The sequence below is a fragment of the Rhizobium sp. SL42 genome, assembly GCF_021729845.1.
Taxonomy (GTDB): domain Bacteria; phylum Pseudomonadota; class Alphaproteobacteria; order Rhizobiales; family Rhizobiaceae; genus Allorhizobium.
In genome coordinates this window covers 4,013,090-4,063,937 of record NZ_CP063397.1, presented here as the reverse complement: position 1 = coordinate 4,063,937, position 50,848 = coordinate 4,013,090, and the positions used below count along the sequence as shown (strand labels likewise).

At 59.5% G+C, this 50,848-nt stretch carries 45 protein-coding genes and 1 riboswitch (1 of these 46 only partly in view); of the genes, 16 read left to right on the top strand and 29 right to left on the bottom strand.

All coding sequences use genetic code 11. The features are described from left to right. The first annotated feature begins 347 nt into the window (after positions 1-347). The gene (locus IM739_RS19170; RefSeq protein ID WP_237369247.1) at positions 348-971 is read left to right on the top strand and encodes a pyridoxamine 5'-phosphate oxidase family protein; all 624 of its coding nucleotides are present in this window, start codon (positions 348-350) and stop codon (positions 969-971) included. A gap of 119 nt (positions 972-1,090) precedes the next feature. On the opposite strand, the gene IM739_RS19165 is transcribed toward IM739_RS19170, so the two are convergent. From IM739_RS19165 to thiC, 5 genes are read right to left on the bottom strand one after another with little or no spacing between them, the layout of a single operon-like run. Further along, positions 1,091-1,720 carry a thiamine phosphate synthase gene (locus IM739_RS19165; protein ID WP_237369246.1) on the bottom strand — a complete coding sequence of 210 codons (630 nt, stop codon included), beginning with the start codon at positions 1,718-1,720 and terminating at the stop codon, positions 1,091-1,093. Continuing rightward, positions 1,717-2,493: a thiazole synthase gene (locus IM739_RS19160; protein WP_237369245.1), complete on the bottom strand. Its 777-nt coding sequence runs from the start codon at positions 2,491-2,493 to the stop codon at positions 1,717-1,719. The genes IM739_RS19165 and IM739_RS19160 overlap by 4 nt, the downstream gene beginning before the upstream one ends. A gap of 1 nt (position 2,494) precedes the next feature. Further along, complete coding sequence (gene thiS / locus IM739_RS19155; RefSeq protein WP_237369244.1) at positions 2,495-2,692, bottom strand: sulfur carrier protein ThiS; 198 nt, start codon at positions 2,690-2,692, stop codon at positions 2,495-2,497. Continuing rightward, positions 2,689-3,711: a glycine oxidase ThiO gene (gene thiO, locus IM739_RS19150; protein WP_237369243.1), complete on the bottom strand. Its 1,023-nt coding sequence runs from the start codon at positions 3,709-3,711 to the stop codon at positions 2,689-2,691. The genes thiS and thiO overlap by 4 nt, the downstream gene beginning before the upstream one ends. A 1-nt stretch (position 3,712) precedes the next feature. Then, the gene (thiC, locus tag IM739_RS19145) at positions 3,713-5,545 is read right to left on the bottom strand and encodes a phosphomethylpyrimidine synthase ThiC (RefSeq protein WP_237369242.1); all 1,833 of its coding nucleotides are present in this window, start codon (positions 5,543-5,545) and stop codon (positions 3,713-3,715) included. Positions 5,546-5,639: 94 nt separating this feature from the next. Further along, positions 5,640-5,763, bottom strand: a riboswitch (TPP riboswitch). A 141-nt stretch (positions 5,764-5,904) separates the two neighbouring features. Here thiC and IM739_RS19140 point away from each other — a divergent pair. The 10 genes from IM739_RS19140 to IM739_RS19095 all read left to right on the top strand — a co-directional run bounded on the left by IM739_RS19140 (position 5,905) and on the right by IM739_RS19095 (position 15,785). Continuing rightward, positions 5,905-7,053, top strand: coding sequence for an HPP family protein (locus IM739_RS19140; protein WP_237369241.1), 1,149 nt, complete (start codon positions 5,905-5,907; stop codon positions 7,051-7,053). An 82-nt stretch (positions 7,054-7,135) separates the two neighbouring features. Continuing rightward, complete coding sequence (locus IM739_RS19135) at positions 7,136-7,921, top strand: FadR/GntR family transcriptional regulator (RefSeq protein ID WP_442981071.1); 786 nt, start codon at positions 7,136-7,138, stop codon at positions 7,919-7,921. Between the two features lie 36 nt (positions 7,922-7,957). Next, complete coding sequence (locus IM739_RS19130) at positions 7,958-8,932, top strand: sialic acid TRAP transporter substrate-binding protein SiaP (protein WP_237369239.1); 975 nt, start codon at positions 7,958-7,960, stop codon at positions 8,930-8,932. 61 nt (positions 8,933-8,993) lie between these two features. Beyond that, the gene (locus IM739_RS19125; protein WP_237369238.1) at positions 8,994-9,566 is read left to right on the top strand and encodes a TRAP transporter small permease; all 573 of its coding nucleotides are present in this window, start codon (positions 8,994-8,996) and stop codon (positions 9,564-9,566) included. Positions 9,567-9,569: 3 nt separating this feature from the next. Further along, positions 9,570-10,976 (top strand): TRAP transporter large permease, encoded by a 1,407-nt coding sequence (locus IM739_RS19120; protein WP_237369237.1) that lies wholly within the window; start codon positions 9,570-9,572, stop codon positions 10,974-10,976. Between the two features lie 13 nt (positions 10,977-10,989). Next, entirely contained in the window at positions 10,990-12,033 is a 1,044-nt protein-coding gene (locus IM739_RS19115; protein ID WP_237371121.1) for an L-idonate 5-dehydrogenase, read from the top strand. 11 nt (positions 12,034-12,044) lie between these two features. Then, positions 12,045-13,241, top strand: a complete 1,197-nt coding sequence (uxuA, locus tag IM739_RS19110) for a mannonate dehydratase (RefSeq protein WP_237369236.1) — start codon at positions 12,045-12,047, stop codon at positions 13,239-13,241. Then, on the top strand, positions 13,238-14,653 hold the full coding sequence (locus tag IM739_RS19105) for a mannitol dehydrogenase family protein (protein WP_442981154.1): 1,416 nt from the start codon (positions 13,238-13,240) through the stop codon (positions 14,651-14,653). Before uxuA ends, IM739_RS19105 begins: the two co-directional genes overlap by 4 nt. Before the next feature lie 222 nt (positions 14,654-14,875). After that, positions 14,876-15,352, top strand: coding sequence for a chemotaxis protein CheW (locus IM739_RS19100; RefSeq protein ID WP_007602970.1), 477 nt, complete (start codon positions 14,876-14,878; stop codon positions 15,350-15,352). A 223-nt stretch (positions 15,353-15,575) separates the two neighbouring features. Continuing rightward, positions 15,576-15,785 carry a hypothetical protein gene (locus IM739_RS19095; protein ID WP_237369234.1) on the top strand — a complete coding sequence of 70 codons (210 nt, stop codon included), beginning with the start codon at positions 15,576-15,578 and terminating at the stop codon, positions 15,783-15,785. A 10-nt stretch (positions 15,786-15,795) separates the two neighbouring features. Here the strand turns inward: IM739_RS19095 and IM739_RS19090 are convergent, their stop codons facing one another. The 13 genes from IM739_RS19090 to IM739_RS19030 all read right to left on the bottom strand — a co-directional run bounded on the left by IM739_RS19090 (position 15,796) and on the right by IM739_RS19030 (position 32,892). Beyond that, the gene (locus tag IM739_RS19090; protein ID WP_237369233.1) at positions 15,796-16,884 is read right to left on the bottom strand and encodes an alginate lyase family protein; all 1,089 of its coding nucleotides are present in this window, start codon (positions 16,882-16,884) and stop codon (positions 15,796-15,798) included. A gap of 4 nt (positions 16,885-16,888) precedes the next feature. Further along, on the bottom strand, positions 16,889-19,636 hold the full coding sequence (locus IM739_RS19085; RefSeq protein ID WP_237369232.1) for a tetratricopeptide repeat protein: 2,748 nt from the start codon (positions 19,634-19,636) through the stop codon (positions 16,889-16,891). Positions 19,637-19,663: 27 nt separating this feature from the next. After that, on the bottom strand, positions 19,664-20,299 hold the full coding sequence (locus IM739_RS19080) for an alginate O-acetyltransferase AlgF (protein WP_237369231.1): 636 nt from the start codon (positions 20,297-20,299) through the stop codon (positions 19,664-19,666). Next, a complete protein-coding gene (locus tag IM739_RS19075; RefSeq protein WP_237369230.1) occupies positions 20,296-21,660 on the bottom strand; it encodes an alginate O-acetyltransferase AlgX-related protein in 1,365 nt (454 codons plus the stop codon). Before IM739_RS19075 ends, IM739_RS19080 begins: the two co-directional genes overlap by 4 nt. Continuing rightward, entirely contained in the window at positions 21,657-22,430 is a 774-nt protein-coding gene (locus tag IM739_RS19070; protein ID WP_237369229.1) for a hypothetical protein, read from the bottom strand. The genes IM739_RS19075 and IM739_RS19070 overlap by 4 nt, the downstream gene beginning before the upstream one ends. Then, the gene (locus IM739_RS19065; protein WP_237369228.1) at positions 22,423-23,571 is read right to left on the bottom strand and encodes an alginate O-acetyltransferase; all 1,149 of its coding nucleotides are present in this window, start codon (positions 23,569-23,571) and stop codon (positions 22,423-22,425) included. Before IM739_RS19065 ends, IM739_RS19070 begins: the two co-directional genes overlap by 8 nt. 13 nt (positions 23,572-23,584) lie before the next feature. Then, entirely contained in the window at positions 23,585-25,033 is a 1,449-nt protein-coding gene (locus IM739_RS19060; RefSeq protein ID WP_237369227.1) for an MBOAT family O-acyltransferase, read from the bottom strand. Positions 25,034-25,038: 5 nt separating this feature from the next. Further along, positions 25,039-26,544, bottom strand: coding sequence for a right-handed parallel beta-helix repeat-containing protein (locus IM739_RS19055; RefSeq protein WP_237369226.1), 1,506 nt, complete (start codon positions 26,542-26,544; stop codon positions 25,039-25,041). A 10-nt stretch (positions 26,545-26,554) separates the two neighbouring features. After that, positions 26,555-27,970: a mannose-1-phosphate guanylyltransferase gene (locus IM739_RS19050; protein ID WP_237369225.1), complete on the bottom strand. Its 1,416-nt coding sequence runs from the start codon at positions 27,968-27,970 to the stop codon at positions 26,555-26,557. Between the two features lie 59 nt (positions 27,971-28,029). Beyond that, positions 28,030-29,151 (bottom strand): pilus assembly protein PilZ, encoded by a 1,122-nt coding sequence (locus IM739_RS19045; protein WP_237369224.1) that lies wholly within the window; start codon positions 29,149-29,151, stop codon positions 28,030-28,032. A gap of 33 nt (positions 29,152-29,184) precedes the next feature. Further along, positions 29,185-30,663, bottom strand: coding sequence for a glycosyltransferase (locus tag IM739_RS19040; RefSeq protein ID WP_237369223.1), 1,479 nt, complete (start codon positions 30,661-30,663; stop codon positions 29,185-29,187). 13 nt (positions 30,664-30,676) lie between these two features. After that, positions 30,677-31,996, bottom strand: coding sequence for a nucleotide sugar dehydrogenase (locus IM739_RS19035; protein ID WP_237369222.1), 1,320 nt, complete (start codon positions 31,994-31,996; stop codon positions 30,677-30,679). A 242-nt stretch (positions 31,997-32,238) separates the two neighbouring features. Then, a complete protein-coding gene (locus IM739_RS19030; RefSeq protein WP_237369221.1) occupies positions 32,239-32,892 on the bottom strand; it encodes a helix-turn-helix transcriptional regulator in 654 nt (217 codons plus the stop codon). A 928-nt stretch (positions 32,893-33,820) separates the two neighbouring features. On the opposite strand from IM739_RS19030, the gene IM739_RS19025 reads away from it, so the two are divergent. Next, positions 33,821-35,437, top strand: a complete 1,617-nt coding sequence (locus IM739_RS19025; RefSeq protein WP_237369220.1) for a chemotaxis protein — start codon at positions 33,821-33,823, stop codon at positions 35,435-35,437. 9 nt (positions 35,438-35,446) lie between these two features. Here IM739_RS19025 and IM739_RS19020 read toward each other — a convergent pair whose 3' ends face one another. The 11 genes from IM739_RS19020 to IM739_RS18970 all read right to left on the bottom strand — a co-directional run bounded on the left by IM739_RS19020 (position 35,447) and on the right by IM739_RS18970 (position 46,822). Then, the gene (locus tag IM739_RS19020) at positions 35,447-36,172 is read right to left on the bottom strand and encodes a ParA family protein (RefSeq protein WP_237369219.1); all 726 of its coding nucleotides are present in this window, start codon (positions 36,170-36,172) and stop codon (positions 35,447-35,449) included. A 152-nt stretch (positions 36,173-36,324) separates the two neighbouring features. Next, positions 36,325-37,410 (bottom strand): protein-glutamate methylesterase/protein-glutamine glutaminase, encoded by a 1,086-nt coding sequence (locus IM739_RS19015; RefSeq protein WP_237369218.1) that lies wholly within the window; start codon positions 37,408-37,410, stop codon positions 36,325-36,327. 7 nt (positions 37,411-37,417) lie between these two features. Next, positions 37,418-38,269 (bottom strand): CheR family methyltransferase, encoded by an 852-nt coding sequence (locus IM739_RS19010; protein WP_237369217.1) that lies wholly within the window; start codon positions 38,267-38,269, stop codon positions 37,418-37,420. Positions 38,270-38,280: 11 nt separating this feature from the next. After that, on the bottom strand, positions 38,281-38,781 hold the full coding sequence (locus IM739_RS19005) for a chemotaxis protein CheW (protein ID WP_237369216.1): 501 nt from the start codon (positions 38,779-38,781) through the stop codon (positions 38,281-38,283). Continuing rightward, positions 38,778-40,595: a methyl-accepting chemotaxis protein gene (locus IM739_RS19000; RefSeq protein ID WP_237369215.1), complete on the bottom strand. Its 1,818-nt coding sequence runs from the start codon at positions 40,593-40,595 to the stop codon at positions 38,778-38,780. Before IM739_RS19000 ends, IM739_RS19005 begins: the two co-directional genes overlap by 4 nt. 171 nt (positions 40,596-40,766) lie before the next feature. Further along, positions 40,767-42,467 carry a methyl-accepting chemotaxis protein gene (locus IM739_RS18995; protein WP_237369214.1) on the bottom strand — a complete coding sequence of 567 codons (1,701 nt, stop codon included), beginning with the start codon at positions 42,465-42,467 and terminating at the stop codon, positions 40,767-40,769. 21 nt (positions 42,468-42,488) lie between these two features. Beyond that, positions 42,489-43,004 (bottom strand): chemotaxis protein CheW, encoded by a 516-nt coding sequence (locus tag IM739_RS18990; RefSeq protein ID WP_009110004.1) that lies wholly within the window; start codon positions 43,002-43,004, stop codon positions 42,489-42,491. Then, a complete protein-coding gene (locus tag IM739_RS18985; protein ID WP_237369213.1) occupies positions 43,001-45,016 on the bottom strand; it encodes a chemotaxis protein CheA in 2,016 nt (671 codons plus the stop codon). The genes IM739_RS18990 and IM739_RS18985 overlap by 4 nt, the downstream gene beginning before the upstream one ends. Next, positions 45,013-45,381 (bottom strand): response regulator, encoded by a 369-nt coding sequence (locus IM739_RS18980; protein WP_113142410.1) that lies wholly within the window; start codon positions 45,379-45,381, stop codon positions 45,013-45,015. The genes IM739_RS18985 and IM739_RS18980 overlap by 4 nt, the downstream gene beginning before the upstream one ends. Then, positions 45,378-45,692 (bottom strand): STAS domain-containing protein, encoded by a 315-nt coding sequence (locus IM739_RS18975; RefSeq protein ID WP_237369212.1) that lies wholly within the window; start codon positions 45,690-45,692, stop codon positions 45,378-45,380. The genes IM739_RS18980 and IM739_RS18975 overlap by 4 nt, the downstream gene beginning before the upstream one ends. Before the next feature lie 8 nt (positions 45,693-45,700). Further along, on the bottom strand, positions 45,701-46,822 hold the full coding sequence (locus IM739_RS18970; protein WP_237369211.1) for an HD-GYP domain-containing protein: 1,122 nt from the start codon (positions 46,820-46,822) through the stop codon (positions 45,701-45,703). A gap of 732 nt (positions 46,823-47,554) precedes the next feature. Here IM739_RS18970 and IM739_RS18965 point away from each other — a divergent pair. The 4 genes from IM739_RS18965 to IM739_RS18950 all read left to right on the top strand — a co-directional run. Further along, entirely contained in the window at positions 47,555-48,628 is a 1,074-nt protein-coding gene (locus tag IM739_RS18965) for a LacI family DNA-binding transcriptional regulator (RefSeq protein WP_237371120.1), read from the top strand. A gap of 4 nt (positions 48,629-48,632) precedes the next feature. After that, entirely contained in the window at positions 48,633-49,643 is a 1,011-nt protein-coding gene (locus IM739_RS18960; RefSeq protein ID WP_442981153.1) for an ABC transporter substrate-binding protein, read from the top strand. 104 nt (positions 49,644-49,747) lie between these two features. After that, positions 49,748-50,575 carry an ABC transporter permease gene (locus tag IM739_RS18955; protein ID WP_237369210.1) on the top strand — a complete coding sequence of 276 codons (828 nt, stop codon included), beginning with the start codon at positions 49,748-49,750 and terminating at the stop codon, positions 50,573-50,575. Then, a protein-coding gene (locus tag IM739_RS18950) for an ABC transporter permease (protein ID WP_009109987.1) crosses the window boundary here: on the top strand, positions 50,572-50,848 show its start. Its footprint extends 503 nt past the window's final position; the window shows 277 of its 780 coding nt (coding positions 1-277); the start codon lies at positions 50,572-50,574; its stop codon lies beyond the right edge, outside the window. Before IM739_RS18955 ends, IM739_RS18950 begins: the two co-directional genes overlap by 4 nt.

The window sequence follows — 50,848 nt, the reverse complement described above, 5'->3', positions numbered from 1 at the left end:
AAAAATCAAACAAATCAATAACCGCCTCCGTAAAACCGGGGCGGTTTTTTGCGTTCCCGAGCCGGGGAAAACCTAACCTCCAAGCCGCTCAAGATAGCCATGGCGCTTCTTCGCACATGGTTGCGCTGCAGCGCCAATCGCCCAGAAATGTCTAGAGGCGCACCCTTGCTTCCAAGCATTGATTGGCGCGCCTATGCGGTTGTGGGTGAAAATTAACTGCTGGCGTAGAGGGCTAGCTTGACCCGTTTCCCGCCGGATGTAACTACGGCATGGCCGCGGGAGTTTGCAGCATGATATGAACCTGCAGTCGGCAGAACAGTTGCCTCACCGGTGTAAGGAGATAATCCATGCCATACCATTTTCTGGACTTGGCCGTAACATCGAGCGTTCGGGCAGCACAGGCCGAAATGGGCGCTGACCACATCTGGCTGGGAAATCACGATCGGCCTTCCGATCGCTTCACGGAAAACGAGGTCGCTTTTATCGAGCAGCGTGACAGCTTCTACATCGCTTCCGTTTCCGAAACGGGCTGGCCCTATGTGCAACACCGTGGCGGGGCGCGGGGCTTCCTCAAGGTGATTGATGATCAGACCCTGGCCTTTGCGGATTATCGCGGCAACCGCCAATATATCAGCACCGGCAACTTTCAGGACAATGATCGCGCCTGCCTGTTCCTGATGGACTATCCGCATCGGGCGCGTCTCAAGATGTATGGGCATGTCGAAAGACTTGCGGTCGATGCAGACCAGGCGCTGACTGATCGCGTCCTGGACACCGGCTACAAGGCGAAAGTCGAGCGGATCTTCAAAATTCGTCTCGAGGCCTATGACTGGAACTGCCCGCAGCATATCACGCCCCGCTATACGCAGGAGGAGGTCGAGCAGGCCGTAGAGCCACTCCGGGAAAGGTTGACCCAATTGGAGGCGGAGAATGCGCGCTTGCGTTCACGGCTGGCGGCCTCCGGAAATTGACGGCGGCCCGCTGACCGCGCTTGGCGCCAGCGTATGCCACAGCGTCGGCTTAGGCAATGTTTAGCGTCCGGGTACCATTGACACTTCAGTCTGTCTCGATCGGATGTGACTGATCAGCTTCAGTCAGGAACCTGTCCCGGTCGGTGGCGAATGGCGGAGGTTTGCTCGATCCATCGTCTCGTTTGACCTTCCGGATCCCGATGGCGCGTGATGTCGGAAACGACGGCCGCGCTGTCTGCCCCGCTCGCAAACACGCCTTCAAGCCGATCGACACGCAAGCCACCAATGGCGACAAGCGGTAGATTGCCGATCCTCGCTTTCCACCGGCCGAGTTTTTCTGGGCCTTGCGGTTGCCAGTTCATCTGTTTCAGTGTTGTCGGGTAAATCGGCCCGAGAGCGACATAGTCCGGGGAAACGGCAAGCGCTGTTTCTAGTTCCGCTTCGTTGTGGGTAGAGATGCCGATTCTCAGATTGGCCGTGCGGATCGCGTGGATGTCGGCCGCGGCCAGATCCTCCTGGCCGAGATGGATGAAGTCGCCCCCTTCCTCTATGGCGGTCTGCCAGAAATCATTGATGATCAGTTGGCAGTCGTGCCGGGCGCAGATTTGCCTGGCGCGGCGGACATGGGCGCGCACTGTCGACGGCTCGACATTTTTCATGCGCAACTGCACGAGTTTCACGCCGCAGGGCACAAGCCTTTCGATCCAGTCGGCGGTGTCGACAATCAGGTAGAACGGGTCAAGTGTCATGCGAAAACGCCTTTCCCGATTGTGGGCGTGGAGGGAACGGCCATGGTGCGCGGTTCCAGCATGCCTGCCTGATATGCCCGTTGTCCGGCAAGAATGGCGTCAGTAAAAGCCTGTGCCATCATCGGCGGATCAAGGGCGCCGGCGACCGCTGTGTTCAGAAGAACGGCGTCATAACCCAGTTCCATCACGGCTGTCGCATGCGAGGGCCTGCCGATTCCGGCGTCGACAATCAGCGGGATCTCGGGAAACGCTTCCCGCATCGCCCGCAGTCCGCCCAGGTTCTGCGGCCCCATGGCGCTGCCGATCGGGGCGCACCATGGCATCAGGACCCTGCAGCCTGCCGCTAGCAGCTTTTCCCCGACAACCAGATCGTCGGTCGTGTAGGGAAAGACATGGAAGCCTTCCTCGTTCAGGATGCGTGCGGCCTCAACCAAGCCAAAGACATCGGGTTGCAGCGTGTCCTGACGACCGATGACCTCGAGCTTTATCCAATTGGTGGCAAAGACTTCCCGCGCCATCCTGGCCGTGAGCACGGCTTCGGATACACTGTGGCAGCCTGCGGTGTTCGGCAGGACATGCACTCCGAGATCCTTGACGAGTTGGAAAAATGCGCCGCCCGCCTTGCCGCCGGCGGTTTCGCGACGAAGTGATACCGTGACGATCTCTGTGCTGGAGCGGCGGATTGCCTCGGCAAGAATGGCTGGTGACGGATAGCGCGCCGTGCCGAGCAGCAGACGCGAGGAAACCTCGATCTCGTAGAGCAACAAGCCCATGTCATCCTCCCTGCATCGGCGAGAGGATCTCGATCCGGTCGCCCTGGTTCAACTGGTATCGTGGCCGATCCTCGCGATGGACCAGGTCACCATTGACTGCGGTTGCCAGCCAGTCACCCTCGTATTCAAGTGCGGTCAATAGTTCGGCAAGTGTCGCCGCCGCGCAGTCCTGCGGCTCGCCATTGATGGTCAGCTTCATGCGATTTTCCTTTCCACGCTGGTGTGGCGGCGTTCAAGCCGATCCGCGACCTCTTGTGCCATGGCGGGTGCCAGCAGAAAGCCGTGACGATACATGCCGGCAACGGCCAGTCCCTCCGGTGTTTCGACAACACGGGGGATGTTGTCGGCAAAGGCGGGACGGATGCCGGTGCCTGTTTCGGTGACGCGCGCCTCACCGAATGCGGGGTGCACGGCGTAAGCCATGTTGAGCAGTTCCATCAGCGATCGGACGGCTATCGGGCCGTTGTCTTCGGCCTCGATCATCGTTGCGCCAAGCATGAACAGGCCGTCGCCGCGTGGCACGACGTAGAGAGGATGGCGCGGATGAAGCAGGCGCACCGGCCTCGCCAAGGTGATATCACCCGTTTGCAGATAGAGCATCTCGCCGCGCACACCGCGAAGGCCGTGGACGGTTCCGATTGCCGCTGCGCCGGTGCAGTCGACAATGCAGTTGACGGCTTGGCCGGTGGTGCCATCGCGGCTGTGATCGCGGGCGGGCGGGGGCATCGCTTCATTACAGGCGAGGCGGAACACGGTGCCACGTTTTTCCAGGCTCTCATACAGGCGCTGCATCACCTGGCGCGGGTCCAGATGAGCCTCTTCGGCAAAGAACAATCCCTTGTGAAATCGTCCGGCCAGGTCGGGCTCCAGAGCGGCGATGGCTTCCGCATCCACCCATTCATAACCCTGCGTGCGTGCTGCAAAGCGGCCGAGTTCTGCGCTGTCCCTTGACTGGGCAAGGACGAGTGTACCCTTGCCGATCACGTCTGCGGGCATGGTCTTTTGCCACCAATCCAGCCCCTGAAGCCCCAACTGCAACACCTGTTCCGGTGCTGCTTCGCGCTCGCAATAGGGCGCAAGCATGCCGCCTGCATAGCGGGATGCGCCATGGCCGACACTGGTGGCGCGTTCGTGAACTTCGACCGAAAAGCCACGGTTCACCAGTTCATGGGCGGTGACGAGACCGGCAATGCCGGCCCCTCTTATGACAACCGTCATTTCACTCTCCCGCCTCTGGCTGTGCCGTATCGTCCAGCGGCATGTAGAGCTGGCCACCCTGTCGAAACTTCTCCGCCATCGCGGCCAGGCCTTCCTTCTGCGCTTCCGCGCGGATGTCATGCGAGATCCGCATCGAGCAAAATTTCGGGCCGCACATCGAGCAGAAATGCGCAACCTTGTGGGCCTCCTTCGGAAGCGTCTCGTCGTGGAAGGCGCGGGCGGTATCGGGATCGAGCGACAGGTTGAACTGATCCTCCCAGCGGAACTCGAAGCGTGCGCGCGACAATGCATCGTCGCGAACCTGCGCTGCCGGATGGCCCTTGGCCAGATCGGCGGCATGGGCGGCGATCTTGTAGGTGATGACGCCGACTTTCACATCGTTGCGGTCGGGCAGGCCGAGATGTTCCTTTGGCGTGACATAGCAGAGCATGGCGGTTCCGAACCAGCCGATCATGGCGGCACCAATGCCCGACGTGATGTGGTCGTAGCCGGGGGCGATATCGGTGGTCAGCGGCCCGAGGGTATAGAAGGGGGCTTCGCCACAGACCTTCAACTGCTTGTCCATGTTTTCCTTGATCTTATGCATCGGCACATGACCGGGACCCTCGATCATGACCTGGCAATCCTTGGCCCAAGCGATCTGGGTCAGTTCCCCCAGGGTCTCCAGTTCGGCAAACTGGGCGGCGTCATTGGCGTCGGCGATCGAACCGGGGCGAAGCCCGTCGCCCAGCGAGAACGACACGTCGTAGGTCCGGCAGATGTCGCAGATCTCCTCGAAATGCTCATAGAGGAAACTCTCGCGGTGATGATGCAGGCACCACTTGGCCATGATCGAGCCGCCGCGGCTGACGATGCCGGTGACGCGATTGACGGTCAGCGGAATGTAAGCGAGCCGGACGCCGGCATGGATGGTGAAATAGTCGACGCCCTGTTCAGCCTGTTCGATCAGCGTGTCGCGATAGACCTCCCAGGTCAGGTCCTCTGCTATGCCGCCGACCTTTTCCAGCGCCTGGTACAGCGGCACCGTGCCGATCGGCACCGGTGAATTGCGGATGATCCAGTCGCGGATGTGGTGAATGTTGCGGCCGGTGGACAGGTCCATGACGGTGTCGGCACCCCAGCGGATCGCCCATACCATCTTTTCAACCTCCTCTGCCATCGACGAGGTGACGGCGGAATTGCCGATATTGGCATTGATCTTGACGAGGAAATTGCGGCCGATGATCATCGGCTCGAGTTCAGGATGGTTGATGTTGGCTGGAATGATTGCGCGGCCGGCGGCGACTTCCATGCGGACAAATTCCGGCGTGACATAGTCCGGGATATGCGCACCGAAACTCTCGCCGTCGCGCTTCATCGTCTCCCTGGCCGCCTTGCGGCCGAGATTTTCGCGAATTGCGATGAATTCCATTTCTGCCGTGACGATCCCGGCTCTTGCATAGGCGAGTTGTGTGACGGCCTTGCCGCCCTTAGCGCGCAGTGGAGAGTGACGCCTGGGAAATTCGGGCGTCAGCCGGTCGCCGGAGACGAAGCCGTTGTCTTCCGGCTTGATATGGCGACCGGGATAGACCTCGACATCGGAGCGATCCGTGATCCAGGTTGCGCGATTGCGGGTCAATCCTGCATCAATCGCGATCGTCGTCGCCTGATCGGTGTAGGGACCGGAGCTGTCATAGAGGTTGACGGGCGGCTCGCCGGAGGTTGGATGAAGGGCGATCTGGCGCATCGGGACGCGAATGTCCGCGTGCAGTTGGCCTTGCAGATGGATTTTTGTCGAGGCCGGAAGTGGTCCGGTGGTGACTTCGGGTTTGGCAAAATTTTGGGCAATGTTCATCGTGAGGCTCCAAGTTTGATGTTGGAGACCCAGTCATGTCAGCCGGAAAGATGGATAGACGCCTGCCATAGGCCCACCTAGATGGACTCGTGGCATTGCAGCGCTCGCACCGTCCCTACGCCAGTATGAACTGGATCAGGTTCAACGGGTCACTGCGCTGCTTTCGAAAAAGCCCAGCAGACTCTCAGCCCCTTGGCGGGACCCCCCTGGTGAATGCGGCAAGGTTACGAAGATAAGGCTTGCCGCGTCAAGTGGCGATCTGAAGCGCGCTGTTGACATCGTCATGCCTTTGGCGGTGACGGCGGAGCCTTGCATGTGCTAAGCGCGCTGCGGTTCCTCTCGTTTGTGCCGGACAGGTCATGACGCAACAGCATCCCTGGTTTTTCCGATTGATTCCCGAAGCAGCGACAGTCAGCTACCGGGAGCGGGGGCGGGCAGTTGCGGGTGCCTTGATCGGGATCCTGGCGACTGGTCTTGTTGGCCATTTCTTCGCCAAGGAAAGTCCAGGTCTGCCCGCTTTGATCGCGCCGATGGGGGCCTCTGCGGTGCTATTGTTCGCTGTACCCTCCAGTCCCTTGGCCCAGCCCTGGTCGATCATGGGCGGCAATATCGTGTCCGCGCTCATCGGGGTTACGGTCGCCAAGCTGGTGGCGGATCCCTTTCTTGCCTCGGCCTTGGCTGTCGGCGTGGCGATTGCCGCGATGATGGCACTGCGCTGCCTGCATCCGCCGAGCGGTGCCATAGCCCTGACGGCGGTCCTCGGTGGCCCGCTCGTGCAAAGCTTGGGCTATGATTTCGTCGTCTGGCCGGTCGCCGGAAACTCGTTGCTCCTGCTGCTATTGGCGCTCGCTTTCAACAATCTGACCGGCCGCCGCTATCCGCATATGCCGAAACCGGCAGCTTCCGAACACGGTACGTCCGATCCATCGCCGGTCGAGCGCATCGGCTTTACCCGCGCGGATCTCGACGAGGTGCTGCTGGAATACGACGAATTTCTCGATATCGACCGGGACGATCTCGAAAATATCCTGCGGCGCACGGAACTTCGTTCCTACCAGCGGCGCAGCGGCGATACCGTCTGTGCCCAGATCATGTCGCGCGACGTTGTTGCCGTTGCGCCAGACGCTTCATTGCAGGAGGCCTTGACGCTGTTGCGACGTCATCACATCAAGGCGTTGCCGGTGACAGACGACAATGCCCGGGTCATCGGTATCGTCACGCAGACGGATCTGCTGGACAAGGCCGAGTGGAACAAAGGTCGGCCGGTCATCGGCTTTCGCCGGCGATTGCAGCTCGCGCTTTCCGGTGCTTCTGCTCCGAACGGCACCGTGCGCGATATCATGACGACACCGGTCCGTACGGTACTGCCCCAGTCTCCGGTTTCGGCGGCGATTGTCACGTTCGCCGAGGAAGGACTGCACTATCTCCCGGTGATCAACGGTGGGAACCGGCTGGTCGGCATAATCTCGCAGACAGATGTTCTGGTCGCCATGCTGGCCGACAAATAAGCCTTGGCTGATTTGCGCTGAGAATAAATTGGAACGCGATTGACAGAACTCGGATCAAAGGTATACGACTGTCTGAATTGGTATGACCACTTGGCCACCTGTCCAGAAGGCGCATCAAACGATGATTTTTTCTGCCGTGGAATCGCGCCGCCTGTATCGGCAGGTGGCGGACCAGATGCGGGGCCTGATCGAGAGCGGTGAGCTGGCGGCGGGTTCGAGACTGCCTGCGGAGCGAGAGTTGGCACAGATGCTGGGCGTTTCGCGTCCGACGGTGCGCGAAGCCCTGATCGTCCTGGAGGTCGAGGGTTTCATCGATATCCGCATGGGTTCGGGCATCTACGTGACAGCACGCAAGGTGCCCGCCAGCGACATGCCGCCTGAGGATTTCGAAGGCCCGTTCGAATTGCTGCGTGCGCGGGCGGTCGTCGAATGTGCGGTTGCTGAGGAAGCTGCAAGGCTCGCAAAGCCCGAGCACATCCTGATTCTAGACGACAATCTTGCCCGGATGGCGGCGGCTCTTGATGATCGTCGCCAGGCGCTGGCGCTCGATCGCGACTTCCATGTCATCGTATCCGGCATCATCGCCAACCAGACGCTGAACCGCTTCGTCGGCAGTATCCACGACATGCGCATGACGCCGTATTTCGAGAAGCTCGCCAGCTATTTCGAAAACAAGGATACCTGGAGGGCGGCGATGGAGGAGCATCGCGCGATCCGGGACGCGATTGCAGCGGGTGATCCGGCCGCAGCCCGGGCCGCAATGCGGGCCCATCTTGATCAATCACAGCTTCGCCTGTCGGAAAGTTTCGAGGAGGAAACGACCGACGGTTCGATACCGGCCGCATGGAGGCGTGCCGGCGGCGTCTAGCCGATCCACTGACTTTCAACCTGGGAGGAGAATGAAATGAAGTTCAGACTGAAAATGCTTTTGGGCGCGACCGCCGCCGTTCTGGCCACGGCATTCACCGCGCATGCCGAAACCGTGCTGAAGTGGGCGCATGTCTACGAGACATCGGAACCGTTCCACAGCGAATCCGTCTGGGCGGCCGAGGAAATCGGCAAGCGCACCGAAGGGCGCTACAAAATCGATGTCTTCCCCGCGTCGCAGCTTGGCAAGGAAGCCGATCTGAACCAGGGCCTCAAGCTCGGCACGGTCGACATCATCATTTCCGGTTCGAGCTTTGCGGCGCGCGAATATGCGCCGATCGGCGTGACCTACTACCCCTACACGTTCCGCGATCCGGCTCACCTGATCGCCTATACCAAGAGTGACGTTTTCAAGCGTCTTGCCCAGGGTTATGAGGAGGCATCCGGCAATCACATTGTCGCCGTTACCTATTACGGAACACGGCACACCACTTCGAACAAGCCGATTGCCAAATGCGCAGATATGGCCGGACTGAAGATCCGCGTGCCGGACGTCCCGGCCTATCTCGCCATGCCGCGCTCCTGCGGAGCAAACACCACGCCGATCGCGTTTGCCGAGGTCTATCTTGCCCTGCAGAACGGCACGGTCGAAGCGCAGGAAAACCCGCTGACCACGATCGAAGCGAAGAAGTTCTACGAAGTTCAGAAGCACATCGTGCTCACCGGCCACATCGTGGATCATCTCAATACGCTGATTTCGAAGAGCCTCTGGGCGCAGCTGTCGGATGCCGACAAGCAGATCTTCACAGAGGTGATGCAGCAGGCGGCCGAGCGGAGCACCAATATCATTGCCGAACGTGAAAAGGCTTTGGTGGCGACGTTCAAGGAGCGCGGAATCGATGTTGCCGAAGTCGACAAGACCGACTTCGAAAAGACCGTGATGGAAAAAGCGGCCATGGAAGACTTCGGCTATGTCAAGGCCGACTGGGAGGCGATCCGCGCCGTCAAGTGATCCGTGTGCCGGCTCTCCGACGGGAGAGCCGGCATCCCTTCCCCTTTCGCGGATGTCTGCCATGTCAAAAGAAATCCATACGCCGATCACAGCGGAGGAACTTGCTCATTCCTTCGATGAAGCTGCACCCGATATCGATATCTCGCACTATGCGATCGAAGACTGGGTCACGCTTGCAATTTTCTGGCTCATGGCGGGTTGTGTCTTCCTGCAATTCTTCACCCGCTACATACTCAACAATTCCTACGCCTGGACAGAAGAGATCGCCATCAATTGCCTGATCGCCGTGGTCTTTCTCGGCGCGGTGATGTGTGTGCGCGTGTCGCGCCATATCCAGGTGGATGTGCTCTATCACTATGTTCCGGCAAAGGTGGCGCGTGTCCTTGCGATCTTTGTCGATCTCGTGCGGGTCGGCTTCCTTGCCTATGCCTGCTGGCTGATGTGGCGCTACGTGTCGATTGTCGCCGACGAGCGCATGGTCACCGTCGATCTGCCACGCAGCATCGTCTTCTACAGCGTGATGGCCGGCTTTGTGCTGATGCTGTTCCGCTCCATTCAGGTATTCATCGCCAATCAGCGGCGCGGCTATTCCGTGCTCGAGCGGCCGGAAGAATTTCAGAAGATCGAGGATTGATCCATGCTTCTGCTCGTCGGTTCCTTTCTTGTCCTGATGGTCGTCGGGGTGCCCGTTTCCATCTCCATGGCTGTCGCATCCGTCCTCTATCTCGTCTTTTACAATGTCGCGCCCGATATCATCGCCGCGCAGCGGATGATTGCCGGTGTCGAGAGCTTTCCGCTGCTTGCTGTTCCGTTCTTCATTCTCGCCGGGAACCTGATGAATTCCGCCGGCGTCACCGGCCGTATCTATTCCTTCGCGGTCGCGCTGGTCGGCTGGATGAAGGGCGGGCTGGCGCAGGTCAACATCATCGGTTCAGTCATCTTTTCCGGCATGTCGGGTACGGCTCTCGCCGATGCGGCGGGCATTGGCACGATCGAGATCAAGGCGATGAAGGACCATGGCTATCCGGTCGAAGTCGCCGTCGGCGTGACGGCAGCGTCCGCCACCCTGGGGCCGATCTTTCCGCCCTCGCTGCCGTTTGTGATCTACGGCATGATGGCGAATGTCTCCATCGGCGCCTTGTTCATGGCCGGCATCATTCCGGGTGTCGTCATGACGCTTCTGATGATGATCACGGTGGCAATCTTTGCCTATCGGCGCGGATGGGGTGCTGACACGCCTTTCGAGATCAAGCGGCTGTTGTCGGCGTCGATCGAGGTGATGGTAGTGCTGGCGGTGCCATTGTCGATCTACGCACTTATGCTGGCTGGCCTGTCGATCAACATGGCGGTGGCTGTTGCACTCGTGTTGTTGCTGGCAGCAGACTGGTATTTCGATTTTTCGGCCGTCATGGCGCTGATGACGCCGGTCATCCTGATCGGTGGCATGACCATGGGGTGGTTCACGCCGACGGAGGCGGCGGTCGCGGCGGTTCTGTGGTCGCTGTTCCTTGGCCTGGTGCGCTACCGGACAATGACGCTTAAGTCACTGTCGCGTGCGACCTTCGACACGATCGAGACAACCGCATCGGTCCTGTTCATCGTCACGGCCGCATCGATCTTCGCCTGGCTTTTGACGGTCAGTCAGGCCGCACAGATGTTGTCCGGTGCAATGTTGTCGATCACCGACAACAAGTGGGTGTTTCTTATCCTGGTCAACCTGCTCATGCTGTTCGTCGGCTGCTTCCTGGATACGATCGCGGCGATCACAATCCTGGTGCCGATACTGCTGCCAATCGTATTGCAGTTCGACATCGATCCGGTGCATTTCGGTCTGATCATGACGCTCAACCTGATGATCGGGCTGTTGCATCCACCGCTCGGCATGGTGCTCTTCGTGTTGTCGCGCGTTGCCAAGCTTTCCGTCGAGCGGACCACAATGGCAATCCTGCCCTGGCTCGTGCCGCTGTTCATTGCTCTCATCCTGATCACCTTTGTTCCGGCCGTCACGCTCTGGCTGCCGACAGAGCTCGGTTTGATCCGCTGAGGGAGATGGAATGATGCAAACGCGCCTTGCCCGGCTTTATGGCCAACGTGATCTCAAGGTTGAAACGGCTGATGTTGGCGAGCCGGGCGAGGGAGACGTCCTGATCAAGATGTCGGCCGGCGGCATCTGTGGCTCGGATCTCCATTACTATCAAGATGGAGGCTTTGGTCCGGTGCGTGTCCGTGAGCCGATCATTCCCGGCCATGAAGCGTCGGGCCATGTTGCCGCCCTGGGCCGCGGCGTCTCAGGATTGGCAATCGGCGATCTGGTCGCGGTCAATCCCAGCCAGCCTTGCGGCCACTGCCGGTTTTGCCGCGAGGCGATACCGATCCATTGCCTCAACATGCAGTTCATGGGCAGCGCGATGCGCCTGCCGCATGCGCAGGGCATGTTTCGCGACTGGATGATTGTTCCGTCGCTCCAGTGCTTCCCGGCAGGCTCCCTGGTCACAGCCGGAGAAGCCGCCTGCGCCGAGCCGCTTGCAGTTTGTCTGCATGCGGTGGCGCAGGCTGGCAATCTCTCGGGTCGCACGGTCCTCGTTACCGGGGCCGGCCCGATCGGCGCGCTGGTCGTGGCCGCTGCGCGTCATGCCGGCGCGGCCGACGTTGTGGTTACCGATCTTGCCGATGCCGCGCTCGAAAGGGCAAGGGCAATGGGGGCCACCAGAACGATCAATGTTCGTCACGATTCAGGCGCGCTTGCTCCGTTCGAGGCGGATAAGGGGCAATTCGATGTGGTCTTCGAATGCTCTGCTTCGGAGGCGGCGCTCAGAACAGCAATCGCGACGGTGCGGCCGCGCGGCCTGATCGTGCAGGTCGGCGTGACGGGCGATATCACGCTTCCGCTCAATGCGTTGGTCGGCAAGGAATTGCGTCTCGTCGGTTCGCAGCGTTTCGATGCGGAATTCGGCAAGGCCGTCCACCTGATTGCCGACCGGAGCATCGACGTTCGGCCGATCATTTCGCACAGCTTTCCGATCGATCAAGCGGTCGCGGCCTTCGAGCAGGCGGGCGACCGATCGGCGGCCTGCAAGGTGCAACTCAGTTTTCTTCGCTGAAGGGGTTATTCATGCGACATACATGGCGTTGGTTCGGTCCTGTCGACCGGGTGAGTGTGCAGGATGCGGCCCAAGCTGGTGCGCTTGGTATCGTCAGCGCTCTGCATCACATTCCGACAGGGGAGGTCTGGCCGGTCGAGGAGATCGCCAAGCGGAAGGGTGAAATTGCGGCAGGCGGGCTTCAATGGGATGTCGTCGAAAGCATCCCTGTGTCCGAAAGCATCAAGACCCAGACCGGGCCTTGGCGCGAGCATATCGGCCATTGGCAGGAGACCCTTCGGCGCGTGTCAGCCGCGGGTATCAAGACTGTCTGCTACAATTTCATGCCGGTGCTGGACTGGACCCGCACGGACCTGAGATGGAAGGCTCGGCACGGCGCCAGAGCTATGCGCTTCGACCGTATTGATTTCGTCGCCTTCGATATCCATCTGCTGGAGCGGCCGGCGGCACCGGCCGAGTATGACCCGGAAACCCGGGAACAGGCCTTGCAACGTTTCCGAGGGATGACCGACGAGCGCAAGCTCGGCCTTTCCCGCAATATCGGGGCGGGGCTTCCCGGTTCTGCTGACGGCTACAGTCTGCCGCAGCTGCGTGCGCATCTTGAGACCTATGCCGGCATTGATCGTGAAAGGCTGAAGCGGCACCTTGTCGATTTTCTTTCTGAGGTCACGCCCGTTGCCGAAGAGGTTGGGATCAATATCTGCGCCCATCCGGACGATCCGCCATGGGCGCTGCTTGGCCTGCCGCGTGTTTTGTCGAATGCCGACGACTATGCCCATATGCTGAATGCGGTCGACCGCCCCGCCAATGGCATGACTTTCTGCACCGGGTCTCTTGGAGCCCTTGGTTCGAATGACCTGCCAGCCATGGTGCGCCAGTTTGCACCCCGTATCCATTTCGTCCACCTGCGCAATGTCCGACGCGAGGAGGATCGCACGCCATGTTCGTTCTACGAGGATGAACATCTCGAAGGCGACACCGATATGGTCGCGGTCATTGCCGAACTTGTTGCGGAAGAAAAGCGACGGAAGGCCGAGGGTCGCCCGGATCACCAGATCCCGATGCGCCCCGACCATGGACAGGAAATCCTCGATGACCTGACGCGTGGCGCCCAGCCCGGCTATCCGGCAATCGGGCGCCTCAAAGGTCTCGCCGAACTGCGCGGCATCGAGCGGACTTTGTCACATCTCACTTACGGACTGTCCTGATCATGCTCCTGTCTTCTTCCTCCCAATTGAATGACGGGGTACTCATGCCGCGCTATGATCGCTCCAGGCTCAAGCCCGGCATCGTTCATATCGGCTTTGGCGCCTTTCATCGCGCACACCAGGCGGTCTACACGGACACCGCGCTTGCGGCGTCCTTCGGCGACTGGGGCATTGTCGGCGTGAGCCTGCGCTCGTCTGAGCCGATCCGTGATTTGACAGCACAGGATCATCTGTTTTCCGTGATTGCATGCGATGCATCGGGGGCAGAGCCTCGTGTCGTCGGCTCAGTCGTGGGGGGTATTTCGGCCGCGAACGACCGCGACGGCCTGCTGGTGTTATTGGCCGATCCGGCAATCCGCATCGTTTCGCTGACGGTCACGGAAAAGGCTTATGGTTTCGATCCCGCATCGGGAGGACTTGATCGTCGCCATCCAGCCGTTGCTGCCGATCTTGTGACGCCCGCTGCGCCGATTGGTGTGATCGGCATGCTGGTCGAAGGGCTTGCGCGGCGCAAGCGGGCGGGCGTGTCGCCCTTCACTGTGTTGTGTTGCGACAACCTGCCGACCAATGGTCGGGTGGTCGAGCGTCTCGTATTGGAAATGGCGCAGGCGCGCGATCCGGCGCTTGCCAGCTGGATTGCGGCGGAAGGTGCGTTTCCATGCACGATGGTGGACCGCATCGTTCCTGCTGCAACGAATGAGACGCGTCGCCGTGCGGCCGATCTCCTCGGTGTTGAAGACAAGCTGGCGCTGGACACCGAGCCCTTCATGCAATGGGTGATCGAGGATCGCTTCGTTTCCGGTCGACCGGAATGGGACCGTGCCGGCGCTCTGTTCGTTGCCGATGTCGAGCCATACGAGAAGATGAAGCTCCGGATGCTGAACGGGCCGCATTCGATGATTGCCTATCTCGGCCAGCTCAAGGGTCTTGAGTATGTCAAGGATGTCATGGCAGTGCCGACATATGCCGATCGCGTGCGCCGGCATATGTCGGCTGCAGCTCTGACGCTGGACCCCGTGCCGGGCATCGATCTCGGACAGTATCAGCAGCAACTGATCGAGCGCTTTTGCAACCCGACAATCGCTCATCGCACGAAACAGATTGCAATGGACGGAAGCCAGAAGCTGCCGCAGCGTATTTTTGCAGCGGCAGTCGATGACCTGGCTGCAGGGCGTAATGCGGCCGTCTTTGCCGAAGCAACGGCGTTCTGGATTGCCTATGTCATGCAGAACCCGCAGATCGAGGATCCGCGGGCCTTGGAGTTGCGCCAAGCCTCTGCGGCCGTGGATCCTGCCGATCCGTCCGCCAGCTTCTTTGCTCTCCCCGGTTTGTTTCCTCCGCGACTGGCCGCAGATCGCGATTGGCGTGACCTTGTCAATGCCGCGCTAGATCTGGAGTTGCGGCCAGCTTAGAGGTGCCGGATTGCCCTTGGCGGGGCTATTCGGTGCGGGCATTAATGGCTTATCAATGGATTTATCATTTACTAATCCTAATAGACCGATTCGTTTTGCGGTTTCGAACGAACAAGGGCTCTCTGTCACGGACGGCGGAGACGGCGTTGTCTCGAGAGTGCACGATTGAGCTGGCATTTTGGTCGCGGCTGCACGTCGGCAGCAGCTTGGGAGGACATGCAAATGAATTTGACTTCAAACTCGAATGCCGCCGACTCGCTCGAGATCATTGCATTTCGTCTGCATGATCAGGAGTTCTGCGTGAAGACGACCTCCATCCGCGAAATCCGCGGCTGGGCTCCTGTCACACCCATCCCGCATTCACCCTATGAAGTGCTTGGTGTCATGAACCTGCGCGGCACCGTGATCCCGATCGTCGACCTGGCGGTCAAGCTCGGCATGCCGGCAGCACAGGCAACCGAGCGGAGTGCCGTTGTCGTGACCGAAGTCAACGGTATGACCGTCGGGCTGCTGGTCGATGGCGTATCGGATATCCTCACCGTTGCCGGTAGCACCCTGCAGCCGCTTCCGGCCGCCACGGGCCCGAGTTCGGCGTTCTCGGACGGCATCATCGCCCATGACAAGAGCATGATCTGCTTCCTCAGCCTTGAGCGCATGTTCGGCGAAGACGACCCCTCCGGCTGGGGCATGGCGGCATAAGCCGACCCCCTTGAACTTTCACCTGTTCCAGGTTGACGCGGTGCGCAGAGATTGCGCGCCGCCATTTGGATTTTGTTTGCCATCTTGGCAAACATGTTGCCACCGTTCCCGCGCCATCCACGAGGAATTGCGACTTTTTTAAGTGTTCAGGGCCATTGTTGGCTTCTGGACGCTAGAAAAACACACATCTTTGGCGCATGATATTTTCGGAGGAACCGGGAAGGTGACGCAGTCTATTCATACTGATGCCGAAGATCTGATTGGCCGTCTGCAGGAGGCGCTTGTGGGAACGCATGGTCGTGATTTCTCGCTCGATGCCGTGCGTTCACTCGTCTCCATGGAAGTTGGAGAGTGGAATAGCGACCGTGGTCCGCAACCGATCAAGCAGGTTGCCCCGCTGATCAGCCACAAGATCCGTCTCGTTTCCGAATAGTCGTTCTCCTTCAGCGAATGGCTGTTATGACGCAGCTCGTTCGCTTGTTTCCATACAACGCCGTGACATTGCCGCCGAGCTTGGAGTTCGACAGCGGCCGGAGGTCGGCGAACTCGGTTTCCATCTTCTTGTCATTGCTCAACGCGACATAGGGTTCGAGCCACCCGAGCGACGACGTGTTGTCCTTCAAACCAGGCTCGACCGTCTGTTTGACGCCGGTGATTTTCTGAACAATTGTTGGATCCTTGACGGCGTTGATCGAGAAGCGCGCCATTGTGGCCAGCTTCGTCAGGTCTGCCCCGCCCTTTCCATAGCCCGCAGAGCAAAGCCGTGCGATTGATGTGACCAGCGGCGACATCGCATGCAACTGGTAGTGCAGAGCATATTGCTGCCGGTTCATCTCAAGAGGCAGGCTGCCATCAGGAGAGGCATCGGCAATCATCGTCCGGTTGCTGAGAATGGCCCAGTCGGTCAGCGGTTTGTCTTCATTGAGGATGCCGACCTCTCCAACCGCGAGGCTCGCCCAGGCGCGCAGGTTGTTGCGGGCCGCCCCCTTCGTTGCATCATTGTCGAAGAAGTCGACCGTTGCGCGAGCCCGTTCCAGCAGCCATTTCTCGATGACGCGCTGTCTGTCGGCCACACCGCTCACCTGGTTACGGCTTTCTGCATAGGCGATGGCGATGCCGCCGACACGCGAAGGAACGGAGAGTTTGGCATTGTCCGTCTTCATGTCGCTAAGTGCATTGGCCGAGGCCCATTGGTATACGGCATTGATGACGCAGCGCTGGTACTCCGCACGGGTGGCTGCGTCGGTTTCCTTGCCGGCCTTGGTCACCTGCTTGGCCAGGTTCTGGATAAACAGATCGATAGGCTTCAAGGCCTTGGTCACGGCAGCGTCGGAATCATCGTCCAGATCGGATCGAGTTTTGGAGGCCGCTTCATAGCGGCTGCCAAAGCCGAGGCTGATCACCGGGGCGGGGATTGCGAAGCAGGTCTCTTCCGCAGCTTCCGCGATGGATGCTGTGCCACTCAGCGCCGTCAATGCGAGCAGTGATACCGCGGCAGCGCCGCATATCCGTGAAGTGGTCAAATCGGTCAAAGGCTCAGCCCTCCGTTCCAGCTTTGGTCAACATCAAGACATGGGTGGCTTCGGGATAGCCAGCCGCGGCCGACTTCGCCATCCAGTATTGGGCGGCATCAAGCGCGGGCTTTGTTCCCGTGCCGTAGGCATAAGACTGCGAAAGCAGATACATGGCTTCAGCATCACCAGCTTCAGCCGCCTTCTTCAGCCATGCAAAAGCATCGACGATGGCCAGGCTTTGCTTCGGGTCGTTGCGCAGCAGCTTGCCCAGTTCCCGCATGGCCACTGGCTGGCCGGTGTCGGCAGAACGTTGATAGAGATCCCTGACATTGATCCTCAGGCTTACTTGACGCCTGATTTCAGGCTTCATGTTGGCCAGCATGAGGAGTTTTTCGGGCATGCTGTTGAGATCCGAGCGCTGAACGAGGTCAACGAAGATGTCGCTCGCCGCCTTCGGATCATAAGCGTCACCGGCATTGTTGGCATAGTATTTCACCAGACGGTAGAAGGCCGCCGGTTCGCCACCGCTGCGAGCCTCGGCGTACAGATCAAGCGCCGTCTTGTTGGTGTCCGGCGTGTTGAGTTCCATATACATGTCGGCGATCTTGACCTTGCGCCAGGCATCATCGGTCGCGATATGGGTCGCGATCGCCAACCAGCGCTTGGCATCTTCTCGGTTGTGCCGCATGGCGAACTCGGCGAGTGACATCGAGTCATCGTAGTCGCAGCGTTGCGAGCCGATGGCGCGCTGATAGAAGAGCTCACGCGTTGCATCGTCCTCGGCATTCTCGGCAAGCAGCAACTGGGCGGCCATGTCGCCCTTCTGCTTCATCACATCGCCATAGTAGCTGACAGGCGAGGAAAGCGGATCGAGGCCTTCGCCCTCCAGTTCTTCCAAGAGCCGGATGGCGCGACCGTAGCCGCCTTCAGCCAGTGGCTTCAGGATTTCCTTGGCAAGTTGCACACTGTCGCGGTCGCTGGCGTAGTTTTCGATAAGGAAGCGTGCAAAGCTCAGCCCGGCATCGACGCTCATCGCTTCACTGGTCAGCCGGATACTCTGCTTGGCTTCGGTCATCCGACCTTTCTCGACGTTCTGCTTGAAATCCAGCAGGACGGCTTCAACGGTCGCGCCGCGCCGAACCTCGGCGCGCTGCTCCCAGAATTTCAGCACCTGTTCTGCGTAACCGGCGCTTTTCAGATAGCGTTGATACAGGGCCAAGGCGCTGGCACGGCCGTAGAGTGCCTGGGTCTGGATCGCTGCAATCACAAGCGGATCCTTGAGTTGCGGGAGCTGGTCAATCTGATCGGCCTTGAGATTGAGGGTCTTGTTGCCCGCGCCTGCTTCAATATCCGACCAATAGGCCGCAGCCTCCAGGTCGGGGCCATTCGGATCGATGCAGAGATAGATGCGCTGCAACTTGGCAATGGCATTGATTTCGCCATTGCTCTGGATTGCCTGGCTGAGAAGATCGGTCGAGCGGGCGAGAGTGGCTGCACTCGGACTTTCGCGCACGAGAAGTTCGGCGAGATCGATGCCGCCTTCGATGTCACCGCGCTTAACCGCTTCTTCCAGCAAAGGTTTGGTCTTTTCCGCCGATTGCCAGACGCCCTCCCTGTTCTGGACCAGACGTGCAAGACGCGTGAAGGCCCAGGGCGGAGGGTCTGCTCGTTCGATGAGCTGGCGGAGCGTGGTCTCGTAGGCTGCCGCGTCTGCCGTGGAGGTATCCTTGGTCTGCTCGTAAAGTTGGGCTTGCTTCACCAGTCCGGCCTGATTTCCGGATCTTTCCGCGATGCCGTAATAGTGAAGCGCTTTTTCCCGATCACGCTCGACGATTGCACCATCGGCGTAGAGCCGGCCGAGCTCCAGGATCGCGGCCATGTTGCCACCGTCTGCCGCCATCGTCAGATATTTCACCAGAACATCATTATCCTTGATGATCTTTTCGCTCAGCAGATTGTATTCGGCGACTTCCCAGGCCGCGGATGTATCGCCAAGATCGGCGGCGAACTTGTACCAGACAAGGCTGACATTCGGGTCATTCTTGACGATCTCGCCACCGTCGTATTCACGCGCGACGCGGCCGATACGGTCGCAAATACCTTCATCGAGAACACCAACCAGCGAACCGAAGGCCATGTTGACGGCCAGTTCCGGTTCGATATCCCATTTGGAAATCTGTTCGCCGTTTTTGGTCATGCGGGCGAGGTCGAGGATGGCGTCCGCGTTGCCACCATAGGCAGCCTGGACCTTGAGTTCTAGGCCCCGGGTCCGGTCGGTTTCTATACCCTTGCCGTCGATAAGGTAATCGGCAAGCGTATTCAGAGATCCGGCGGGGTGGTCCTTGTTTTCCAGAAGCTTGCCGACGAGACCTTGTTCCCGAACCGTTTCACCTTCGCCCATTGCCAGCATCAGCTTGACCTTGTCGAACAGCGCGTCCTTGTCGCTATAGTCTCGCTTGATGGTTGGCAAAAGTTGTTGCATGCGGGTGAGGATCGGCTCGAAACGTCGGGCGTCGATATCGCGCAAACGGTTCATGTCGCGTGTGATGGAATAGGTTTCACGCTTGGGCAGGGCCTTGCGGTCCCATGCCGTCCAGTCGGCGATCATGTCTTCATCGCGGATGCGGGGCGTGCAGACTGCCGATTTGGGGAGGTCGATGTCCGGCGGCAAGAACCGGACATCGATGGGCTCGCTTCTTCCCGGAGTTCCGGTGGCAACCGTCATCACACCTGCCATGAGCAGCGATTTAACCAGTTTTCCAATCGTCATGATAAACCTCCGGACCTATTTCAGGAATTAACGCGCAATGGTGCTGGGGACGGCGACTGCAGTGACGTCGTCGCCGGTGCCGGTGACCACGATTGTCACACCGGCAAGCCGCTTGAATTCGACCGCGTCGATCTTGGCGATTTCCTTTTCGCCATCACGGACCACGAGGTCGACTTTCAGCGGTGCTCGCAGGGCAACCGACTTCGATGCACCGCTGTCGACATCCGACACGGCATCCGATCCGGCCTTGGGAACGAAGAGATCGAGCGCTGCCTTTTCCGTCAGGTTGTAGAGGGTCAGTGTTGCCTTGGATGGATTCTTCGTCATGTCGTCTTCGACCGTGACGACACCGTCCTGGGTAATGACGGCTGAGTAGAACTTACCGGCTGCCGCCTCGACACTTGCCTGGCGGAAGCTGGATGACACCGCGATGTCGCCGGGTGCCACCGCCACATAAGGCGAGACGCCGTCGTTCAACTGGCTGAATGAGCTGTTCTTGACCGAGGCAATTGATGAACCGGGTGCGATCACCCTGACAAAGGCCGAGTTCGGATCGATCGGCTTTTCATACAGACCACCGTCGTCGGCCAGGGATGGCAGAGCGAAAGCAAGCGTCGTTGCCATTGATACCAAAGTGAGATTGAAGCGGGTTTTCGTCATCATGACTCTTCTCCGAGTTTCGTCTTGCAGACAGAGAGGGAGGTGTCTTCGCCGACAGGAGCATCGAACGAGACGGCGACCTTGCTGAACGATCCGGCAGGAAATCCGCCCAGCGAGAAGTAATAGCGACCGGTTGAGCGCAGGCGATCGCCGCGGTCCATGGCGCGGGTGCGTGTCTGGCCGTCCGCACCGGTGAACTTGAAGGTGACATTGCGGCTGGTGTCTGAGCCGATGTCGGCCAGCAGAACCTCGTTTTCACTCAGCTTGACCTGGGCAAGATCGGCTTCGACGGTCTTGCCGTCGACCGATGCGATCGTCAGGGGCGGGCTGCATTCGCCAAGGGACGCGGCAATGATCTCATTCCACGGGGCCGCGCCGAATTGGCCGAGATTGTTGTAGATCGGGTTTTCCCAGATCAGGAAGCGCGGCCGCTGTTCCTGGAATTCACGCGACGTGATGTAGGACAGGATCGAGCCGAACTGGTTGCCGCCCGAGATCGAATAATTGTCCACCGGGATCTGGGTCCAGTGTTCAAGATAGCCGGAGAAATTGCTGATCGGCTTGTCGGAGTAACTGGTGCCGATCAGCGCTATCGTGGCTTCGTCCCCGCTGCCGAAAATGTCCATGGAGGCGCCATCGGTGGCGGCTTCTTCTTTACGTACCGCGCGGTAGGCGTGCGCGGTCACCGTCGGGACGTTCGAGATGCAGTGCTTCTGCAGAAGCTCGCGCATGCTCGAATATTCGGGATCCGGCTTGACCTCTTCCATGGCGAATTGCACCGGTGTCACATCGCCATAGGCAGGCAATTGCTTCATGCGTTCGGCGATCGCTTTCGCCGCTACGCTTGCGCCATGGGCCGTCCAGTGGAAGTCCGACTGGAAGAACGAGTGTTCGCCGAAGCCGTTGATATTGTCCTTGCGCATGGGTGATGCGATATCGACCGCCGCTACAGCTCTGTCGCCCAGCCGGCGAATGACATCGCTGTAGATCTGCATGGCTATATCGGCATCGAAGCCGTAGAGCGAAGCCTTGGCCGGCACGAGTTCGGGCAGGACCTGCGATTTCGTCGGCAGGGGCACGTAAATCAGTGTCGTGCCCTTCTGCTCGAGCGCCTTTGCCATGGCAGCCAAGTTGTCGGCGGTCTGGTCAGTGAAGGCGTGTTGAAGACGAAGATCCGCCAGAATACGGAAGAACATGCCGTCCTTGCCTTCGATCATCTGCAGATCCGAAATTTCCTCCAGATTGCGGCAACCGTAGGCGGATGATGGCTCTTCGCCGGTCTCTGCCCAAGCCACGGAGGCACTGGACAAAGTGAGTGTGGCGAGCACGCCGGCGAGATAGCCGCAATGTTGTCGGGTGGTCATGGTTGTACCTCCGCATGTTCTTCCGATGGTGGATTATTCAGTTTTGCCAGTATGTTGCTGGCAGCGGCCTTGATGCCGATGCTGCCGCTGTTCTGGGCTATGGCGAGGTAGCGGCCTGCCTGTTCAACTTGTTCGGGCGTGCGTTCCCTATTGGAAAGCAGAACGACGGCGAGCTTGAACGCGGTTTCGCCGTTCTTTTCACCTGCCCCGGACGAGAGCAGCGCCTGAAGTTCGTCGCGCCTTTCGCCGAAGGGATGGCCTTGGCTGTAGAAGCGGACGAGCCCGTCCACAGCCTTGGCGTTGCCTTTTTTGGCCTGTGCGCGCAGGACGGCTTCGGCGCTTTTCAGATGGGCGGGGCGCAATTGCACATCTGGCTTTTCCAGCAGATCGAGGATGTGGCGAACCGCATAGCCTCGGCCCTCGAAGGCGGCGATGGTGAAATAGTGCAGAGCATCGGTCGTGAATTTGGGATCACCGTCCTTGACGATCCTCTCCGCAAGCCGGAACGCCCCGATGCCGTCACCCGCATCGGCGAGGGCCTGCAGTTGCCGGTAGCTGATGCGCTTGCCGGCGAGCAGATCCTTGCGGACCGCCTGCAATTCCAGGGGCAATTTTGCAGCAGGACCCGTTGGTGCAGGCCTGGGAGGTGGCGCGGGCTCTTCCGCCTTCGGACGGGGGAAGAACGGCTTGACGCGGGCCTCACTCGGCTGGGCGGCAAGCGCGCCGACACAGGCAGCGAGAATGGCCAGCGGATACAAACGCTTAGACATTGCCTTCTCCAACCGGGCCGTGATGACCGCCGTTGCCGGCATTCGTCTTGCGCGTCCACAGGGTGTCCGTACCGAGATAGCGGACCGGGAATTCCCAGACGATGACACTTGGTGGCGTATCGGTCAGCACCTGGCCCTCGAGCAGATCCATCATTGGAACACCGGGACCGAGACCTTCCTTGGCGACATTCACCACATCGGTGGACAGCGTCTGGCGCAGGAAGTCGGCGAAGGACCAGTTCTCGTTGGCGCTATAGCTGGTGCCGACCAGCATGACAGGAACGGACGCATCACTGCCGAAAATGTCTTCGCTGCCTTCGGCCTCGGTGACTGAGGCCCTGTAGATCGGAACACTTTCCGGCGTCAGGCCGACACGCGGTGCATAGTCGGGAGATGTGATGTATTTGGTCAGGTCACCCCAGACATCGACCGGGGTTTCCCAGGAGGCGGTAACCTGCTCGGAAGCGAGCAGGATGCCACTTTGCCGGAACGTATTCTGGACGGCTTCCGCCGTCGCCCTGGCCCCGGCAGGGGTCCAGTGGGTGTCGGATTTCAGGAACACCTCGTCCTTAGGTTTGGCTGCGAGCATGGCGGTACGCGTATCGACAACCGTCATGCCGGCCTGGCTGAGAGCGGTCGAGAAGTCGCCGTAGGCGGTCACCATGGCGTCGTTGCGCATCATGTCCGGTAGGTGCTCGGTATAGATGTCGGACTTGGCCGGTAGAGGCACCATGACAAGTTCTATGCCTGCGGCGGCCAGCTTCTTGCGGATCTCGCCAATCTGGTTGACCGCAGACTCGATGTCCGTCGGTTTGACGCGCTTGAATTCTTCCCCGGTGAAAAACCAGCCGTCGTCACCAACGATCACACCTTTGCGGCCGGAGCCGAGCAGGGCATAGCGGGCGTTGCCGATGACGCCGACAGCGGCATCGCGGTGCGGCAGTTCACTCTTGTACAGCGCGTCCAGATCGCGAGTGGCTTCACCGTCGATGACGTAGGAGAGCGACAGGTCGTTGACCTGGGCTGCTTCGGCTTCGCTGCCGGCGGCAGCGAAGAGCATGGTTGAGTTCGCGTAGATCGCGTAACCGAAGAAGACGGTCGGAAGTAGCAATGTCGCGGTGTGCTGGCGAATGCTGGACATGTCTTATCTCCTGTCAGAACTGGAAGTAGAGGAAGGGCGAAACCGACTGTTCCGACAGGCGCGCCACGGTCACGATGAGCAGAAGGCTCATGGCGATCGGGTAGGCGAGCGAGGGAATTGCCGTGGCCGTGCCATTCGCAGAAACCTGGAAGCCATGTGCCTGAATCCCGTTCTCGGCATCGGTCAGCTTCTTGAAATATGGCTCGGCAAAGACAGCGAAGATGGCGAGAACCAGGAAGAGCAGGTTTTCGCGGGTGACGTTGGCGAGGAACTCGATGCTCGGGGTGATGCCGTTGAGGCCGATCATGCCGCCATAGACGGTGAAGGCGTCTCCAACATCGGCAGCCCGGAACATGACCCAGCCGATCAGCACGAGAACCAGGGTGACGGGAAGGGCGATGGCGCGGCTCGGTACGTTCTTGGCCCAGCCGGTGTAGCGTTCGCAGGCAAGCCATGCGCCGTGCCATGCACCCCAGAGCACATAGGTCCAGGCTGCGCCATGCCACAGGCCGCCGAGCAGCATCACGAGGAACAGGTTGACGTAGGTGCGGGCCGAGCCTTTGCGATTGCCACCAAGCGGGATGTAGAGGTAGTCGCGCAGCCAGGTGGACAGGCTGATATGCCAGCGCTGCCAGAATTCGGTGATCGACAGGCTGAGGTATGGCGTGTTGAAATTCTGCTTGAAGCGGAAGCCCATCATCAGGGCGAGGCCGATCGCCATGTCCGAATAACCCGAGAAGTCGAAATAGAGCTGCAACATGTAGGCAATGGCGCCGAGCCAGGATTCCACCATCGTCGGATTGGCCATGGCAAATGTCTGGTCGGCGATCGGGGCCACGGTGTCGGCGATCAGGACCTTCTTCGACAGGCCGATGGTGAAGATATAGAGGCCCGAAGTGAAGATCGGCAGGCTGTGTTCGCGCTGGATGAACTGGTCGGTCAGATCGCGGAAACGCAGGACCGGGCCGGCTATCATGTGCGGAAACAGGGCCATGAAGGCAGCAAAATCGACGAAGCTGCGCGTTGCCGGCGTGTCCTTGCGGAAGACGTCGACGATGTAGCCGATGGCGTGGAAGACGTAGAAGGAAACGCCGATCGGCAGGATCAGCTGCCAGTGATATCCGAGGTTTTCCGGCGTCGTGCCGATGAGGGCAGCAAAGCTGTCCATGAAGAAATTGAGATACTTGAAGATGCCGAGCACGATCAGGCATCCGATGATGCCGACAACCATGGTTGTCCGGGCTCTCGCTTCTCCTTCCCACCTGGCAATCAGCAATCCGCAGCCATAGGCCCAGGCGGTTACGGCGATAAACAACAGCAGGAAGTCGGCGCGCCACCAGCAATAGAAGATGTAGGAGCCGATCAGGATCGTCCATGAGCGCAGCCGATCGGGTGTCAGATAGTAGGCCACCAGGAAGAGCGGTAGAAACAGGAACAGGAATGTCTCGGATGAAAAGACCATCGACTTTAACTCCCTGACTGGCAGTCCGTCCGCGCGGACGACTGTTCATTGGCGTGGATGATGAAGGGTTGGGCCGTAGCGTCTGCGGTTGAGATGCGCAGAAGTTGCGGCACGTAGCTGGCGAACTCGCCGTCGAGCAGGATGGGTGACTGCCCGGCAAAATCATTGCCGCTCAAAGCCACTTGGCTTGCCGAGCCGCCGTGCAGGCCGGATCTGTTGGCAATAAACTGGTTGCCGTCGATGGTGAGCGCGGCTTTGGGGCCCTGTTCGATAACCGAGATGCCGGGTCCAGAATTGTTGATCAGCTGGTTTTGCGACAGCGCCAGTTGATCGCTGGCGCGGATTTTGATGCCGACCTGCCGATTGGCGACAACGATATTGTCGATCAGCCTGACGCAGGTGCCGCGCACGACCGAAATCCCGCCACGGCCATTGCCCGAGAGCAGATTGGCCGACACCTTGATGTCACGAACACCATTGGCCAGGAAAATGCCGCTGCCGCGATTGCCGAGCACGAGGTTGTGCGCGATCTCGATATCCGAGCTGCGGTTCTGGATATTGATGCCCTGAGCCTGCCGCGACCCTGTCACGATGTTGGACAGGATGCGTGCACTGTTGACGCCCTTAACGGCGATCGCTGGCCCGTCTGCATCGCGAAACTGGTTTCGGGCGATCAGCACATTGTGGGTATCAAGCAGGTCGACACTGCTAACCCTGTCGAAGGCACTTTCAACGAAAAATGAACGCATCTTGGCAGGCAGAAGTGCCGCGCCGATGATCGAGATGCCGCTGGTCGAACCGGAGCCGGGAAAGCCAAGATTGCCGAACTTTGCCTTTTTGGCCTGCAAGGCACCACTCATTGCGGTGACGATGAATGGTTTGAATTCAGGCAGGCCGTCATTGCTCTCGGGCGAGCCGGATATTGAACCGTTATTCACCTGGAGTAGGCCAGCGTTCAGGACGAAGGCGCCAGCACGCGTCGACAGTTCAAGTCGGTCGCTGTCTTCGATGACCAGGCCAGAGTCCGACCAGATGACGATTGGCCAATTGGCTGTCCATGTTTCGCCGTTCTGTTCGATCGCACCGGGAAATTGGGTCGCCGCTGTTGCTGCGAGCTCCTTCAGCGTGATGGTGCCACCGCGAATGAACAAGGCTGGCGCGTTGGCATCGGTCAATGCTCTGCCGATGTCTGCACTGAACCGTGCACCGGTCTGCAGACGCAGTTGTGCCAGCATGAAGTCCACCGGGATCGTATGCAAGCCGCCCTTTCCCTCGATCGTCACGAAGGCAGGTGCGTCGACTAGGACCGAAGGTGCAATACCGTGAAGTCGTTCGGTGAGGAGCGGTAAAAGGCTCTCAACGGACGTGTCGCCCGAGGCTGCGTGGTCGGTGACCTGATTGATCTGCCCGGTCAACCTGGCAAGAGCCGCATGATCGAGATTTTCGGCATTCACACCGAATGCCGTCGAGGCGAGCAGTCCGGCAAACAGAAGTGAGGCGCTTCTTCGCATGGAGCCGTCCTCAGCTGTTCACGAGCTGGCGGCTGCCGGCCTGGGGTTCCAGGTTTGCCGCAACCACTTCGCAGACGACCTCGACGAGCTGCATTTCGGCTTCGGGTCCGCAATAAATGACGGTGGCTTCGCCCGGCGGAACTTCGAACGTATCGCCGACATGAAGCGGCCGCGTTATGACCCCGTTCTTGAGCAGGCCAGAGCCATTCGTAACCGTCAGCATCCGGTGGCAGTTCAGGTCCTCCAGCATCGGCAGCATGCCTCCGGCGCGCAATGTCATCATGCGCAGTTCATATCCGGGACCGCTCTGCACGCGGCGGATTTCGCCCCAGGCCATCTGGTTGCGGGCATGTTCGGCCAGTTCACGGCGTTTGATGATTTCGAGCTTTTTCACGATCTGCTTCACCTGTTGCGCCTGGTCGCGGGTGGTGATCAGCAGGGCGTCGTCGGTATCGACGACAACCACGTCCTGCATGCCGATCACGGCCACGAGCTTGTTTGTCGAGCGGATGTATGAGTTGCGGGTGTCGAGGCTGATGACGTCACCGCTCAAAACGTTGCCGTCGTCGTCCTTTTCGGCAATGTGATGCAGGGCGTTCCAGGCGCCGACATCGCTCCACGCCACGTGCAGCGGCGCGATCACGGTGCGGGGCGAATGCTCAAAAACGATGGATTCCGTGGGGAGATTGGCAGCGGCGAACAATGCTTCGGCATTCAGATAAAGCGCATGTTCCGTCTGCAGGCCGAGTTTGGTGGCGTTTCTGACCGCCTCATACGTTGTGGGATCCAGCCGCTGGAATTCGGAAATCAGCACATCGGCGCGAAACAGGCTGATGCCCGAAGCCCAATACGCATTGCCGGCCTTGATCAGGGAAGTTGCAATTTCCACCGGGGGTTTTTCAATGAAGCTTGCAACCTTGCGGGCGCAGTCGAGCGTGTCCAGCGCCCCGCCGTCAACGATATAGCCATAGCCTGTTTCCGGATATTCCGGAGGAACGCCGAAGAGAACAATATGTCCGCTTTCGGCTGCTGCACGGGCGGCCAGGACATTGCCTGTCAGATCGCCCTTGACGATGTGGTCCGACGGGATGACGCAGATGAGCGCCGCGGGATCGGTTTCGGCGAGATCGAGTGCCGTGGCAAGAACCGCGGGACCGGTATTGCGGGAGATCGGCTCGGCGATAATGCGGGCCGGGCAATTCAGGTCGTTCAACTGGCGCAGAACGGTTGCGACATGCGAACTGCTGACGGCGACGATAGGGTCTGCAAAACCCGGCATGCGATGGCGTTCAACCGTTGCATGAAAAAAGGTGGTCTCCGAGTTGCCGTCGATACGCTGAAACTGTTTCGGGTGCTCGGTGCGGGAAAGGGGCCAAAGGCGTGTGCCGATGCCGCCGCACAGGATGAGGGGATGGACGTTTTGCATGACTGCTCCTGTGAATCCTGTTTTTCGATTGCGCGGGATTGTCTGCCTCGCTGCGGTTCTCAGCCGGCCGTGCTGTTGGAGGACATCAGGCCGAGTTGCTGGGCAATGGCGAAGATACGGTTGCTGATGATGCGCACGGAGACGGGCGAACCCACGGCTTCCCCACCGAGGGCGGCATCCGGGGTGATGACGGCGCGCATCTCACCTTGCGAACCGACCGGTGTCAGCGCTTGTGCGCCGGTGGTGAGTTTGCCGTAGGCAACCACGCCATCGGGAAATTTAAGCTCGGCAATGTCGCCGCGCACCAGAAGTTTTGCCTGATCTGCACTGACGGTCGCAATGACGACCGGTGCCGTCTCGCCGGTGACGACTTCGGCGACGGTATCGCCGGCCATGACAGTCGAACCTTCCATCGCGGCGCCTGGCAGGATCTTGCAGTCGCAGGGCATGTTGACGCTCAGCGTATCGCCCGAGACGGCCTGCAGGGTGTAGAGAACCTCACCCTTGCCCGCGCTGAGGTTGAGATAGGATATCTGGCCGCTTGCCACCGCGCGCAGCGGCTGGCCGCCGGCCGAAAGCGTAGCGAGTTGGGCAACTTCCTTGGAGAATACCCGCTGATAGACGAGGTTTGCCGCGATGGCGGCCAGCGCCAGGCTGAGCGCTGCGGTTGCAGCGACCCGCAGGCCGCGTCCGACGTAACTGCCGAAGGTCGTCGATCCACCCTGGTTTTTGGCGTTGCTCACGCCAGCCTTTTCGCGGCGGCTGATGATGCCGTCGACTGAGGTGATATCACCGGCGATATGGCTGTTGAGCAGATAACGCAGGGTCGGCAGGTGTTCGCCGGTCGGCTCGATGAAGTCGAGACGCAGTTCCCCGGTTTCGGACTGGATGCGGCTAATGCGAACATCGACCTGCAGGGCGATCGTGTAACCGTCGAAATCGAAGCGCAAAACAGCGATCCGCTGCTTGCCTTCCAGTTCCGGTCCGGAGAGACCGGCAACAGTTGCAGACACAAGGGACAGGCTCTGGCCGCTGAACTGTCGACCATCGATGATTGCGGAAAACGGGATGTTGGTTTTCGGGTGCTCTGTACCGTTGTCCAGGAGGACCGGGACGTTTGCGGCCTGGGTGGCCAAAGCCTGTGATGCTGTGTCTCGTGCGGGCTTTTTCTCGATGTCCATTGTCACGGTCCTTCGCTGTTGGGGTGGGCGCGGTTAGATGAGGTTGCCGACATAAGCCACACCGAGGATGAGCCATCCGAGGGCAAGGCCATGCATGTAGGTTGAACTGTGGGCCTTCAGCCGCTGGCCGAGAGGCAGGCTGTAGCTCCCCGTTTTCGCCGCGGACTGGCGTGTCCAGCGCTGGCGGTCGAGACGGAAGAGGATGAAGCTCTTGATCACCGCGCCGCCAACCTGGCTGAAGTAGAGAAGGAATGGAAAGGTGACCGGGAAACTGCGTTTGCGGAACGCCATGATGATCGTGCACATGCAGTAGCGGGTGAACATGACCCAGGCGAAATACAGCGGCAGGATCCAGGGGCTAACGAAGAATGTGGCGAGCAGAATGCTGGCGGGCCCGGCAAGCGTTGTCCAGATCGAGATCGCCTGGTCGAGGATCGACCACCAGGTAAAGTAACCGATCTGTGAGGCGGGCAGGGCAAGTGCGCGGGCGTTGGTCCGCAGCATGTTGCCGAACCAGCGGGTCATCAGGACCGTTGCGGAGTCCATGAAGCCGGAATTGGGCTGGGTTTCGATCGAAACCGTGCAGAGATCTGGCAGGTAGAGCATCTTGTATCCGCGCTGCAGCAGCCAGTACCAGGTGGACTTGTCGTCGCCGGTGAGGAAGTGAACCCGGCCGAGGCGCCAGTGATCGATGAAGTCGTTGCGGACGAGATCGACGAAACCGCTGTCGGTGGCGAGATTGGCACGGAAGATCGACATGCGGCCGGTCAGGGTCAGCACGCGTTCGCCAAGCGACATCGAAGACATCATCACGTGGCGCTGGCAAAAGCGCAGATCGAACCAGTCGCGGAACAGGCGCCCGCCTTTGGTGTCACTGTACTCATCTGTGGTGACGGCGCCGACGGAAGGGTCGGTAAAGAAGGGCAGGCTGCGGTCGATGACGTCGACCGGTACGCAGCTGTCACCATCGACGAATATGACGATATCGTTGCGACCCGGATTGAGCTTGGCGATAGAGCGGAGTGATGTGGCGAGTGCATCGCGCTTGCCGGTGCCGGCGATCTTGTCGATCTTCAGGGCGACCATCGCTTCCGAGCCCGGATTGCGGGAAGCAACAGAGGCCATGACCTGTCGGATCAGCCGTGCGTCGGCTTCGTCGACGATCGAGGCGACGATGGTGGCGCCACCCTTGGCGTGATAGGCCGCCTCGAAGATCGAACGATAGACCCGGGTCGAGATATCCGGAGCGATCTTATAGGTGGTGACCAGGAAGAAGGTGTGATCCTTCAAGCCGCGGGCCTGATAGGCCTCGACGGCGTTTTTGCGCCGGCGAGGATAGGCGAAGTTCAGGTAATAGGCGGCCCGCGCCAGATTGATCCCTGCCCAGGCATAGCGCCAGGCGCCAATCAGGCCGACGGTGATCAGGGTGCCGGAGACGGTCTGGACCGCCGGATGCGGCACGCTGAGCGCCAGGATCGTCATGATGAGGAGATAGATGACGTGGGCCAACATATCGGTGCGCTCCTTACCAGCAAATGCCCTGGTAGGTTCCGGCTGAGCGAATGCCCGGCCGGATGCGAAGCAGGTCGACCATGGGGATCTTGTCACTCGATGCATCAAGCACCGGCATTGCCTCGGCATAGTGATTGCCGACAAGGATCACATCTGAGCTGTCCACGAGGTCATCGAGGTCGCTGACGAGCCTGTTCTTCAGGTCGATGGCTGTGTCATTGCCGCGACCGGCGCCGCTCATGCCTTCCGCATAGGCCTGGTTGACGAAGGGGTCGTAGATCTTGAGGTCGTAACCCCGGTCGATCAGGCGAGAGGCAAGGCTTGCGAGCGGGCTTTCGCGCAGATCGTCGGTTCCGGTCTTGAAGCTGATGCCGACCATGCCGATTGTCTGTCCGCCCATCTGCGAAACCATGGTCTCGGCGCGGTCGATCTGCGCTTCGTTGGCTTCGAGGACCGCGTCGAGAAGGGCGGTCTCGACATGCTTCTCCTTGGCGAGATGACGCAGAGCGCGGACATCCTTCGGCAGGCAGGAGCCGCCAAAGGCGAAACCGGGACGCATGAAATAGGGGGAAATGTTGACCTTGAGATCCGAGCACAGGATCTTCATCACCAACTGGCCGTCTACGCCGCTCGCCTTGGCGATGTTGCCGATTTCGTTGGCGAAGGTGACTTTCACGGCGCGCCAGGAGTTGCTGGTGTATTTGATCATCTCTGCGGTGGCGAGAGAAACCGAGTGGCACGGGCACGGAAGCGCCTCATTCAATTCGTGCAGGACCTTGTCGGTCTGCTCGTCGAGAGCACCAAAAACGATCAGGCCCGGATCGTAGTAGTCTTCGATCGCTGTGCTTTCACGCAGGAATTCCGGGTAGTATCCGACGCCGAAATCCTTGCCGGCGATCAGGCTCGTGCTGCGCTCGAGCGCCGGGATGCAGACCTGCTCCATGCTGCCCGGCACGATGGTCGAGCGAATGACAACGGAGTGGAAACGGCCCTTGGCGGCGATTGCTGCGCCGATCGCCTCGCAGGCCTTGACCACATAGGTCAGTCCAACCGAGCCGTCCGCTGCGCTCGGCGTGCCGACGCAGACAAAGGATACATCGGTCGAAGAAATTGCCTCGTGTATATCGAGCGTGGCGCGCAGCTTGCCAGTGGCGACGGTCTGCTCGATCAGGGGATCAAGTCCCTTTTCAACGATCGGTGCGCGTCCGTTGTTGATCGTGTCGACCTTGGCGGGGTCGATATCCACGGCAACAACCTCATGTCCATCTTTGGCCAGGCAGGCCGCTGCCACCACGCCGACGTAGCCGATTCCAAATACGCTGATCCTAGCCATGTGCTGCCCTTGTTGTTGACCGCAGGCCTTCGGGGCCTGTCGGTAGTTAACAATCGTTTAAATCCGTCTTTAGGATTGGCAGCTATGGTTGTTTAGTAAAAGTCAGGAAAGACCCGACAATTGTCAGGTAAATTCCCGATAATTATTTAATAAAAACATAATATTAGCAATTGTAATTCGAATAACGCGAAGTAGCGCGACAGAAATTTTCCATCGCGCTGTTATTTTTTCATCGAATAATATTAATACTGAAGCCAGCCGACGCTTATTGCGTAGTTGACGATGTCTGATCTCGTTCGAAGAGATAGTTTTTTTGTTGCGCGATATTTATACGTTTCAACAGTTTTCGTGCTTAACTGAATGTCTGCAGCGATTTCTTTCATCGCTTTTCCAAGTGCGACATAGCGCAAGACAAGTTCTTCCTGCGTGGAGAGCTTGCCTTGTTCGGATTCTGAGATTGCATTGTTGGGATTTCCGCTTTCGGACAAAGCGATCACGGATTCATCTATGACGATGTCGCCGGCGTGTATACTCTTTATCGCACGCAATAGCTTCGGGCTTGCAACCGTTTTGGTGACCACGCCGGAGTATCCCTTGGCGATGTATGTCTCACCCGGCAAGGTGTCGCGCGCATGGCAATAGGCAATGATGCGTGTCATGGCCTGAAGTTCTTTCAAGTCCATCTCGCCGTCGTTCAGGGCCTGATCGAGGAAGCCAGGATCGGCGACGATAACATGCGGCACCAGGCGCTTGATCGCTTCTGCCAGATTAATGTCCCTTTGCGTCAGCGCGAGTGCTTTCAGCTGTCGTGTCGAATTTATCAGAAAGCTCAGGCCGTCCACCAGGACCGGGTTCTCGTCCAAAACAAGGACCCTTATCTTGCTAGTGTTTTCCATTGCAGCTCCAATCGATCGACTTTGCCACAAATTCTCCAAACTGACCGATGCGCTCGGGCGAACGTGTTCGCAAATGACAAGCTTTGGCCAAAACATGTTCGGAGAGAACGCAGGGAGTGTCAAGATGCTGCGACGCGGCAAGAATTACGCCCATTATGTTGTTGTGCAACATAACTAAGTTGCTCGTCATTGTGCTGATACGGGAAATTCCTTTTTCTATCAATAAATTAGGCAAGTATCGCCAAAGGTGACGGGGATCACTATGTTCGGCTGGACTGCCACAGGTTGCTCTCTTTAGAGGTGAAACGGGCTTTTTGTTTCGAAAAAGCACATGGCCTATAAGGAATGACAGGTGACATTTCTCCAGCATTTCGTGCCCGAAGGTTCTGTTGACGAATGCCAAGTCATGGCTCGTCAATTCCCTTCACGGCATCAAAAAATCGCGCGCGAAACCCTCATCGCACGAACTTCCGGTTGGATCGCGAATTGCTCGCGACTGATTTGCAGTGTCATATCGTCGCTATCAGGCGAAATTGCAGCAACGTGATTTTATGTGATCGGACGCTTGGCTTGTGGCGGGCGCAATCGCGGCCTTCGCCGGCCGCCAATGGCCAGCACCTCTTGCCGGGAGCCTGCACATTTTGCTTGATCGAATGACGAATTGCTGACGTAAAACCATTAACTGTAAAATCCATCACAGGTCGCATTGGTCCAAATTCGCAATTTGTCGCGGCCTGAATTTACTACTCTTTTTACAGTGTCGGCTAAGTTGCCCCTACAAAGTAGTGTAGGGTGTGTTGTGAAGCATAATTTCAAGCTTACGACAGTTGGTCCAGACTTGCGGACGGACTTGGTCTCAAAACTCAATCTGGCTCATTCGGCGATCGAGAGGTCATTTCTCGACGCGGGCGCCGTTCTTGTTTCTGTGATGGAAATATTGAACGGACTGGTCGATATCCTCGATCGCCTGACGAATACCCTCGACGGTGAGACCACGGCGTCAACGGTCAAGGGGCTGCGCAGTACCGTTTCGGATCTGGCGCTCCTGCCGAAGATAGCGGAAGCAAGGCATACGAAATTTGTCGAGATTTCCGACATTTGCTATTCGAGCAGCCTTCACCTCGATGACATGCGCGAGACCATCCGCTATCTGCGTACCTTCGCCATCACGGTGAAGATCACCGGTGCCGGGCTTGCCGAGTTCGCTGAATTTGCCGATGAAATTCGCGACCGAGTGCAGTTCGGTGCGGAGGAGGTGGACAAGTTCGTCGCACAGCTGGGCGTAATGCGCGCGCAGCTGCAGACGGCGCGTGATTTTGCCGAAGGCATCCGCAGCGATTTCGATGCCACGGTTCCCCGCATTGTCAGCAACCTCGATCAGAGTTCCAGTCGCATCGCACAGCAATATGCGCAGATGTCCGCCGTTGCCAGCGATGTCAAGCAGGTGACAGGGCGTGTGCAGGGCAAGATAGCCAGCGTGCTTTCCGGCCTGCAGATTGGCGACATCACCCGCCAGCGCATCGAACATGTGCAGAGCACGTTCGAAATGCTGGACGCGTTTCTGGCCTCGCCGGAAGGTGGCGCGCTTTCCGCGCGGGAGATCGATGATCTGAACACGGTCATTCTCCATCTGTGCCATGCTCAGCTCGATGAGACGCTGGTCGATTTCCGTCGGCAATGCCGTGGTATCTCGAGCAATATTGCGAGCTTTTCCGCTGATGCTTCGCAGATCCTCGTCCTGCGTGACAAGGTGACATCCGAAGGTGGCGGCGAAGAACACAATGCGCTGAAATCGATGGAGGCTGATCTGAGGATCGGTTGCGAGCTTGCGGAACGCGTCCGCGACCGTAGTGGCGAATCGGATTCAGTCGTCGGTTCGGTGACTGCGACGGCCCAGCATCTGTTGAAGGGGATCGAAGTCATTCGTTCGATTAAGACCGATATCCACTACATGGCTCTCAACTCAAACCTGCGCTGTTCGCGCCTGGGGGATGCGGGGCGTTCGGTGAATGTGGTCAGCGGCGAACTTCGGCTTTTCGCCGGCAAGCTTGAGACGCCGGCCGATGCGATCGTGGCCGATCTTCATGCCGTGGAAGCGGCGACACAGTTCCTGTCTGGTGAAGCGACCGCTGATATCGGCAATCTCGGCGAGCCGCTGCGCCATGCGCTGGCGGCCGTCCAGACCGTCGGCGCGGAGATGGAAAAGGGACTGCAGGAATTCGCAATCGAGGGGCAGGCGGTGTTTGCGCGCATCAGCGCAGCCGCAACCAAGCTTGATTTCGAAAGCGAGCTTGGCGGTGTTCTCGATCAGTGCCTCGGCCTGGCCGCGCACATGGCGGCCGACACTCTTCCGGATACATATGATCTCGCCTCGAGGATCGAGCCGCTTTCATCGGGTATCTTCCGGATCTATACGATGGCGCAGGAAAGAGACATTCATCTGCGGTATCTGAATGTGAACTCTGCGGGCTCTGCTGCCCCGGCCGAAACGGCCAAAGCGGAAATCATGGATGACGACGACTTGTTCGCCGACGCCCTTTTCTGACCTGCTATTCTAGGCCGCGTGCTCCAGCCGTCCGAGCGTTCGGGTGGCGAGCAGCACCTGCTCGGTTGTCTGCGCCAACGGCACGAGCTTCAACACTTCATCCGCATAGCGTTCGGCGTTGAGGATCGCCTTGCCGAGATTGCTGACCTTCGCCGGATCCATGCGATGCAAATAGGCGTGAAAATCGAACATATCGCGATAAGCGGAGCGCTCGATGATCGGTGTGTCGAGCACATGCACGCGCTGTTCGGTCAAAAGTTGCTTGACGGCCTGCAGCGCACGCGTGGTCACAAACGAATTCACCCGCGAAAGGACCACGGAGTGGGCGATGCGGATGCCGGCTTTCCGGTCGAGATAACGGAGCAGATCGAGAACCTGCGCGCCACCCTGCGCATCCATGCTGCTTCCCTGTACGGGGATCATCACATGGTCGGACAGGCCTATGGCGGTCGCCAGCAGGGGAGACTGAATTCCGGGAAGGTCAATGATCACATAGTCCCAGTCACGCTGGCATTCGGTTACGGTTCTCTGGATCGTGGCCATGGAGACAAATGTCTCGACGGTCAGGTTTGGCCGCTTCTCGGCGGTCTCAAACCATCTGGAGATCCAGCGCTGCGGATCGGTATCCAGAATGCAGACCCTGAAATCGCGCCGCACAAGTTCCGTTGCAAGGAGAAGGACGGCTGTTGTCTTGCCGGCGCCACCCTTGGAATTGGCGAATGTGATGACGGCCATGGTCTGCTCCTCGTCTAGACGCGTGAGCCGGAATCGCTCTCCAGGGCACAACCATCGTGCAGTCTTCACTCTTGCCAAACATGGTTAACAAAGAGGTAAAGTTGCGTAGGCAAGCTTGCAGAGGTGTCTGAAATATCGGGAAAATCCGCTGACTACCGGTGCTTGTCGGCACTCAGGATTTCTCTTGCGATGAGATCGAGAGAGACAATCTTGTCGACGCCGCCACGCGCGATCGCTTCCTTCGGCATGCCGAAGACGACGGAACTCGCCTCATCCTGAGCGAGGGTAAAGGCGCCGGCCTGGTGCATCTCCTCCATGCCGCGTGCGCCATCGTCACCCATGCCGGTCATGATGACGCCCATGGCATTGGAGCCCGCAGCCCGTGCCGCCGAACGGAAGAGGACATCCACCGACGGGCGGTGGCGCGAGACAAGCGGGCCGGTGCGCACAGACACGTGGTAGCGGGCGCCTTGCCGCTCGAGGAGGATATGCTTGTCGCCGGGTGCAATCAGGACGTGGCCGCGCAGGACCGGGTCACCGTCGACTGCCTCCTTTACCTCGACCTCGCAGAGGCTGTTCAGCCGCTTGGCGAAGGCTGCGGTGAAACGTTCCGGCATGTGCTGGACGATGACGATTCCAGGCGCGTTGGCGGGCAGTCGCTCCAGCATTTCGCGCAGGGCTTCGGTGCCGCCGGTCGATGCGCCAACGCAGACCACCATTTCGGTGGTGCGGGCCATGGCCTTGCCGGTCGGCGGCGGCAGGACGGCGTCTGCAGTCAGTTTGGCCGTCGGGCCGCCGGCTGCTCCCGAGCGCATGCGCCTCGTCGACCCGAGCCTCGCCTGGGCTGCACTTTTCACCACGTCGCAGATCCGAAGCGCCTGCTCGGCGAGATAGTCGGCCGCCCCGATCTTCGGTTTCAGGATGACATCCACGGCGCCGGCTTCGAGGGCCTGCAGCAGGGTTTCGGAGCCCGATTCCGTCAGGGAGGAGCACATCACCACCGGGATCGGCCGCTGCGACATCAGCTTGCGCAGGAAGGTGATGCCATCCATTCGCGGCATCTCGACATCCAGGGTGATAACGTCCGGTATTTCCTCTTGAATGCGCTTGGCCGCTATGAACGGATCCGAAGCCGCGCCGATCACCTCGATGGCGGGGTCCGACTGCAGAACTGCAGTCAGTGTCTGGCGCACCGAGGCGGAGTCATCAATGATCAGGACGCGGATCTTGTTGCTCATGAGGTCTTCAGATCCTTTTGAAGATCGTGTTCGCCACTTGGCGGACAGGAAGATCCAGGCCGGTCACGGATTCCGAGTGGCCAATGAAGAGATAGCCATCCTGAACGAGATTGGCGCAGAGTTGCGACAGGACGTGCTCCTGGGTCTTCTTGTCAAAGTAGATCAGCACGTTGCGGCAGAAGATCATGTGGAACGGATCGCCGACGGGGTAGGTCTTGTCCATGAAGTTCAACCGGCCAAAGCCTATTTTTGACCGCAATGCAGGTGTTATCCTGACGTTTGTCCGCTTTTTGTCCTTGGGCTGCATCACGTATTTCGCCATCATGTGTGGCGGGACCGGATCCAGTTGCTCCACCGGATAAATCCCGGCCTTGGCCGTCTTCAGTACATCCGTGGACAGGTCCGTTGCCAGGATGTTGAAGTCGCTGCCACTGTTTGCCTGGGCCGCTTCCGCCATCACCATGGCCATCGTATAAGGTTCGGCACCGGTGGAGCAGGCTGCGCTCCAAGCGCGCAGGCGGCGGATGCCGCGGTCTTTTAGCTCCGGCAGAACCACTTGTTCCAGATAGTTGAAGTGGTTGGGTTCGCGAAAGAAATCAGTCTTGTTGGTGGTGACTGCATCGATCAGATATATGCTCTCGTTCTGCAAGCCGCCGTGCTTGAAGAGGAAGTCGCAATAGTCGTTGAAAGTGGCAAGGCCGGTGGCGCGCAGCCGCCTGCGCAGCCGTCCCTCGAGCATCGTGACCTTGTTCGGAGGCATCTTGATGCCGCTATAGTCATAGATGAACTTCGCCAATAACTGATAATTGCGAGGACCCAGCGTGTCCTCGCCCCGTACCTGGGCTACGCCTGCATTCACCGAGTCACTCCTTAGCCAAAGGCCACTTGTTTTTCACTGCTGCCCAGCACATTCACGTCGGAATGTGAAAACAGCCGCGCCAGGTCGATGATCACGACGAAATCCGCCTCGCGCCGGACAACGCCGGCGATGTAGTCGGATCCCCAGCGTACACCGATATCCGGGGCCGCTTCGATCTGGTCACGCCGAAACGGCGTGACCTCGTAGACCTTGTCCGCGACCAGGCCGATTGCCAGCGTCTTGCCCTCGATCGGAATGTCCAGGACGAGGATGCGGGTATCATTGGTGCGGATCGTCCTCGACATTCCAAGCCGGACCCTGAGGTCGATGACCGGCACACCCTGGCCACGCACGTCGCGCAGCCCGAGCAGGTAGTCCGGACCATGCGGGATCTTGAACGGATCCTCGTGGTCCAGGATTTCCCGGACCACGGTGACGGGAACGGCGAAGATCTCCTCGCCGAGGCTGAATGTGACGAACTGGGATTCAGACGAGGCTGAGCTCATGATCATGCGCTTTCCCGGAAATCGGCGTCGTGTGCGTCAGGTCCACCCATCGACAGATCGAGGGCAAATCCCTTTGCGCGCGCCTGCTGGCTGGCGATTGAGTGGTCGGTTGCTGACGCCTTTCGCTGCGGCGCGGCGGCGGGGCGGTTCTGCGTTGCTGCGGGCCTGGCGACAATCTTTGCGGCCGCATTTTCGCGGGCGTTACGTTCGACCCGGAAGAATGCGATCGAGGTCTGCAGTTCCTCGGACTGGGCAGCCAGTTCTTCGGAGGTCGCGGCCATCTGTTCGGAGGCCGAGGCGTTCTGCTGGGTGACCTTGTCAAGCTGCTGGATCGCCTCATTGATCTGCGATGCCCCGACGTCTTGTTCGCGGCAGGCGGCCGAGATTTCAGAGACCAGCTCGGCGGTCTTGCGGATATCCGGAACCAGGCGGCCGAGCATTTCGCCGGCTTCCTGGGCTGCCTTGACCGTTTCACCGGACATCGAGCCGATTTCGGCCGCTGCCGACTGCGAACGTTCCGCCAGCTTGCGGACTTCCGATGCAACAACCGCAAAGCCCTTGCCGTGTTCACCGGCGCGCGCTGCTTCCACGGCAGCGTTCAGTGCGAGAAGGTCTGTCTGACGGGCGATTTCCTGGACGATCGAGATCTTCTCGGCAATCGTGCGCATCGCACCCACGGCGCGGTTGACGGCGTCGCCGGATGCCTCGGCATCCTTGGCCGACTGGCGTGCGATCTTTTCGGTCTGGGCGGCATTGTCTGCGTTCTGCTTGATGTTGGCGGCCATTTCTTCCATCGAGGCGGAGGCCTCTTCGGCGGATGCCGCCTGTTCGGTCGCACCCTGCGACAGCTGTTCCGAGCTTGCCGACAGTTCCTGGCTACCGGAAGAGACATTGGCCGCTGCCGAAAGCGCATCGGCGACCACGCCACGCAGGCGTTCAACCATGCTTTCCAGCGAGAGGCCGAGCGTATCCTTGTCGGACAGTGGCTTAGGCGTGACGACCAGGTCGCCATTGGCGATCAGGTCGGCGATGCGCGCGGTCTCGCGGAGGTTGCCGGTCATGCGCTGCATGGAATCGACCAGATCCTTGATTTCGTCGTTGGCCTTGTGGTCGATCTCCTGATCGAGATCACCGATTGCGACGGCATCGGCCAAGGTGCCTGCCTTGCGCAGCGCCTTGGAGATGTAGAGCGAGATCCAGATGGCTGCTGCGACCGAGATCACGATCAACAGGGTGGTTGCGGAAATGAGAATCAAACGCGACTGCGCATACTGGTCATTGGTCTCGGCGTCGGTCTGGGCGACACTGGCTGTCGCCGAAACGATCATCTCGTCGATGACTGTGATGGCCTTGTTCATCAAGTCGCGGCCAGTGCCCATCGAGATTGCGGCAGCCTGCAGGTTGGATTCGGTGGTGTTCGTGGTCGCCAGGTCAGCCATCTTTTCCTGCAGTGGCATATATTCCTCAACAATCGCGCGTAGCTCTGCTGCCTTCTTGCGGACCTGCTGATCAGCGGACAGGTCGAGCTTGTCGATTGCTGGGATCAGCTGTTGCTGGCGGGACTTGAGCGATTTCACGAAGTCCGCGATTTCGGTGGCATTGGTGTTGAGAATGGAATTCTTTTCGGCACGAACCATGCCATTGAACAGATCACTGACCTTCGAGACGTTGTTCATGTCGGCAATTGGCTCGCTAACCATCTGGCTGATTGCGGAATTCAGCGAGGACAGATTGTAGATGGCAAGCCCGGACATGACGCCGGCGAGGAGGATGATCGTCGCGAAGACGAGACTGAGTTTAAGCTTGATGGTCATTCGCATGGGAAAGAGTCCTGGCGCGTTTCGGGGCTGATGCCCCTTGATTGAATACGATATCGGTCTGCGCGACATCTGCGAATGATTCACGTCGCCGGCTGTGGCCGTCAGAGTTGTCTATAGCCGGCACCGAAATGCCGGCCGTTGGCGGAGCCATTATGGCTTCGCGGGGATGCTTCAGGCGCTCTGCTTGAAATGCGCGTCGTCTGCGTCCGGGCCGCCCATCGACAGGTCGAGGGCAAAGCCGTTGGCGCGGGCCTGCTGGCCGGTGATGCTGTTGTCACCGTGGGCGGGCTTGCGAACCGCTGCGGCCGCTGCCGGACGGGCAACTGGAGCCGCCGGGCGGGCTGCCGGTTTACGGATGGCGACAGGAGCCCGTTCGCCAGACCGGTCAACCCGGAAGAAGGCGATCGAGGTCTGCAGTTCCTCGGACTGGGCTGCCAGCTCTTCGGAGGTCGCGGCCATCTGTTCGGAGGCCGAAGCGTTCTGCTGGGTGACCTGGTCAAGCTGCTGGATTGCTTCATTGATCTGCGAGGCGCCGATGTCCTGTTCGCGGCAGGCTGCCGAGATTTCCGAGACCAGCTCGGCGGTCTTGCGGATATCCGGAACCAGGCGGCCGAGCATTTCGCCGGCTTCCTGGGCTGCCTTTACGGTGTCGCTCGACATAGCGCCGATTTCGGCCGCTGCCGACTGCGAACGTTCCGCCAGCTTGCGGACTTCCGATGCAACAACCGCAAAGCCCTTGCCGTGTTCACCGGCGCGCGCTGCTTCCACGGCTGCGTTCAGTGCGAGAAGGTCTGTCTGACGGGCGATTTCCTGGACGATCGAGATCTTCTCGGCAATCGTGCGCATGGCACCGACGGCGCGGGTCACGGCGTCGCCGGACGCTTCTGCGTCCTTGGCCGACTGGCGGGCGATCTTTTCGGTCTGGGCAGCGTTGTCGGCGTTCTGCTTGATGTTGGCGGCCATTTCTTCCATCGAGGCAGAGGCCTCTTCGGCAGCCGCAGCCTGTTCGGTTGCACCCTGCGACAGCTGTTCCGAGCTTGCCGACAGTTCCTGGCTACCGGACGAGACGTTCGATGATGCCGAAAGGGCATCGCCGACCACGCCGCGCAGACGTTCGATCATGGCGTTGACGTAAGTCAGCAGGTCGCCGATTTCGTCGTTGGACTTGACCACGGCCAGCTTGGTCAGATCGCCGTCAGCAACACTCTGGACCGAGCTGACTGCGTTGCGCAGACCGCGATTGATGGACAGTGCGATCCAGACTGCGGCCGCCAGGGCGATCAGCAGGGCGGCGCCGGCAACCGCGAGCATGACATTGCGCGTCTGGACATAGTCAGCACCGGCCGTCTCGTTGGCTTCTGCCAGTCGGCTGGTTTCCAGCTTGACGACTTCATCAAGCAACTCGTCGATTTCGCCGACTGTCGCACGATTTTCGTTTGTCGAAATGCGCAGGGCGCCATCGCGGTCGCCAGCCATCATCAGGGCCTGGATGCGGTCATCCTGTTCGCGATATTCGGTGGCCATGCCATCCAGCTTGCCCCAGAGGACCTTTCCCTGCTCCGTGGCCAGCAGCATGACGCTGTCGAAGGCCTTGTCGAAATCCTGACGCTGCTGGTTAATCTTGGCAGAATAGTCCCGCATGCTGGCAATTTCGGTCGCGAGCAGCATGTTCTTCTGCTGGCGCAGCTGCTGCAGCTGGGTGATGTTGAGTTCCTGGGCAAGCCGCAACCGGGTGGCCGGGCCTTTCACGACATTTTCGAGCGTGGTGTTCAGATCGCTGAGGCTCATGATGGCAATGGTCGCGGTGGCCATGAGCATGATGATGACAAAGCCGAAGGCGACTGTCAGCTTGAGTTTAATCGAGGCGCGCATGTGGTTTTTCCTTTGCTGCGACTAGTTCTTCGACGGGTCCGCCGCATGGCGCTCATGGCCGACGGAGAAGATCGTTTGAAGGTTGGGAAGAATGATGAATTCGCCGCCACGGCGGACGAGGCAGTCGATGAAGTCGGAACGCCAGCGCATGCCGATGCTGGGTGGCGGTTCGCTGGCAGTCTTCATCAGGGACGTGACTTCATGCACTTTGTCGGTGCGGATGCCGGTCAGCGTCGGTTCGCCATCGACATCCAGCTCGATCACGATGATGCGGCTGTCGATCGTCGGCTTTGTCGCCTCCATGCCGAAGGCAAGGCGGATGTCGGCAAGCGGAATGACCTTGCCACGGAAGTTGATGACGCTGCCGACGAAGGGCTTTGCACCGGGAACCGTCGTTTCGGGCAGGAGGTCGAGGATTTCCTGCACCATGACCGCCTCAAGCGCGAACATTTCACCGGCGATGTCGAAGGTCAGAACTTCGAGTTCCTCGCTGACGCCCCAGAGATGATCGGGTATCTTACGTGCTGCTTCGCTCATCCTGCTGCGCGCAAATGCGCCTCCTGTTTCTGGCCTTCCAAGACGAGGTGTCCCACGTCGAGGATGAGAGCCACGTCGCCGTCACCCAGGATCGTGGCGCCTGAGAAGGTCGCAACGTCGTGATGCAGTTTGGACATGGCCTTGATGACGGTCTGGTGGTCGCCTATGATCTGGTCGACGACGAGACCGACGCGTTCGGAACCCGTCGAGATGACCACGACCTTCTGGAAGGGGTCGGGTTTGCTGCCGGTGCGGAACAATTCGCGCAGGCGAAGGTATGGAACCAGGCTGTCACGCAGCGATATGAAGCTGCGGCCACGTGAGCGCATGTCGTCTTCGACGGAAAGTTCGAGGCATTCCTCGACGGCGGAGAGCGGAATGACATAACGGCCATTGCCGACGCGAACCAGCAGACCATCGATGATGGCAAGCGTCAGCGGGATCGACAGTGAGACTTCCGATCCTTCACCAGGGTGGCTGACAACATTGATGGTGCCGCGCAGCGTATCGATCGTACGCTTGACGACGTCCATGCCGACGCCACGACCGGAAAGGTTGGTGACTTCCTGCGCTGTCGAAAACCCCGGCTGGAAGATCAGCTGGAGCAGTTCCTGGTCCGAAAGGACCGCGTTCGGCTGGATCAGGCCCGAGGCTTCCGCCTTGGCGCGCACGCGGTCACGATTGATCCCGCGACCGTCGTCCTTGATGGTGATGATGACCTCGCCGGCCTGCTGGCGAGCCGAGAGCTGGATGCGGCCTTGCGGCGACTTGCCGGCGGCGCGGCGTTCGTCCGGCGGTTCAAGGCCGTGGTCGCAGGAATTGCGAACCAGATGAACCAGCGGGTCGGCCAGTCGTTCGATGACGGTCTTGTCGACCTCGGTCGTTTCGCCTTCCGTCTCCAGCTCGATTGTCTTGCCGGTTTCGCGGGCAAGGTCGTGAACCAGCCGGCGGAAGCGGCCAAACAGGCTGCCGACCGGGACCATGCGCAAGACCATCATCGTGTCGCGCAATTCGCCGGACAGACGCTCGACATCTTCCGATACCGAGCGCAGCTGAATGTTGGCGCTGATATTGGCCAACTGCGACAGGCGCGACTGGGCAATGACCAGTTCGCCAACGCGGTCCATGAGTTCGTCCAGCCGTTCAGCCGGAACGCGGACGTTTTCAGCCGACTTGTTGGATTTGGCGTCTGCCGGGCCAGTGTTTGTCGCAGCCTGTTTCTTTTCCGCCGAGGGCTCCGCCACCGGTGGCGGTTCAGCCTGCTTCGGTGCCGGTTCGGTTGACGCTGCCGCCTTGATCTCTGTGATTTCCAGCTGCATGTCGTCCATGACGAAGATGAACACATCCTCGATCGCCGAATGTGGCTGTTCGGTTTCCAGCGTGATGGTCCATCCGAGATAAAGGGTTGTCGGATCGATCTCGGCAAGGCCGGGGATCGTGCTGGCATCGACGGTGATCGTGCACTCTCCGAGTTCGCGCAGTTCGTCCAGCAGGCCAAGCGGGTTGGTGCCGTTGGCCATAGCATTGTCGGGCAGGCGGAACTTGATGATCCAATTGGTAGACGCGGCTCTGGCCGGCGCGAGCGGGGCCGGGGCCGCTGCAGCTGCTACCGGCTGCGACGTTGCGGCATGGCCGTTCTTTCCGCCGACTGCCGCATGCAGCTTGGCAAGAAGCTTCTGGCTCATGTCGTCATGATCGCCATTCGGCTTTTCGACCAGGGCCTTCATGTGGTCCTGAGCTTCGAGAACGGCGGCAATCAGTTCGCTTGTTGCCTGGACCTCACCTTTTCGGACGCGGTCAAAGGCGGATTCGCAGTGATGCGTAAAGGCGGCGAGCGCCTCGAAGCCAAACATGGCTCCGGAGCCTTTCAACGTGTGCAGTCCGCGGAAGACAGCATCGATCTGGTCCTGATTGGACAGATCATGGAGGAGATCAAGCAGACCGCTTTCGATCTGTTCGAAGAGCTCCGCCGCTTCCGTCCTGAAGACCTGGATGGGGTCCATTGTGTTCATTTGCCCAGTACTTTCCTGGCGATCTTGACGAGCTGTTCAGGGTCGAAAGGCTTGGTGATCCAACCGGTGGCACCGGCTGCCTTGGCGCGGCTTTTCATGTCCGCATCGGATTCGGTGGTGAGGAAGATGATCGGGATGCCGGTGTGGGCCGGGGACTGACGCAACGCTTCGATCATCGCCAGACCATTCATGTTGGGCATGTTCAGATCGGTGACGATAAGGTCGAAGCTGGCGCTCTTGGCCTTGTTCAGGCCGTCAAGGCCGTCCACGGCTTCCGTAACCTTGTAGCCGGCATTGGTCAGCGCGATTTTTGTCGTCATCCGGATGCTGGCCGAATCGTCGACGGTCAGGATGTTCGCACTCATTGTATTTCCTTCCGATGTAACCAAAATTGAGAAAAGGCGGGGTCCATTTCCGAGAGAAAGCCGCCACGCTCGAGAACGTCGAACACACGACCATTCGCTGCAGTCTTGAGTGACAGGCGCTTGCCATGGGTGTCTGCATGACGCCGCGCTGCCTCGATCAACTGGATGAGGCTGAGATCGGCCTCGCAGCCGTCGGGAAATTCGACTTCGACCGCGTCATGCTTTTCAAGGGCGGCCAGAAGCTGTTCGCGGATGGGCGCCGCGTGGCGGATCGAGAGTGTGCTTGGCAGTGTCAATGGGTGGCTCGGCATGTCTCTTCCTAGGCTCGGTGAGTGGCGGTTGCTTTGGCCGGAGTTTCGTCCGGCCTCGCTGCGGACAAACGCGCGGTCTTTGCGCTGCGGATTTCGGCAAGGTCATCGCTTCCGGTCATCAGCGCCTCGATCGCCGGCCACTGGCGTTCGAATGCCGCGATGCAGGCCGGATCGAAATGTTTGCCGCTTTCTGTGCGGAGGTAGCCAAGTGCCTGTTGCGGCGCCCAGGCAGATTTGTATGAACGTTCGCTGCACAATGCCTCAAAGACGTCTGCGACAGCGACAATGCGTGCTTCGATCGGGATTGCTTCGCCGGCAAGGCCGTTCGGATAGCCGCTTCCATCCCACTTTTCATGATGGCCGCCGGCAATCTTTTCAGCGGTGCGCACCAGGTCGGAGGAGCCGTTCTCCAGGATCCTGACGCCTATCTGCACATGCTGCCGCATTTCGGCGATTTCGGCCTCGGTGAGGCGGCCCGGTTTGGACAGGATATTGTCAGCGATGCCGATCTTGCCGACATCGTGCAGCGGGGCCGCCAGATAGATCATCCGGCAATAGGCCTGGTCGAAGCCAAGCGCTTCTGCGATCAGCCGGCAGATATGGGCAACACGTGAGACGTGTTCTCCGGTGGAGCCATCGCGATATTCGATCGCGCGGGCCAGACGCCAGATGATTTCCTCTTCACGGATTGCCAGCTTTGCCGTGGCGCTGTTGACCAACCGTTCCAGACTTTTTGCCTGATCGGCCAGATCAAGCTGGGCCTGGCGCAGCGTCAGCAAATTGGCGACGCGCGCGCGCAATTCAACGCCGTCGAAAGGCTTGCGGAGAAATTCGGTTGCTCCCTCTTCGATCGCTTCGATGCGGATGCTGCGCTCGGTTTCCGACGTCACCATGATAATCGGTACATGCTGATAGGACGGGCGTGCACGCAGTTGACGAATGACTTCGACGCCGTTCATCCGAGGCATCGTGTAGTCGACCAAAACCAGGTCAAACGGTGTGGACTTGCACGCTTCCAGTGCCAGCACCGGGTCGAGAAAGGCTTCGACATGGATATCCACCAGCCCCAGGAGCGATGTTTGTATCGCTGCGAGCACAGACTTGCTGTCATCTATCAGAATAACGCGCACGGGTTCTCCGGCCGGCCGAAGGGCTGGCAAAAATTTGGGCACACTGTCCCCTGATGCGAAATGCCATTGGGCACGCCGCCTGGAGAAGGGCTAATTGGTCAGATTGCGAGGATCGAGTTGCTTCATGCAGCCGCTGGAACCGGGGCGTGTACTGTTGCGCCGTTTGAATCCGATTCCTTGCTACAATTTTGACTAGCAGAGTTAAAAGAGGTTTAAGGGCCGACGTGAATAGTCGTTGCGACTGGGATCAAAATCCCGGGTGGGGAAGATCGCCGTCGATTTGCTCATTTTTAGACGCGATGCGAAGAGCAAGCCACGAACGCGCATGCATAATTCACGCGAATTTCTCAGTTGGCATTGATTTATCCATATGTAATTATTTGGCTTTATCCATCGTTGAGAAAATTCCCCAGTGATTTTTTGGTCGCGTGCTGCTGAAAAGTGCAATCGGCTGGCGTAATTTCAGGCACCCTCAGTCACCTCATTTATGAGGTGGCGTTTTGCCGATCATGTTTCCTTTTGTTGCAATCAAAGCATGTAAAACAGCCCAAAAAAAATCCGCTGCGGCACATACAATCCATGCGTCGTTGTGGCCATCGCAGGTTGCGCCTCCTGTTGGGCTAAATTGCAATGGTACTCATTCCAGCTCTCCAAATCTAAACGTGGACAAGGCAGATCATCTGGGTTAAGCTGATTAAACGTTTAATCACGCTGCTGGACACTCTCTTGGCCATAGCCCGTCCCGGATCGAGCCTTGCGCATATCGCCGAAGCCCTCGGCGTGTCTGTGGCGACGGTATCCAATGCACTGTCGGGCAAGGGCCGGGTGTCTCCCGAATTGATTACGCGTGTGCGCACCAAGGCGGCGGAGCTTGGCTATGTGCCGAGCCAGGCGGGCAGGGCGCTTCGAACCGGCCGCACGGGTGTGCTCGGTCTCGTGTTGCCGGATATTGCCAACCCACTGTTTCCGCAGATCGCCCAGGCGATCGATTTCGCAGCGAGCGAGGCCGGTTACGGGGTGCTCATCGCCGATTCCCGCGGGGACGTCGCGATGCAGACCGAAGCGATCAACCGGCTGATTGAGCGCGGCGTTGACGGCATCGTCATCGTGCCGCGGCGCGGAACGCGCATTGCCGATGTCGGCTGCCCTGTCGCGGTCATCGACAGTCCGTCGACGCCGGGCAATACCGTGTCGGCGGATCACTGGCAGGGCGGGCAGATCCTGATCGATCATCTGGTCGCACTTGGGCACCGCAAATTCCTGCTGATCGGCAACAACCCGGCCTCGATTGTGCAGAGCGACCGGATCGGCGGGATGAAATCCCGCCTTCCTGTCGGCGGCAGCGCCGAGGTGATCTGGATCGAGACACTCGAAGAGAAAAACGGCAAGGGCTGTACGCTCGGGCTCGCCGACAAGGTCGCCAACGGCCTGACCGCCATTGCGGCCGTCTCGGACCTGCATGCCCTGCGCGCACTTACTGAATTGCAGCGGGCCGGCGTCAAGGTGCCCGAGGATGTCAGTGTTGCGGGCTTCGATGATCTGGTCTGGTCGTCCGTTGTGACGCCGAGCCTGACAAGCATTCGCATGGACATGGCGACAATCGCAGACATAGCCGTCGGAGCACTTGCCCGCGCCATTCTGGGCGAGCCGACAACCACTTCCAGCCCCGATACCACGAACGGCAGCGTGGTTTCGGCGGATATCAAGAAAGTGCCGATGCAATTGGTCATGCGACAGACGACCGCTCCGGTGGAGGCGCGTGTTGCATCATCATCCCCCCAGAAGGAGAACACAGGTGATCAATAAGACAATGCTGGCATCGGCAACTGCGCTGATGCTGACCATGGGCGCTGCCCAGGCTCAGGAAAAGACACTGACGATTTCCGTCTACGCCCTGGCGCAGGACGAATTCAAGGCGATCGTCTACGATCCGTTCGAAGCCAAATGCGGCTGCAAGCTGGTGGTCGAGACCGGCAACAGCGTCGAACGTCTGGCCAAGATGGAAGCCAACAAGGACAATCCGGTCGTCGACATGGCTGTCGTCTCGATGGCGGATGCCTTGTCTGCCACGCGCAAGGATCTGATCGAAAAGATCGATACGTCGAAGCTTTCCAACTACGGCAAGCTCTACGACATCGCCAAGGATCCGAACGGTGACGGCATGAGCGTCGGCTACACCTTCTATGCCACCTCCATCGTCTACCGTACCGACAAGATGAAGATCGAGAGCTGGGCCGACCTGCTGAAGCCGGAAAATGTCGGCCATGTCGCCTTCCCGAACGTCACCACCAATCAGGGTCCGCCGTCGCTGTTCATGCTCGGCAAAGCTCTCGGCAATGACGCTGCCGATCTCAAGACACCGATTGCCGCCGTTGGCGAAAAGAAGGACGAACTGGTCACCTTCTACGTTAAGTCGTCGCAGCTGGTGCAGCTGATGCAGCAGGAGGAAATCTGGGCGGCACCGATCGGCCGCTTCACCTGGGCTCCCTTCAACAAGCTGGATCTGCCGCTCGCCTGGGCGACACCAAAGGAAGGCCAGACCGGCGGCATGAACGTCATGGTGCTTGCCAAGGGCTCGAAAAACCAGGACCTGGCGCTTGAATTCATGGATTTCTGGCTCTCGACCGAAATCCAGACAAAACTCGCCGAACAGCTGGTCGACAGCCCGGCCAATGCTGACGTCAAGGTTTCTGACGAGATCGCCGAGAACCTGACCTATGGGCAGGAAACGGCCAAGAGCCTGACGCTCATTCCGTCGGCTGCTGCCCTCGACAACCGGGATGCCTGGCTTTCGGAATGGAATGCCAAGGTCGGACAGTAAGATCCGACCCCTATGAATGCCTCCCAAGGCAAGGGGTGCGGTGGAGGAGCTTCGGCTCGCCATCGCATCCCGCTTGATCCTCCTTAGCGCTGAAAGCCTCGTCTATGTTTCAGAACCGAATGGAAGCCCTGGCGCTTGCTCTGCCCGCCGCGATCTTTGCGGCGGTGGTTTTCCTGATGCCGGTCGTGCTGCTTTTGGCGGAAGGGTTTCGCAACACCGATGGCTGGACCCTTTCGGCCTTTACCGGTTTCTTCTCCGAGCCGCTCAATCGCACCGTTTTCCTCCGGACATTGCGTCTTGGTGCCATCTTGACCGTGGTTTCGGCGGTGATCGGCTACGCGGCAGCCTATGCCATCGTCAGTCTACCGCCTGAAGGCAAAGGCTGGATGGTCGGGCTCGTGGTTCTCCCATTGATGATTTCGCCGGTGGCGCGCACCTATGCCTGGATCGTCATCTTGGGCCGTACCGGCATCGTCAACGAGTTCATTACCGGGCTTGGCCTGTCCGACACGCCGATCCGGCTGCTGTTTACCGAGACGGCCGTGTTCATTGGCCTGCTGCAGCTTTTCCTGCCGCTGATGATCCTGTCGCTGGTCAGCGCGCTCGAAAACATGCCACGCGACGCGGTGCCTGCAGCGCGCGTACTCGGCGCAAACTGGTTCCAGGTGTTCTGGAAGATCATCCTGCCGCTGACGAAGGAAGGTCTTGTCATCGGTGGAACCCTCGTCTTCACCGGTTCGATGACCGCCTATATCACGCCCGCAATCTTGGGCGGCTCCAAGGTTCTCATGCTTGAAACTCTGCTTTACCAACGCGTGACGGTCGCCAACGACTTCGTGGCCGCCAGCGTCATCGCCTTTATCCTCATCGTCATGAGCTTTGCTGCGAACCTGTTGCTCAAGCGCTTGGCCACAGCAAGGAACCGCGCATGACCCAGCGTCTTTTCACCTGGGTTACGCTTGGCCTGCTGATGATCTTCCTGATCGGGCCGTTCCTGATCATCGTTGCCGCATCCTTTTCCGCCGGCGATACGCTCGCCTTTCCGCCGCAGGGCTTCTCGCTCAAGTGGATCGCGAAGGTCTTCACGGTCGAGAGTTTCCGCGAGAGCTTCGTCACCTCGATGTTCCTGGCGATCGGCGGCACCGGTGCCGCCCTGATCCTCGGCATTCCGGCGGCCTATGCGATGTCGCGATACCAGTTGCCGT

Excerpts from the sequence above, each read along its gene's own strand:
- IM739_RS19170 (WP_237369247.1), top strand. The coding sequence starts at position 348 with ATGCCATACCATTTTCTGGACTTGGCCGTAACATCGAGCGTTCGGGCA.
- IM739_RS19165 (WP_237369246.1), bottom strand. The coding sequence starts at position 1,720 with ATGACACTTGACCCGTTCTACCTGATTGTCGACACCGCCGACTGGATC.
- IM739_RS19160 (WP_237369245.1), bottom strand. The coding sequence starts at position 2,493 with ATGGGCTTGTTGCTCTACGAGATCGAGGTTTCCTCGCGTCTGCTGCTC.
- thiS (WP_237369244.1), bottom strand. The coding sequence starts at position 2,692 with ATGAAGCTGACCATCAATGGCGAGCCGCAGGACTGCGCGGCGGCGACA.
- thiO (WP_237369243.1), bottom strand. The coding sequence starts at position 3,711 with ATGACGGTTGTCATAAGAGGGGCCGGCATTGCCGGTCTCGTCACCGCC.
- thiC (WP_237369242.1), bottom strand. The coding sequence starts at position 5,545 with ATGAACATTGCCCAAAATTTTGCCAAACCCGAAGTCACCACCGGACCA.
- IM739_RS19140 (WP_237369241.1), top strand. The coding sequence starts at position 5,905 with ATGACGCAACAGCATCCCTGGTTTTTCCGATTGATTCCCGAAGCAGCG.
- IM739_RS19135 (WP_442981071.1), top strand. The coding sequence starts at position 7,136 with ATGACCACTTGGCCACCTGTCCAGAAGGCGCATCAAACGATGATTTTT.
- IM739_RS19130 (WP_237369239.1), top strand. The coding sequence starts at position 7,958 with ATGAAGTTCAGACTGAAAATGCTTTTGGGCGCGACCGCCGCCGTTCTG.
- IM739_RS19125 (WP_237369238.1), top strand. The coding sequence starts at position 8,994 with ATGTCAAAAGAAATCCATACGCCGATCACAGCGGAGGAACTTGCTCAT.
- IM739_RS19120 (WP_237369237.1), top strand. The coding sequence starts at position 9,570 with ATGCTTCTGCTCGTCGGTTCCTTTCTTGTCCTGATGGTCGTCGGGGTG.
- IM739_RS19115 (WP_237371121.1), top strand. The coding sequence starts at position 10,990 with ATGCAAACGCGCCTTGCCCGGCTTTATGGCCAACGTGATCTCAAGGTT.
- uxuA (WP_237369236.1), top strand. The coding sequence starts at position 12,045 with ATGCGACATACATGGCGTTGGTTCGGTCCTGTCGACCGGGTGAGTGTG.
- IM739_RS19100 (WP_007602970.1), top strand. The coding sequence starts at position 14,876 with ATGAATTTGACTTCAAACTCGAATGCCGCCGACTCGCTCGAGATCATT.
- IM739_RS19085 (WP_237369232.1), bottom strand. The coding sequence starts at position 19,636 with ATGACGATTGGAAAACTGGTTAAATCGCTGCTCATGGCAGGTGTGATG.
- IM739_RS19080 (WP_237369231.1), bottom strand. The coding sequence starts at position 20,299 with ATGATGACGAAAACCCGCTTCAATCTCACTTTGGTATCAATGGCAACG.
- IM739_RS19075 (WP_237369230.1), bottom strand. The coding sequence starts at position 21,660 with ATGACCACCCGACAACATTGCGGCTATCTCGCCGGCGTGCTCGCCACA.
- IM739_RS19070 (WP_237369229.1), bottom strand. The coding sequence starts at position 22,430 with ATGTCTAAGCGTTTGTATCCGCTGGCCATTCTCGCTGCCTGTGTCGGC.
- IM739_RS19065 (WP_237369228.1), bottom strand. The coding sequence starts at position 23,571 with ATGTCCAGCATTCGCCAGCACACCGCGACATTGCTACTTCCGACCGTC.
- IM739_RS19060 (WP_237369227.1), bottom strand. The coding sequence starts at position 25,033 with ATGGTCTTTTCATCCGAGACATTCCTGTTCCTGTTTCTACCGCTCTTC.
- IM739_RS19055 (WP_237369226.1), bottom strand. The coding sequence starts at position 26,544 with ATGCGAAGAAGCGCCTCACTTCTGTTTGCCGGACTGCTCGCCTCGACG.
- IM739_RS19050 (WP_237369225.1), bottom strand. The coding sequence starts at position 27,970 with ATGCAAAACGTCCATCCCCTCATCCTGTGCGGCGGCATCGGCACACGC.
- IM739_RS19045 (WP_237369224.1), bottom strand. The coding sequence starts at position 29,151 with ATGGACATCGAGAAAAAGCCCGCACGAGACACAGCATCACAGGCTTTG.
- IM739_RS19040 (WP_237369223.1), bottom strand. The coding sequence starts at position 30,663 with ATGTTGGCCCACGTCATCTATCTCCTCATCATGACGATCCTGGCGCTC.
- IM739_RS19035 (WP_237369222.1), bottom strand. The coding sequence starts at position 31,996 with ATGGCTAGGATCAGCGTATTTGGAATCGGCTACGTCGGCGTGGTGGCA.
- IM739_RS19030 (WP_237369221.1), bottom strand. The coding sequence starts at position 32,892 with ATGGAAAACACTAGCAAGATAAGGGTCCTTGTTTTGGACGAGAACCCG.
- IM739_RS19025 (WP_237369220.1), top strand. The coding sequence starts at position 33,821 with ATGGAAATATTGAACGGACTGGTCGATATCCTCGATCGCCTGACGAAT.
- IM739_RS19020 (WP_237369219.1), bottom strand. The coding sequence starts at position 36,172 with ATGGCCGTCATCACATTCGCCAATTCCAAGGGTGGCGCCGGCAAGACA.
- IM739_RS19015 (WP_237369218.1), bottom strand. The coding sequence starts at position 37,410 with ATGAGCAACAAGATCCGCGTCCTGATCATTGATGACTCCGCCTCGGTG.
- IM739_RS19005 (WP_237369216.1), bottom strand. The coding sequence starts at position 38,781 with ATGATCATGAGCTCAGCCTCGTCTGAATCCCAGTTCGTCACATTCAGC.
- IM739_RS19000 (WP_237369215.1), bottom strand. The coding sequence starts at position 40,595 with ATGCGAATGACCATCAAGCTTAAACTCAGTCTCGTCTTCGCGACGATC.
- IM739_RS18995 (WP_237369214.1), bottom strand. The coding sequence starts at position 42,467 with ATGCGCGCCTCGATTAAACTCAAGCTGACAGTCGCCTTCGGCTTTGTC.
- IM739_RS18990 (WP_009110004.1), bottom strand. The coding sequence starts at position 43,004 with ATGAGCGAAGCAGCACGTAAGATACCCGATCATCTCTGGGGCGTCAGC.
- IM739_RS18985 (WP_237369213.1), bottom strand. The coding sequence starts at position 45,016 with ATGAACACAATGGACCCCATCCAGGTCTTCAGGACGGAAGCGGCGGAG.
- IM739_RS18980 (WP_113142410.1), bottom strand. The coding sequence starts at position 45,381 with ATGAGTGCGAACATCCTGACCGTCGACGATTCGGCCAGCATCCGGATG.
- IM739_RS18975 (WP_237369212.1), bottom strand. The coding sequence starts at position 45,692 with ATGCCGAGCCACCCATTGACACTGCCAAGCACACTCTCGATCCGCCAC.
- IM739_RS18960 (WP_442981153.1), top strand. The coding sequence starts at position 48,633 with ATGCTGGCATCGGCAACTGCGCTGATGCTGACCATGGGCGCTGCCCAG.
- IM739_RS18955 (WP_237369210.1), top strand. The coding sequence starts at position 49,748 with ATGTTTCAGAACCGAATGGAAGCCCTGGCGCTTGCTCTGCCCGCCGCG.